At 63.7% G+C, this 57,671-nt stretch carries 49 protein-coding genes (1 of these 49 running past the window's edge); 28 read left to right on the forward strand and 21 right to left on the reverse strand.

Annotated features, from left to right (window positions below):
- Positions 1 to 119: 119 nt before the first annotated feature.
- On the reverse strand, positions 120 to 902 hold the full coding sequence (locus ABX74_RS04460) for a hypothetical protein (RefSeq protein ID WP_047888325.1): 783 nt from the start codon (positions 900 to 902) through the stop codon (positions 120 to 122).
- 202 nt (positions 903 to 1,104) lie between these two features.
- Here ABX74_RS04460 and ABX74_RS04465 point away from each other — a divergent pair, with 202 nt between their 5' ends.
- Genes ABX74_RS04465 through ABX74_RS04475 form a run of 3 tightly spaced genes read left to right on the forward strand, consistent with a single transcriptional unit; the run spans position 1,105 to position 4,501 of the window.
- The gene (locus ABX74_RS04465; protein WP_019748453.1) at positions 1,105 to 2,565 is read left to right on the forward strand and encodes a FecCD family ABC transporter permease; all 1,461 of its coding nucleotides are present in this window, start codon (positions 1,105 to 1,107) and stop codon (positions 2,563 to 2,565) included.
- On the forward strand, positions 2,562 to 3,653 hold the full coding sequence (locus ABX74_RS04470) for a FecCD family ABC transporter permease (protein ID WP_019748452.1): 1,092 nt from the start codon (positions 2,562 to 2,564) through the stop codon (positions 3,651 to 3,653). The genes ABX74_RS04465 and ABX74_RS04470 overlap by 4 nt, the downstream gene beginning before the upstream one ends.
- Positions 3,650 to 4,501 (forward strand): ABC transporter ATP-binding protein, encoded by an 852-nt coding sequence (locus ABX74_RS04475; RefSeq protein WP_020907760.1) that lies wholly within the window; start codon positions 3,650 to 3,652, stop codon positions 4,499 to 4,501. Before ABX74_RS04470 ends, ABX74_RS04475 begins: the two co-directional genes overlap by 4 nt.
- A 10-nt stretch (positions 4,502 to 4,511) precedes the next feature.
- Here the strand turns inward: ABX74_RS04475 and ABX74_RS04480 are convergent, their stop codons facing one another.
- On the reverse strand, positions 4,512 to 7,085 hold the full coding sequence (locus tag ABX74_RS04480; RefSeq protein ID WP_047888326.1) for a bifunctional lysylphosphatidylglycerol flippase/synthetase MprF: 2,574 nt from the start codon (positions 7,083 to 7,085) through the stop codon (positions 4,512 to 4,514).
- Between the two features lie 191 nt (positions 7,086 to 7,276).
- On the opposite strand from ABX74_RS04480, the gene ABX74_RS04485 reads away from it, so the two are divergent.
- The 14 genes from ABX74_RS04485 to ABX74_RS04550 all read left to right on the forward strand — a co-directional run bounded on the left by ABX74_RS04485 (position 7,277) and on the right by ABX74_RS04550 (position 24,166).
- Positions 7,277 to 7,690, forward strand: coding sequence for a BlaI/MecI/CopY family transcriptional regulator (locus ABX74_RS04485; protein ID WP_003944876.1), 414 nt, complete (start codon positions 7,277 to 7,279; stop codon positions 7,688 to 7,690).
- Between the two features lie 25 nt (positions 7,691 to 7,715).
- Positions 7,716 to 8,669 (forward strand): M56 family metallopeptidase, encoded by a 954-nt coding sequence (locus tag ABX74_RS04490; RefSeq protein ID WP_003944922.1) that lies wholly within the window; start codon positions 7,716 to 7,718, stop codon positions 8,667 to 8,669.
- Between the two features lie 261 nt (positions 8,670 to 8,930).
- Complete coding sequence (locus ABX74_RS04495; protein ID WP_047888327.1) at positions 8,931 to 10,898, forward strand: DEAD/DEAH box helicase; 1,968 nt, start codon at positions 8,931 to 8,933, stop codon at positions 10,896 to 10,898.
- A 217-nt stretch (positions 10,899 to 11,115) separates the two neighbouring features.
- Positions 11,116 to 12,573 (forward strand): NADP-dependent phosphogluconate dehydrogenase, encoded by a 1,458-nt coding sequence (gene gndA / locus ABX74_RS04500; RefSeq protein ID WP_007730904.1) that lies wholly within the window; start codon positions 11,116 to 11,118, stop codon positions 12,571 to 12,573.
- Between the two features lie 62 nt (positions 12,574 to 12,635).
- A complete protein-coding gene (locus tag ABX74_RS04505) occupies positions 12,636 to 14,138 on the forward strand; it encodes a DEAD/DEAH box helicase (protein ID WP_047888328.1) in 1,503 nt (500 codons plus the stop codon).
- A 4-nt stretch (positions 14,139 to 14,142) separates the two neighbouring features.
- Positions 14,143 to 15,024, forward strand: a complete 882-nt coding sequence (locus ABX74_RS04510; protein WP_020907757.1) for a DMT family transporter — start codon at positions 14,143 to 14,145, stop codon at positions 15,022 to 15,024.
- 3 nt (positions 15,025 to 15,027) lie between these two features.
- Positions 15,028 to 16,464 carry a GuaB1 family IMP dehydrogenase-related protein gene (locus ABX74_RS04515; protein WP_042919784.1) on the forward strand — a complete coding sequence of 479 codons (1,437 nt, stop codon included), beginning with the start codon at positions 15,028 to 15,030 and terminating at the stop codon, positions 16,462 to 16,464.
- 311 nt (positions 16,465 to 16,775) lie between these two features.
- Positions 16,776 to 18,158 carry a hemolysin family protein gene (locus tag ABX74_RS04520; protein ID WP_019748444.1) on the forward strand — a complete coding sequence of 461 codons (1,383 nt, stop codon included), beginning with the start codon at positions 16,776 to 16,778 and terminating at the stop codon, positions 18,156 to 18,158.
- Positions 18,151 to 19,239 carry a hemolysin family protein gene (locus ABX74_RS04525; RefSeq protein ID WP_003944826.1) on the forward strand — a complete coding sequence of 363 codons (1,089 nt, stop codon included), beginning with the start codon at positions 18,151 to 18,153 and terminating at the stop codon, positions 19,237 to 19,239. The genes ABX74_RS04520 and ABX74_RS04525 overlap by 8 nt, the downstream gene beginning before the upstream one ends.
- 3 nt (positions 19,240 to 19,242) lie before the next feature.
- Positions 19,243 to 20,121: a hypothetical protein gene (locus tag ABX74_RS04530; protein WP_019748443.1), complete on the forward strand. Its 879-nt coding sequence runs from the start codon at positions 19,243 to 19,245 to the stop codon at positions 20,119 to 20,121.
- A gap of 18 nt (positions 20,122 to 20,139) precedes the next feature.
- Complete coding sequence (locus ABX74_RS04535) at positions 20,140 to 21,453, forward strand: CoA transferase (protein ID WP_047888329.1); 1,314 nt, start codon at positions 20,140 to 20,142, stop codon at positions 21,451 to 21,453.
- A gap of 31 nt (positions 21,454 to 21,484) precedes the next feature.
- Positions 21,485 to 21,961, forward strand: a complete 477-nt coding sequence (locus ABX74_RS04540; RefSeq protein WP_019748441.1) for an OsmC family protein — start codon at positions 21,485 to 21,487, stop codon at positions 21,959 to 21,961.
- A complete protein-coding gene (locus ABX74_RS04545; protein ID WP_047888330.1) occupies positions 21,954 to 22,988 on the forward strand; it encodes a nucleoside hydrolase in 1,035 nt (344 codons plus the stop codon). Before ABX74_RS04540 ends, ABX74_RS04545 begins: the two co-directional genes overlap by 8 nt.
- Positions 22,989 to 23,218: 230 nt before the next feature.
- Entirely contained in the window at positions 23,219 to 24,166 is a 948-nt protein-coding gene (locus tag ABX74_RS04550; RefSeq protein ID WP_047888331.1) for a sulfite exporter TauE/SafE family protein, read from the forward strand.
- A 61-nt stretch (positions 24,167 to 24,227) separates the two neighbouring features.
- On the opposite strand, the gene meaB is transcribed toward ABX74_RS04550, so the two are convergent.
- The 3 genes from meaB to mutA are packed head-to-tail and all read right to left on the reverse strand — an operon-like array spanning position 24,228 to position 29,382.
- On the reverse strand, positions 24,228 to 25,220 hold the full coding sequence (meaB, locus tag ABX74_RS04555; protein WP_003945003.1) for a methylmalonyl Co-A mutase-associated GTPase MeaB: 993 nt from the start codon (positions 25,218 to 25,220) through the stop codon (positions 24,228 to 24,230).
- 17 nt (positions 25,221 to 25,237) lie between these two features.
- Positions 25,238 to 27,490, reverse strand: a complete 2,253-nt coding sequence (gene scpA / locus ABX74_RS04560; protein ID WP_019748436.1) for a methylmalonyl-CoA mutase — start codon at positions 27,488 to 27,490, stop codon at positions 25,238 to 25,240.
- Complete coding sequence (gene mutA / locus ABX74_RS04565; RefSeq protein ID WP_020969616.1) at positions 27,487 to 29,382, reverse strand: methylmalonyl-CoA mutase small subunit; 1,896 nt, start codon at positions 29,380 to 29,382, stop codon at positions 27,487 to 27,489. The genes scpA and mutA overlap by 4 nt, the downstream gene beginning before the upstream one ends.
- A gap of 423 nt (positions 29,383 to 29,805) precedes the next feature.
- Between mutA and ABX74_RS04570 the strand changes: the two genes are divergently transcribed.
- Genes ABX74_RS04570 through ABX74_RS04580 form a run of 3 tightly spaced genes read left to right on the forward strand, consistent with a single transcriptional unit; the run spans position 29,806 to position 31,730 of the window.
- Positions 29,806 to 30,513, forward strand: coding sequence for a TVP38/TMEM64 family protein (locus ABX74_RS04570; RefSeq protein WP_007727829.1), 708 nt, complete (start codon positions 29,806 to 29,808; stop codon positions 30,511 to 30,513).
- Between the two features lie 31 nt (positions 30,514 to 30,544).
- The gene (locus tag ABX74_RS04575) at positions 30,545 to 31,141 is read left to right on the forward strand and encodes a hypothetical protein (protein WP_020907749.1); all 597 of its coding nucleotides are present in this window, start codon (positions 30,545 to 30,547) and stop codon (positions 31,139 to 31,141) included.
- A 55-nt stretch (positions 31,142 to 31,196) separates the two neighbouring features.
- A complete protein-coding gene (locus ABX74_RS04580) occupies positions 31,197 to 31,730 on the forward strand; it encodes a hypothetical protein (protein WP_003944797.1) in 534 nt (177 codons plus the stop codon).
- A 36-nt stretch (positions 31,731 to 31,766) separates the two neighbouring features.
- Here ABX74_RS04580 and ABX74_RS04585 read toward each other — a convergent pair whose 3' ends face one another.
- Genes ABX74_RS04585 through ABX74_RS04595 form a run of 3 tightly spaced genes read right to left on the reverse strand, consistent with a single transcriptional unit; the run spans position 31,767 to position 34,351 of the window.
- On the reverse strand, positions 31,767 to 33,050 hold the full coding sequence (locus ABX74_RS04585) for an SPFH domain-containing protein (RefSeq protein ID WP_003944935.1): 1,284 nt from the start codon (positions 33,048 to 33,050) through the stop codon (positions 31,767 to 31,769).
- Entirely contained in the window at positions 33,050 to 33,481 is a 432-nt protein-coding gene (locus ABX74_RS04590; RefSeq protein WP_019748432.1) for an NfeD family protein, read from the reverse strand. The genes ABX74_RS04585 and ABX74_RS04590 overlap by 1 nt, the downstream gene beginning before the upstream one ends.
- Before the next feature lie 42 nt (positions 33,482 to 33,523).
- Entirely contained in the window at positions 33,524 to 34,351 is an 828-nt protein-coding gene (locus ABX74_RS04595) for a DUF3097 domain-containing protein (RefSeq protein WP_047888332.1), read from the reverse strand.
- 67 nt (positions 34,352 to 34,418) lie between these two features.
- Here ABX74_RS04595 and ABX74_RS04600 point away from each other — a divergent pair, with 67 nt between their 5' ends.
- Positions 34,419 to 35,210, forward strand: a complete 792-nt coding sequence (locus ABX74_RS04600) for a hypothetical protein (protein ID WP_019748431.1) — start codon at positions 34,419 to 34,421, stop codon at positions 35,208 to 35,210.
- Here ABX74_RS04600 and ABX74_RS04605 read toward each other — a convergent pair.
- Together ABX74_RS04605 and ABX74_RS04610 are read right to left on the reverse strand one after the other, a co-directional pair.
- Positions 35,200 to 36,966, reverse strand: coding sequence for an enoyl-CoA hydratase-related protein (locus ABX74_RS04605; protein ID WP_223257829.1), 1,767 nt, complete (start codon positions 36,964 to 36,966; stop codon positions 35,200 to 35,202). The two genes, ABX74_RS04600 and ABX74_RS04605, sit on opposite strands and share 11 nt — an antisense overlap.
- 181 nt (positions 36,967 to 37,147) lie before the next feature.
- Positions 37,148 to 37,639, reverse strand: coding sequence for a hypothetical protein (locus ABX74_RS04610; protein WP_020907745.1), 492 nt, complete (start codon positions 37,637 to 37,639; stop codon positions 37,148 to 37,150).
- A 77-nt stretch (positions 37,640 to 37,716) separates the two neighbouring features.
- Here ABX74_RS04610 and ABX74_RS04615 point away from each other — a divergent pair, with 77 nt between their 5' ends.
- Together ABX74_RS04615 and ABX74_RS04620 are read left to right on the forward strand one after the other, a co-directional pair.
- The gene (locus ABX74_RS04615) at positions 37,717 to 38,058 is read left to right on the forward strand and encodes a metallopeptidase family protein (protein WP_003944783.1); all 342 of its coding nucleotides are present in this window, start codon (positions 37,717 to 37,719) and stop codon (positions 38,056 to 38,058) included.
- 106 nt (positions 38,059 to 38,164) lie between these two features.
- On the forward strand, positions 38,165 to 38,773 hold the full coding sequence (locus ABX74_RS04620; protein WP_020907744.1) for a hypothetical protein: 609 nt from the start codon (positions 38,165 to 38,167) through the stop codon (positions 38,771 to 38,773).
- 17 nt (positions 38,774 to 38,790) lie between these two features.
- On the opposite strand, the gene ABX74_RS04625 is transcribed toward ABX74_RS04620, so the two are convergent.
- The 8 genes from ABX74_RS04625 to ABX74_RS04660 form a co-directional block, all read right to left on the reverse strand.
- Positions 38,791 to 39,843: a ferrochelatase gene (locus tag ABX74_RS04625; RefSeq protein ID WP_047888333.1), complete on the reverse strand. Its 1,053-nt coding sequence runs from the start codon at positions 39,841 to 39,843 to the stop codon at positions 38,791 to 38,793.
- 84 nt (positions 39,844 to 39,927) lie between these two features.
- Positions 39,928 to 40,725: an NADH-dependent enoyl-ACP reductase InhA gene (inhA, locus tag ABX74_RS04630; RefSeq protein ID WP_003944803.1), complete on the reverse strand. Its 798-nt coding sequence runs from the start codon at positions 40,723 to 40,725 to the stop codon at positions 39,928 to 39,930.
- A 54-nt stretch (positions 40,726 to 40,779) separates the two neighbouring features.
- Positions 40,780 to 41,529 carry a 3-oxoacyl-ACP reductase FabG1 gene (gene fabG1, locus ABX74_RS04635; RefSeq protein ID WP_007727875.1) on the reverse strand — a complete coding sequence of 250 codons (750 nt, stop codon included), beginning with the start codon at positions 41,527 to 41,529 and terminating at the stop codon, positions 40,780 to 40,782.
- A gap of 70 nt (positions 41,530 to 41,599) precedes the next feature.
- Entirely contained in the window at positions 41,600 to 42,580 is a 981-nt protein-coding gene (locus ABX74_RS04640; RefSeq protein WP_019748426.1) for a VWA domain-containing protein, read from the reverse strand.
- The gene (locus ABX74_RS04645) at positions 42,577 to 43,569 is read right to left on the reverse strand and encodes a DUF58 domain-containing protein (protein ID WP_047888334.1); all 993 of its coding nucleotides are present in this window, start codon (positions 43,567 to 43,569) and stop codon (positions 42,577 to 42,579) included. The genes ABX74_RS04640 and ABX74_RS04645 overlap by 4 nt, the downstream gene beginning before the upstream one ends.
- Positions 43,566 to 44,762, reverse strand: coding sequence for an AAA family ATPase (locus tag ABX74_RS04650; RefSeq protein ID WP_047888335.1), 1,197 nt, complete (start codon positions 44,760 to 44,762; stop codon positions 43,566 to 43,568). The genes ABX74_RS04645 and ABX74_RS04650 overlap by 4 nt, the downstream gene beginning before the upstream one ends.
- 150 nt (positions 44,763 to 44,912) lie before the next feature.
- Complete coding sequence (locus tag ABX74_RS04655; RefSeq protein WP_029255350.1) at positions 44,913 to 46,460, reverse strand: NlpC/P60 family protein; 1,548 nt, start codon at positions 46,458 to 46,460, stop codon at positions 44,913 to 44,915.
- 451 nt (positions 46,461 to 46,911) lie between these two features.
- The gene (locus tag ABX74_RS04660) at positions 46,912 to 47,502 is read right to left on the reverse strand and encodes a DUF6676 family protein (RefSeq protein ID WP_020969605.1); all 591 of its coding nucleotides are present in this window, start codon (positions 47,500 to 47,502) and stop codon (positions 46,912 to 46,914) included.
- 455 nt (positions 47,503 to 47,957) lie between these two features.
- On the opposite strand from ABX74_RS04660, the gene acnA reads away from it, so the two are divergent.
- Together acnA and ABX74_RS04670 are read left to right on the forward strand one after the other, a co-directional pair.
- The gene (gene acnA, locus ABX74_RS04665) at positions 47,958 to 50,759 is read left to right on the forward strand and encodes an aconitate hydratase AcnA (protein ID WP_019748421.1); all 2,802 of its coding nucleotides are present in this window, start codon (positions 47,958 to 47,960) and stop codon (positions 50,757 to 50,759) included.
- A gap of 100 nt (positions 50,760 to 50,859) precedes the next feature.
- On the forward strand, positions 50,860 to 51,426 hold the full coding sequence (locus ABX74_RS04670) for a TetR/AcrR family transcriptional regulator (RefSeq protein ID WP_003944970.1): 567 nt from the start codon (positions 50,860 to 50,862) through the stop codon (positions 51,424 to 51,426).
- 60 nt (positions 51,427 to 51,486) lie between these two features.
- Here ABX74_RS04670 and ABX74_RS04675 read toward each other — a convergent pair whose 3' ends face one another.
- Positions 51,487 to 53,118: an ABC-F family ATP-binding cassette domain-containing protein gene (locus ABX74_RS04675; protein WP_020907739.1), complete on the reverse strand. Its 1,632-nt coding sequence runs from the start codon at positions 53,116 to 53,118 to the stop codon at positions 51,487 to 51,489.
- A 129-nt stretch (positions 53,119 to 53,247) separates the two neighbouring features.
- Here ABX74_RS04675 and ABX74_RS04680 point away from each other — a divergent pair, with 129 nt between their 5' ends.
- Together ABX74_RS04680 and ABX74_RS04685 are read left to right on the forward strand one after the other, a co-directional pair.
- Entirely contained in the window at positions 53,248 to 54,033 is a 786-nt protein-coding gene (locus ABX74_RS04680) for an SDR family oxidoreductase (protein ID WP_019748418.1), read from the forward strand.
- Between the two features lie 10 nt (positions 54,034 to 54,043).
- Complete coding sequence (locus ABX74_RS04685; protein WP_047888336.1) at positions 54,044 to 55,174, forward strand: lycopene cyclase family protein; 1,131 nt, start codon at positions 54,044 to 54,046, stop codon at positions 55,172 to 55,174.
- 15 nt (positions 55,175 to 55,189) lie between these two features.
- Here the strand turns inward: ABX74_RS04685 and ABX74_RS04690 are convergent, their stop codons facing one another.
- On the reverse strand, positions 55,190 to 56,161 hold the full coding sequence (locus ABX74_RS04690) for an alpha/beta hydrolase (RefSeq protein WP_020969603.1): 972 nt from the start codon (positions 56,159 to 56,161) through the stop codon (positions 55,190 to 55,192).
- A 140-nt stretch (positions 56,162 to 56,301) separates the two neighbouring features.
- Between ABX74_RS04690 and ABX74_RS04695 the strand changes: the two genes are divergently transcribed.
- Positions 56,302 to 57,150 carry a Ku protein gene (locus tag ABX74_RS04695; RefSeq protein ID WP_020907736.1) on the forward strand — a complete coding sequence of 283 codons (849 nt, stop codon included), beginning with the start codon at positions 56,302 to 56,304 and terminating at the stop codon, positions 57,148 to 57,150.
- 1 nt (position 57,151) lies between these two features.
- Here the strand turns inward: ABX74_RS04695 and ABX74_RS04700 are convergent, their stop codons facing one another.
- A protein-coding gene (locus ABX74_RS04700) for a non-ribosomal peptide synthetase (protein WP_047888337.1) crosses the window boundary here: on the reverse strand, positions 57,152 to 57,671 show its 3' end. 13,805 nt of this gene lie beyond the right edge of the window; 520 of the gene's 14,325 nt are visible here — the last part of the coding sequence; its start codon lies off the right edge, out of view; it ends in the stop codon at positions 57,152 to 57,154.

The following is a 57,671-nucleotide window of genomic DNA, read 5'->3' on the forward strand; positions in this document are numbered from 1 at the left end:
ATTCGATGGGAAACCCGCCGTGGGAAGGACCGGGAGTCTCTGCAGCCCTCAGGACTCCGGCGCGGTCCGGCAGTTTCGTCACTCTCGCGTCGTGTAGCTCTCTGCGAGGTGTTCCACAATCATAGGCAAGGCTGACCTAATTTAGCAAGCCCTTCGTCGAACTGGTTCCAACGAGGGCGTAGCGAGACCTTGCGGCGCGCACGAACCGGCAGCCCGGCGGCGACAAAGGCGTCCAGCAGTCCCTGCCCTCGACGCTGAGCGGCCGATTCGCCCCCACCGGCCAAGATGGGGACGTAGGCCGCTGCACCCAGGATCGACTCCCCTACCAGGCCCCAGAATCTGAACTGGTCGACGGGCGCACACCTGGCGACGGCGTCATAAATGGCTCGGAGTGAAGTCAGGCAACGGTGCGCGGTCCAGACAAGGAGCGCTTCTTCACACGGCATGTCGACGACGCCGTCACTGCCGGACTCCCGTCCGTTGGGCGCAACGCGCAGCGTTTCGTCGACCACGCCGGCCCAGTCGATCCCGCCGTCGCTGTCCATGTGGATGAACAGGTTCTCGAGCCCCGGGTCCCATGCGGACCCCTCGGAGACGATCGACGCGGCCACCCTGCCGACCACGGCATGAATAAGTGACGTGGCAACCTGGATCGCCGCAGCTTCGGCGCTGTCGAGATCTTGAAGTGAACGGGCGAACATCTGATGCACCCGATCCCCGCACAGGCCCTCGCTCAGTTGCCACCAACGCCGTTTACCTTCGCCCGCCATGGCGGCAACCGCGTAGACGCGCGGATAGTCAGGGTTGAGTGCTCGTAGGCGAACGCTGGTGCGGCTCAATGCGTTCGACCGGAGTTCGAATTCACGAACATCCGCATGCTGGGTGGTCAAGGTGATGGTCACCGTGCACTCCAATCGGCCGAAGTTGTCTTGTGGTTCTTAATGTAGGTTAGCCTCACCATAATTCAAGAGTAAAGAACTGTGACGCTGGGCACCGCATATTCACAGGAACGTCCCCCGCAGGAAGCGCACCCGCATAGGGTTCCGTAACCTAAGATGCGAATTCCCTGCGCACCAAGACCAGGAGCTCGAACCGCCAGTGACGATGATCAAATCTCTCGGGAACGGACATCCCCGAGGACCCAGCGAGACGTACGGACGGCGCATCGTGCCGCGCGGCCCCGCTCCTGTCCGAATGCGTGTCCTGGCTGGACTTTTCGACGCGGCGGTGTTCCTACTTCCGTTGATCGTCGGCTGGTACATCGTCCAGTCGCTCCGTGACGACAACGGTGGCGGCGAGGCCGATCGAGCAGTCTTCGGCGGGACAGCAATAGCCATCGCCGTCGGTCTCCTTGTGTGGAACCTCGGATTCCGTGAGGGGGCAACCGGTCGGACCTCGGGGAAGGGATGGGTTGGCCTGGTCACGCGTGACGCGACCACCAAACAGCCCATCGGTGTCCGCCGGGCTCTGCGCAGACCGTTCGACCGAAGCGGCATCGAGGTGGTCCGAGAAAGCACGGCCCGCGACGAGGGCTTCGAAGAACTCGCACGCGACAACAGCGTCGGTGCAACTCGCCGGCGCCGCCTGATCGGACTCGCGGTCCTCACCGTGCTGCTCGCGCTTGTGATGCTCGCGAGTATCGCAGTGGGTGCTCGTCCACTGACGTTCGCCGAGATCTTCCACGCGCTCTTCAATTCGGACGGAACTCAAACGGACATCATCGTGCGGACGTTGCGCGCCCCACGAACGATTTTGGGTCTTGTTGTCGGAATTGCACTCGGTATCGCCGGTGCCTTGATTCAGGGACACACGCGCAACCCGTTGGCGGATGCCGGTCTACTCGGCCTCAACGCAGGCGCAGCGTTCTTCGTGGTCATGGCGATCTACCTCTTCGGCTTTACGGCACCGAGTCAATACCTCTGGTTCGCGTTCGCAGGATCCTTCGTCGCCAGCATCGTCGTTTTCGGCTTGTCTTCCATCGGAAACGGCGGCGCAAGTCCTCTGAGTCTGGCTCTGGCGGGCGCGGCCGTCGCATTCTTCCTGCAAGCCATGACCAACGCCGTGATAATCCTCGACCAGACGAGCCTGGACGCCTACCGTTTCTGGGTTGTCGGGTCGGTGTCCGGTCGCGGGTTCGACGTCCTCTGGCAGGTCCTGCCGTTCCTGATACTCGGATTGGTCATCGCCTTGGCAAGTACGCCGGGGCTCAACGTCCTCAGCCTGGGTGAAGACGTCGCAAAAGCACTGGGAACTAACATCGCGTTCAGTCGCACACTCGGCATCGTCGCGATCACCCTGCTGACCGGCGCCGCCACCGCGGCGTGTGGTCCGATCGCGTTCATCGGTTTGGTGGTCCCTCACGTGGCCCGGGCCATCACCGGACCCGACTACCGCTGGCTGGTCCCGTACGCGGGCTTACTCGGCGCGGTCATGTTGATCACCGCGGACATCATCGGCCGCGTGGTCGTGCGCCCTGGTGAGTTGCAGGTCGGCATCATCTTGGCCCTGTTCGGCGCTCCGTTCTTCATCGCTCTCGTACGCCGCAGGAAGTTGGCAAGTCTGTGACGCTCAAGCAGGAACTCCGGGTACTCCCCCGGACCGTCCCCTCACGTAAGTCGATCCGCCTCGGTGGATTCTCGCTGGTCTACCGCCCACTCGCGGTGTCGGTGAGCATTGCCCTCGCAGTTGCGCTGTTCCTTCTGCTTTGCATCAACATCGGGCGGGGCGACTATCCGATCTCGATCCCCGATGTCATTTCGGTCCTGCTCGGCAATGGCAGCAAGACACAGAACCTGATCGTCTTCGACCTTCGACTTCCTCGGTCGCTCACCGCGCTCTTCATCGGTATGGCACTCGGCATTGCCGGTGCGGTCACCCAGACGATTGCGCGCAATGCCCTCGCCAGCCCCGACATCCTCGGAATCACGGCTGGATCGAGTGCCGCCGCAGTGGCACTCATCGTACTCGGCGGGGGTGGCTCGTTCGTGGGACTGCTTGCCACACTGGGGATTCCGTTGGCTGCGCTCTGCGGCGGCCTACTGACAGCAGTGGTGATCTACGCCTTGGCGTGGCGCAAGGGCGTCGAGGGGTTCCGCCTCATCCTGATCGGTATCGGCATCAACGCCATGCTGGTGGCAGCGACGGGATGGCTCCTCATCTCGGCGGACATCAACGACGCTTCTCGCGCACAGGTGTGGCTCAACGGTTCACTCAACGGTGCCACCTGGAATCAGATGTGGCCGGTCGCAATCGCCGTCGCAGTAGTCGGCGGCTACGCGGTGATCGCATCGTTCACCATGGGAGCACTGCGGTTGGGCGACGACAACGCAACCTCACTCGGTGTTCGCTTGCAATCATCACAGGCCAAGTTGTTGCTTTCCGCCGTGGCACTGGCCGCCATCGCGACCGCAGCAGCAGGTCCGGTCGGCTTTGTCGCCCTGGCTGCGCCACAGGTCGCCATGCGTCTGGTGCGCTCCGCCGGCCCGCCCATCGTGGCTTCCGCGCTGACCGGTGCTGTACTGGTGGTAGGCAGCGACGTCATCGCTCGAACAATTCTGCCTGTGGAACTCCCCGTCGGAATCGTGACTTCCGCACTGGGCGGCCCGTTCCTGCTCTACCTGTTGGTTCGTAACAATCGGAAGGTCACAGCATGACCACCATCGCCCAGTCCACCGATGCTCCTTCGCGTCTCGTCGCGCAGAATCTGACGCTCGGGTACGGGGATCGCATCATCGTCGACGGACTCGATCTCGAGATCCCCACCGGCGTGATCACGACGGTCATCGGACCCAACGGTTGCGGCAAGTCGACGCTCTTGCGCGCGCTCGGTCGTCTGCTCAAGCCAAAGGGTGGATCGGTCATCCTCGACGGCAAGGCGATCAGTTCGATGAAGACCAAGGAAGTCGCGCGGGTGCTCGGAATGCTCCCCCAGACTCCTGTTGCGCCGGAAGGGCTCACCGTCGCCGATTTGGTCTCACGTGGGCGCCACCCGCACCAGTCGTGGATCAGGCAGTGGTCCGCGGACGACGAGGGCGAGGTCGCCGAAGCGCTCGAGCTGACCGGTGTCTCGGATCTCGCCGATCGGCCCGTCGATCAATTGTCCGGCGGTCAGCGTCAGCGAGCCTGGATCTCGATGGCTCTCGCCCAGGGAACCGACATCCTGCTTCTCGACGAACCGACTACCTATCTGGACCTCGCGCACTCGATGGAAGTCCTCGACCTGGTGGATCAACTCCACGAGGAAATGGGGCGCACCGTGGTGATGGTTCTGCACGACCTCAATCTCGCGGTCAGATACAGCGATCATCTGATCGTGATGCGCGACGGCGCCGTCGTCGCTTCTGGTGTCCCCAAGGACATCATTTCCGCGGAACTTCTGCTCGAGGTGTTCGGTCTCGAAGCTGCGGTCATCGACGATCCCGTCTCGGATCGGCCGCTGATCGTTCCGATCGGAACCCGGCACGTGTTCGGTGCCGTCGGCGGGCCGGCAAAGCCTGCGTGACGATCGCGAATCAGCGACCCAGAATCGTCCGAACGAGTTTGAATCCCTGACCGATCGTCACGGTCGGCAGGTATGCCCGTCCGACCGCGTTGCCGATGCTCGGCAACGCGGCTGGATCGGCGAATGTCATGTGCATCGGCACGTACCGCGGCTGGAACTTCGATTTGAAGGCCAGCAGCGATCGAAATCCGTACACCGGTTCAAGGGTGCGACCGAGTAGGTCGAGCACGCTGTCCATCATCGCCGAGAAAGTCGTGGCCTCCGGTTCGTTCGCATTCCTCTCGGAGTCACCGGCGATTGTTGCCAGCGGTGCACCGGACAGACTGAGGAACTCGACGCCCTCCTCCTCCAATTTCAGTGCAGCGGAAGCGATGAGGAACTCCATCGCGGGACGGAACCCTTCGGAGCGTCGCCTCATGAAGTCGAGTGTCCACCCGACGACTTTGCCGTCGCGGTACACCGGTAGCCACGACGTGACACCGTGCACGGTGCGATCCTCGTCGACCGCGATCAGGCATCGCACTTGTTCGTCGTCGACCTCGTCGAGTCCGCCGAGGGTGAATCCCATCTCGGGCATCCCCTTGTCCGCTACCCACTCCTCCGAGATCGCGACCATCTGATCCTTGATCGCGAGAGGTGCATGAGGGAAGGAAATCCACTCGGCGGTGATACCGGACTTCTTCGCCCGGTTCAGTGCTGTGCGCACGTCCTGGAACCGCTTTCCTGTGAACGCGACTTGTCCCAGGTCGAGCACGGTTTCCTCGGCGACCTGTAGACCGCTCCAGCCCATCGAATCGGTGATGGTTCGGGCGTCGTCGGTCACGGAATAGAAGCAGGGAATCCAACCGTTCGACGACGCGAACTCGGCGAACCCGTCGATCGCCGCGCGCATGCGATCTGGAGGACCGACCGGATCACCTGTGGTGAGAGCAACGCCGGCGATGACGCGATACGCGACGTAACTCGAACCGTCCGCGCTGAACCAGTACGTGTTCCCCTTCCACGTCGTCATCCACGACAACGGGCTGCCGGTACCGGCGATCAACATGGATCGCGCTCGTTCGGCGGCTTTGGGATCGGCGGTCTTGACCGGCTTGAGGAAACTCACGAATACCAACACGGCGGCAACGCCCCAGAACACGACGCCGGTCCACTCGAAGAGCAACGTCGACTCGATGTCCACGGGAAGCAGGCGCGGGTCGATCAACTGCAGGTACACCGGCGGTACAAGGCGCTGTGGGAAGTCCGCGAGCAGCAACGTGACCGTGGGCTCGCGGTCGAACCCGTGCCTGGCGAGCATTCCGCCGCCGACGTAGATCACGGCGAGGACCGCGAGCAAGGTCACGATCGCAGCACCGAGACGTCGGTACGTCTTGGCCGGGGCCGCGACGTCGAAGTATCGACGTGTGGCGATCAGCAGGATCAGCACGAAGAGCGGTGTCAGGAACGGCACCAGCGTTCGATACACGTTCGGATCGCTGATTCCGTAGAACAAGCTGTCGCTGTCGACGGCGTCGACGAACCTGATGACGAAGTTCCCGATCGAGAGGACGAGTAAGACGACCTGAGCACAGACAGTCGCAATCCAGGCGAATCTGCGGCCACGACGGAGCCCATCGCTCAACACCAGCACAAAAATCGACGGCATCAACGAGAGCAGAGTCGGACCGATCCCCGAGAGTCTCAGCTCGAGGAGGCCGCGTCGGCAGTCCGGATCCGACGCGGATTCGGCGCACAGCTCACGTACTTCTGCGACAGTCCAGGGAACACCACGGAAGAGATCGCGGAGTACGGCGAGTGGGCCAACCGCCTGTGGGGACAGCGCGGCGATCATCGGGCCGATCGCACTTGCCGCGACGACGATGGCGACCAGGACTCGGCCCTCTCGCTGTGTCCCGGCGATGCGTTCACCGCGAGCCGATCGTCCGACGATCCACTGTCCGATCACCAAACCCACCACAGCGGCAAAGAATCGGATGACATCTTGCAGCTGACCACTGAACAAGGCCAAGGTGATGGTCAAAGCCAGGGTTCCGACGCGGATGCGGCGACGCCACAATGTCCCCATGTTCGAGCTGGCGGCCATCGCGGCGCCGACGATCCACGCGCTCGCGCCGACAGCGGAGCCGACATGGAGGCGGAACCCCCAATTGGAGTCGAACACTTTCACGAAGGATGCCCAGCCGAGCCCGAGCAGAACTCCCAAGATTTGAGTGCTTGCGCCGGCGATCGCCAGCTTGATCGTTCCCATCCGCCGTTCGAGAGGTGCAGCGACCGCAATCAGGAGCACGCTCGCGCCGATGTACCCGAGCAGGTTTCCTGCCCACAGCGCGGAGCTCAGTGGAATCCAGACATGTCCGTGCTGGATCGAGCCCATTCCCGCACCGATCGTGTGCTCGAGATCGCGGGACGGTCCGTGAACGAGGCTGCCGGTTGCGGCGCCCAGTATCCACATGGTGAGAAGTAGGACGACCGTCAAGGGTGCGTCGCGAATGCCGAAACGGATGATGCCGGCAGCTTTCTGCGTGACTACCCGCGCCCGTGATGTCGATTCTTCGGTGCCCGGCGAACTGTCGATCGTCATCTACGTGCGGCTACTTTCTGCGGATCGACTGTTGGCTTGCAATTATCGGGCATCGTCATTGTCGGGACTTTGGTCGTCTCACACCACCGTAACCGTCACGCAGATCACTATGGCCAATACCACACCCCCACCGAGGCGGTTACTACTACCAGTAGTACGTATTTCGTCGTGGAAGTCCGTAGAATCGAAGAATGGCAGGTCTAGGTGAACTCGAACGCGCGGTGATGGATCATTTGTGGTCCACATCGGAACCGCAAACTGTGCGACAGGTGCATGAAGCACTCGCGACGCATCGCGAATTGGCGTACACGACGGTAATGACCGTTCTGCAGCGCCTGGCGAAGAAGCATCTGGTGATTCAGCAGCGTGACGATCGCGCCCATCGCTATCTTCCCGTCAACAAGCGCGAAGAACTGGTCGCGAGTCTGATGGTCGACGCGCTGGCCCAGGCCCCGGAGTCCGGCGGTCGCGCTGCGGCACTCGTCCACTTCGTGGGACAGGTCAATGCTGACGAAGCCGATGCTCTCCGCGAAGCGCTCGCTGCCCTCGAGGTGCGCGAGTCCGCGAAAAAGGCTGCGCAGCCCGGAATTTCTAGGCCGAACTGATTTCGTCGTGCATGATGTGTAGGACATGAACGCCACTACTGCACTGGTTTTCGGACTGCTTGCCTTGTTGCTGGCCGGTCCGGTTCCCGCACTCCTGAGCCGCTCCACGTGGCCTTACCGCGCTCCACGCGCGGCGTTGGTTCTGTGGCAAGCCGTCGCAATTGCTGCGGTGCTGTCGGCATTCAGCTCGGGCCTGGCCATTGCCAGCCAGCTGCTCGTTCCCGGCGCTGACGGTAGGCCGACGACGGCCCCGACCGCCGAAATCGATGCACTCGGGCTCCCGCTGTGGATTCTGTACGTGGTTGTTTTTGCCCTGACGCTTCTGATCGGCGCGAAGCTGATCTTCTCGATAATCCAGGTCGCTGTGAGAACCCGACGTCGCCGTGCACGTCACCGCGTGTTGGTGGACCTTCTCGACGACTGCGCCATGCCCGCGTCGGTGGAACGCACACCCGATCTGCGGGTGCTGGACGTGGACGAACCGATCGCATACTGCCTGCCAGGTCTGCGCCAACGCGTGGTTCTCAGCCAAGGCACTCTGCAGAACCTCGATCATGCCGAGGTCAAAGCAATCCTGACCCACGAGCGTTCACACCTGCGAGCTCGTCACGATCTTGTCCTCGAGGCTTTCACGGCCGTCAACCACGCCTTCCCCCGTTTCGTCCGTAGCAAGTCGGCTCTGGGATCGGTACAACTGCTGGTGGAGTTGCTCGCCGACGATTCAGCTGTGCGGGCTACCGGTCCCACTCCCCTCGCGCGGGCACTTGTCGCGTGTGCCGGATCGACGGCACCCCGCGGAGCGATGGCAGCGGGCGGCCCGTCGACGCTCATCCGAGTGCAGCGCCTCTCGGCCGACGATGCAGATCCCCGCATCGCAGTTTTTGCGTATCTCGGGGCGGTCGCGATTCTCGTGGTTCCCACGGTTGCGGTGGCTGTGCCCTGGCTCACCGAACTTCGACTGCTTTTCAACGCATACTGAGTCTTGACCTGCGCAACCCCGTGTAGTAGTGCAGGTCACAGGCGGGGCTACCTGACTTCGGTGTCCCCGGTGGCGTAGAGTGGACCACGGCCACCATCGTGGTCCGTCAACATATAACGGCACACAGCCCAATTCCCCGCAGTATGCGTTCGGATTGCCAGGTGACATGTGCCCTGGCTCGTCCCTTTGCGAACTGTGTCGTGTATTTCAGCATGGCTTCTTCCGCTCCGCGACGTGCCCGTAGTCCGGAGAGGTTTCCGCGTGACCAACGCTGTCCAAATGTCGTCTTCCGAGAACATCGAAGACCCCACCGTCAACACCCCCGCTGCCGAAGAAGCAGTCGCCACCGAGCCGGGTATCACCTTCGCCGAGATCGGCCTGCCCGAGCAGCTTGTTGCCGCATTGGCGCGCAACTCCATCACCGTCCCGTCCCCCATCCAGGCACAGTCCATCCCGGACGCGCTCGCCGGAACCAACGTTCTCGGCCGCGCACAGACCGGATCGGGTAAGACCCTCGCCTTCGGCCTGCCGATGCTGACTCGCCTCTCACGCCACGAAGATCGCCCGGCCGCCAAGCGTCCCCGCGCACTCGTGCTCGTCCCCACCCGTGAGCTTGCTTTCCAGGTGGTCGACTCCCTCAACTCCTACGCCGGCGCACTCGGACTCACGGTTCGTCCCGCTGTCGGTGGAACGCCGTTCGCCAAGCAGGTCGATCAGCTTCGCCGCGGCGTAGACGTCCTCGTCGCAACGCCGGGTCGTCTCGGCGACCACCTGCGTCAGGGCACCTGCATCCTCGACTCGGTGGAAATCACCGCACTCGACGAAGCCGATCAGATGGCGGACATGGGCTTCCTGCCCGAGGTTCGCTCGATCCTCGGCGAGACCCCCGCAGACGGACAGCGTCTGCTGTTCTCGGCAACCCTCGACCGTGAGGTCCAGTCGCTGGTTCGTCAGTTCCTGGCCAACCACGTCACACACTCCACCGAAGACGGCCGCGCAAGCGTCGACACGATGGAGCACTACGTCCTCCTCGTCGATCGTGGGCAGAAGGATTCCGTCCTCGCCGAGATCGGTGCCCGTGACGGACGCACCATCATGTTCGCCCGCACCAAGCTCGGTTGCGAGGGAATCACCGATCGCCTCCGCGCAGTCGGCATCGCTGCCGAGTCGCTTCACGGCGGCAAGGCACAGAACCAGCGCACCCGCGTCCTCGAGCGTTTCAAGAACGGCCGCACCCCGGTCCTCGTCGCAACGGACGTTGCAGCGCGCGGTATCCACGTCGACGGCATCGACCTCGTCGTTCACGTCGATCCCCCGGCCGACCACAAGGACTACCTGCACCGCGCTGGTCGTACCGCTCGCGCCGGCGAGAAGGGCACCGTTGTCGCCATCGTGCTGCCCAACCAGAAGCGTCAGTTCAAGCGTCTGACCGGAATGGCCGGCGTCAATGCCGCAGCCGTTGCCGTCACCCCGGGTTCTGCTGAACTTGCTCGCATCACCGGCGCCAAGAAGCCGACCGGAGAACCCTTGCGCGAGAGCTCTTCTCGTGGCGAGCGTTCCTTCGGTGATCGTGGCGGAAGCCGTGGCGGCTACCAGGGCAACCGCTCTTCCGGCGGCTACCAGGGCAACCGCTCTTCGGGTGGATACCAGGGCAACCGTGACGGTGAGAGCCGCGGCGGATACCAGGGTGATCGCTCCAGCGGTGGTTACCAGAGCAACCGCGACAGCCGCCCCTCGACCGGCTACCAGGGCAACCGCTCTTCCGGTGGATACCAGGGAAGCCGCGACGGCGAGAGCCGCGGCGGTTACCAGGGCAACCGCTCTTCCGGTGGATACCAGGGTGATCGCTCCAGCGGTGGTTACCAGGGCAACCGTGACAGCCGTCCGTCCTACGGAGACCGCGACAGCCGCCCGTCGACGGGTTACCAGGGCAACCGCTCGTCGGGCGGATACCAGGGAAGCCGTGACGGCGAGAGCCGCGGCGGATACCAGGGCAACCGTTCGTCCGGTGGTGGATACCAGGGCAGCCGCGACAACAACCGCTCGTACGGCGATCGCGACAGCCGCCCCTCGACCGGCTACCAGGGCAACCGCTCTTCCGGTGGATACCAGGGCAACCGCGACGGCGGCGACAACCGTGCAGCCTCGACCAGCGGTGGCGGCTTCCGCAGCCGCACCGACCGTCGTAGCTATGACGGATTCGACGGCCCGAAGCGCGATCAGCGGTAATACCTGCGCTGAGCTGCGGCTCGACAACTGAACACTGAGAACCTTCCGGCTGTGCCGGAAGCTGTATCGAGACGGATGCAGGTCACTGCAATTAAAGTGATCTGCATCCGTGTTTTGTATGCACGGTCTGATGTTCACGCGCGTCGCGGCCGCACCGTTTTCGGCTGCGCACAGCGCAGGATTTCACAGCCGCGGACCGAGAGGGAAAGCTGTAAGTATGTCAACCACTAGCACCGAATCACCCCGAGCTCAGATCGGCGTCACCGGCCTGGCCGTCATGGGTTCGAATATTGCCCGCAATTTCGCCCGCCACGGTCACACCGTTGCCCTGCACAACCGCAGCATCGCGAAGACCGATGCCCTGATCGCCGAGCATGGTTCCGAGGGCGATTTCGTGCGCACCGAGACCGTCGAGGAGTTTGTTGCCGCACTGCAGAAGCCGCGACGCGTCCTGATCATGGTCAAGGCCGGCGCCCCGACCGACGCCGTGATCGAAGAGCTCGCGAACGCCATGGAGCCCGGCGACATCATCATCGACGGTGGCAACTCGCTCTACACCGACACGATCCGTCGTGAAGCAGCGATCCGCGCCCGCGGTCTGCACTTCGTCGGCGCTGGTATCTCCGGTGGCGAAGAAGGCGCACTCAACGGTCCGTCGATCATGCCCGGCGGCCCGAAGGAGTCCTACGAGGCTCTCGGCCCGCTTCTCGAGTCCATCTCCGCTCACGTCGACGGCACCCCGTGCTGCACGCACATCGGCCCCGACGGCAGCGGTCACTTCGTCAAGATGGTGCACAACGGCATCGAGTACGCCGACATGCAGCTCATCGGCGAGGCGTACAACCTCTTCCGCGACGCACTCGGTTACGACGCCGGTCAGGTCGCAGACGTCTTCACCGAGTGGAACAAGGGCACGCTCGAGTCCTACTTGATCGAGATCACCGCCGAGGTGCTCCGCCAGGTCGACGCCGAGACGGGCAAGCCGTTGGTCGACGTCATCGTCGACGCTGCCGAGCAGAAGGGCACGGGCCGCTGGACGGTCAAGTCCGCTCTGGATCTGGGCGTGCCGGTCACCGGTATCGCCGAGGCCGTTTTCGCTCGCGCACTGTCCGGTAGCCGCAATCAGCGCGCCGCAGCTCAGGCGCAGGGTCTGGCTGCCGGCTCTCTCGGCGACAAGCCTGCTGACGCCGAGCAGTTCGCCGCCGACATCCAGGCCGCGCTGTACGCGTCGAAGATCGTGGCGTACGCGCAGGGCTTCGATCAGATCGCTGCCGGCAGCGCCGAGTACGACTGGAACCTCAAGCCTGCCGACCTGGCGACGATCTGGCGCGGTGGCTGCATCATCCGTGCGCAGTTCCTCAACCGCATCAAGGACGCGTTCGACGCGGATCCGAGCCTTCCGAGCTTGATTCTGGCGCCGTACTTCCGCGAGGCCATCGAGGCAGGCATCGACAGCTGGCGCCGTGTGGTCGCCACCGCGACGATGCTCGGCATTCCGGTACCGGCGTTCGCGTCTTCGCTCTCGTACTACGACGGTCTCCGCGCGGAGCGTCTGCCGGCCGCGCTGACTCAGGGGCAGCGCGACTTCTTCGGCGCGCACACCTACGAGCGCATCGACAAGCCGGGCAAGTTCCACACACTGTGGAGCGGTGACCGCAGCGAAATCGAGGCCTGATTCACAGCGGGTATCGGTAGATGCGGTCATCTGCGTCTACCGATACCCGGTAGCCTGGACAAATGCAGGAATCGACGATCGACTCGCCCACCTCGACCGAAGGGCGTTCGTTCGTCGACCTCGGAATCCCCGCCGTGATGGTGCACGCGTTGCGCCGTAACGGCATCGATGCCCCCTTCCCCATTCAGTCGGCAACCATCCCCGATGTCCTTGCCGGCCGCGATGTCCTCGGGCGCGGCGCGACGGGTTCCGGAAAGACTCTGGCCTTCGGGCTTCCGATGCTGGTGCGCCTCAAGGGCGGGGCGAGCAAGCGGAATCGTCCGCGCGGTTTGGTGCTCGCTCCCACCCGTGAGCTGGCGATCCAGATCCACAAGGCACTCGACGACGCTGCTACCGAGATCGGTTTGCGTGTGGCAAATGCGGTCGGTGGCGTTCCGATCAAGCGTCAGGCCGACATCCTTGCCCGCGGCGTCGACCTCCTGATCGCGACCCCAGGGCGCCTACTCGACCTACTCGAGCAGAAGTCGGTGATTCTCGACGACGTCGTGATCACGACCATCGACGAAGCCGACCACATGGCAGACATGGGTTTCATCGACGAGGTTGCGAAGATTCTCGACACGACACCGAAAGACGGTCAGCGCCTTCTCTTCTCGGCAACACTCGACGGCAAGGTCGACGATCTGGTCGCGGGTTACCTGCGCAATCCGGCGTCGCACTCGACTGCTCCCCCGGTTGCCACCGTCTCGACCATGGAGCATCACCTGCTCTTCGTCGACCGCGACGACAAGAGATCCGTTGTCGCACATATCGGTTCACGGGCGGGGCGGACCATCATGTTCGTCAAGACCAAGCACGGAGTGGATCGTCTTGCGCAGCAACTACATTTGATCGGTGTCTCCGCAGGCGCCCTGCACGGCGGCAAGACGCAGAACAATCGGACCAAGACCCTCGCGTCGTTCTCCGACGGGACAACACCGGTCCTGGTCGCCACCGATGTCGCCGCGCGCGGAATCCATGTCGACGACGTGACGCTCGTCGTTCACGTCGATCCCCCGGCGGAGGCGAAGGACTACCTGCACCGGGCCGGCCGGACAGCACGCGCCGGGGAATCGGGCGTCGTCGTCACCATCGTCACCGACGAAGAACGTGATTCGGTCGAGAAGTTGACCAAGCAGGCAGGTATCAAGGTTCACGGCGTGCGGGTTCGTCCTGACGATCTGGAGCTCACGCGCATCACCGGCGCGATGGAGCCGACGGGAATACCGGTCGAAGCTCCCGATACGACGGTCGCCGTCAAGCACACCGCCAAGCGCGGCCGTCAGGAACACGACACTGCAGGCCGGACCGCTGCCGGAGGCCGGATGAAGAAGGACGGAGACAAGCGCGCGGCTTCCTCGCGGCGCGTCACCGATCCGAAGAGTGTGAAGAAGATCCGTGCGGACGGCACTCCGGTCCCGACCCGTTCGGAGCGTCTGGCGTCCAAGGGCTTGACCCCGCGTCGCGGCGCACCCGGCGCAGGAAAGCCGTCTGCCGGAAATCGGGCGGGCAAGCGCGCACACTGAGGGAATGGGTGATCTTCCACTGATCTCTGTTCTCTGCGCACTCGTCGCCGCGCTTCTCTTCGCGTGTGCCTCCGTCGCTCAGCAGCGCGCCGCGTCTGCGGTTCCGGAGGGCGAGGCGTTGGTGGCGTCGTTGATTCGCAGTCCTCGGTGGTGGGCCGGGCTGATCGGTGACGGCGGCGGTTACGTCATGCAGGCCGTTGCACTGTCGTTGGGTTCGGTGTTGGTGGTGCAGCCGCTGATCGTGACCTCGCTGCTGTTCGCGCTGCCACTTTCGGCCAGGTTCTCCGGAATTCGCATCACCCGTTCTGCGTGGTCGTTGGCGATCATGCTCGCGATTTCCTTGGCGATCTTCCTCGTAGTCGGCGATCCCACCGAGGGAGACAGCAACGCTCCGTGGTCGGATTGGGCTGTGCCCCTGACGATCACGGTCGCAGTGGCCGTGGTCGCAACTATCGGCGGCTTGTCCAAACTCGACGGTGGCTGGCGCGCTCTGCTTCTCGGCTCTGCGGCCGGAATCTTCTACGGCGTGGCCGTCGCATTCACCAAGTACGTCACCGACCTACTCGGACATGGCGTCGTCGGGGTGATTTCGGCATGGCAGACGTGGGCGCTGATCGCCTCGGGCGCAATCGGGGTCTACCTCCAACAGCGCGCTTTCCAGGTCGGGCCCCTGTCGGCGTCACTACCCGCCCTGACGATCGGCGAGCCGATCGCGGCCATCTTCCTGGGGATGACGGTTCTCGACGAACGCCTCCGCGTCGACGGTCCCGGAATTGCTCTCATCGGGTGCGCCGTCGCCGTCATGATCATGACCACGATCGCCCTCTCCCGCTCACAAGCGCGCGATACCGAGGGCGCTACGGCGGAATCGACGGTAGGCTCGTGAAACGTGCAGTTCCTCGAAGGGCAACGCCCCCCATACGACCTGACCTACGACGACGTCTTCCTCGTCCCTAACCGGACCGAGGTCACCTCTCGGTTCGACGTCGATCTCAATTCTTCCGACGGATCCGGAACGACCATTCCCGTCGTCGTCGCCAATATGACCGCAGTCGCCGGCCGCCGCATGGCCGAGACTGTCGCCCGCCGCGGCGGACTGGTCATCATTCCGCAGGACGTCCCCACTGACGCTGTCGCCGAGACCGTGGCGTTCGTCAAGAGCCGCCACCTCGTCGCTGATACGCCGGTCACGCTGAGTCCGGACGACGCCGTCTCCGATGCGCTGGCGCTGCTACCCAAGCGTGCACACGGCGCAGTCGTAGTGGTCGAGGACGGCAAGCCTCTCGGTGTCGTCACCGAGGCTGCCTGCGCGGATGTCGATCGGTTCACTCGCCTACGTACCGTCGCGATCACCGACTTCGTCACCGCCCCGGTCACCGCCACACCGCGTGAGGTCTTCGAACTGCTCGAAACCAAGCACGATCCGTTGGCCGTCATCGTCAACGAGGACGGAACCCTCGCCGGCGTCCTCACTCGCACCGGCGCGATTCGTGCCGGCATCTACGACCCCGCAGTCGATGAGCGCGGCGCACTCCGGGTCGCTGCTGCGGTCGGTGTGAACGGCGACGTGGGCGCCAAGGCCAAGGCACTCGTCGACGCCGGTGCCGACGTGATCGTCGTGGACACGGCTCACGGTCACCAGCAGAGAATGATCGATGCGCTCACCACCCTCAAGGCGCTCGACCTCGGCGTCCCGTTGGTTGCAGGCAACGTGGTGTCCGCACAGGGAACCCGTGATCTGATCGCCGCAGGCGCGGACATCGTCAAGGTCGGCGTCGGGCCCGGAGCCATGTGCACGACTCGCATGATGACCGGCGTCGGACGCCCGCAGTTCTCGGCCGTCGCGGAATGTGCTGCAGCAGCACGTGAGCTCGGCAAGCACGTCTGGGCCGACGGCGGCGTTCGCCACCCTCGCGACGTTGCACTCGCCCTCGCGGCGGGCGCGTCGAACGTCATGATCGGCTCGTGGTTCGCCGGCACGTACGAGTCCCCCGGCGATCTCAAAGTCGATCAGGCGGGCAACGCGTACAAGGAGAGCTTCGGTATGGCCTCCAAGCGCGCTGTTGCCGCTCGCACAGCCACCGAAACGGCTTTCGATCGCGCCCGTAAGGGATTGTTCGAGGAAGGCATCTCCAGTTCGCGGATGCGTCTCGATCCCGAGCGCCCCGGAGTCGAGGACCTGATCGATCAGATTTGTTCCGGCGTACGCAGTACCTGCACGTACGCGGGTGCGCGCTCACTCGAGGAGCTGCACGAGAAGGCAGTTCTGGGAGTGCAGTCCGCCGCCGGATTCGCCGAAGGACGGCCGCTTCCGTCGGGTTGGTGAACCACGTTTTATGACAGTCGGCGGGTGCTCGGGTCCCTGCTCCCGGGCACCCGCCGGTATCATTGGATCCGTAAACAGGAAACAAAACTCGGTCGGGTGCCCATCGGCGACCCGACCGAGCCCGCTACAGCCGAGAAATACTCGGCTCCGACGAGAGGAACCCGGTGCCCGAGGCACCCACACACTTACCCGGCGCTACACCCGTCGTTTTATCCGAGGAATCGTCTGATTCCGCTGGTTCGGAGGGCTCCTCTAGCGAGCCGGGAGACAAACCCGGCGGCCCCCGTGCACACCTCAGGTGGCGATGACACATGGACATCGTTTTCACCATTCTCAGCCTGGTCGGCTTCATCGCGCTGACTGCAGGCACCGCCCTCTTCGTGGCGGCCGAATTCTCACTGACCGCGCTCGAACGCAGCACCGTCGACGAAGCTGCTCGTGGCGGCGACCGACGCTCGCGGCAGGTTCAACACGCGCACAAGACTCTCTCGTTCCAGCTCTCCGGCGCTCAGCTGGGTATCACGATCACAACCCTGATCACCGGTTACCTGGCCGAGCCCGTTCTGGCACGGTTCATCACACCGGTCACGAAGGCCGTCGGGCTCAGCGAATCCGCTGCCTCGACAACGTCTTTGATCCTGGCGCTCGTGATTGCGACCTCGTTCTCCATGATCTTCGGTGAGCTCGTACCGAAGAACCTCGCAATCTCCAAGCCGATGCCCACCGCCCGCGCGACTGCGGGCCTGCAAGCGGGCTTCTCGCTGATCTTCCGGTGGGCCATCAACGGCCTCAACGGAACCGCCAACTGGATCGTGCGACGCCTGGGCATCGAACCCGCGGAAGAATTGCGCTCGGCGCGATCACCGCAGGAACTCGGGTCCCTCGTGCGGACGTCCGCGCAGCGCGGGTCCATCGACAAGGGCACGGCGATGCTCGTCGACCGTTCGCTGCAGTTCGGTGACCGCACCGCAGAAGAGCTGATGACTCCGCGAGTGAAGATCGAATCGCTGGAACTCTCGGACACCGTCGCAGACCTGATCGTGACGGCGTCGCGAACTGGCTACTCGCGCTTCCCCGTCGTTCGCGGCGATCTCGACGACACAGTCGGCGTCGTACACATCAAACACGCATTCACCGTTCCGGCCGAGCGCAGGCGCACGACGCGCGTCGACAGTCTGGCTCAACGTGTTCCCGTCGTGCCGTCGAGCCTGGACGGAGACACCGTCATGGAGCGGATCCGCTCCGACGGCATGCAGGTCGCTCTTGTCGTCGACGAATACGGCGGAACAGCCGGCATCGTCACGATGGAAGACCTCATCGAGGAAATCGTCGGTGATGTGCGCGACGAACACGACGAACCCGAACTCGACGTACAGCGCGTCGGCGACGGCTGGTCGTGCTCCGGTCTCCTGCGCATCGACGAGGTCACGTCGGCAACCGGATACACCGCACCCGAAGGCGACTACGACACGCTCGGCGGTCTGGTGCTCACCGAACTGGGCCGAATCCCCGACGAGGGTGACGAAGTGGAATTGCCCGACGTCGACTCGTCCGGTGATTCCCGCGGAAAGTGGATCGCCCGAGTGACCAGTATGGACGGCCGTCGTATCGACCGAGTGACCATCACGCCGGTCCCGGCACATGTCGAACCCGAATCCGCAGACGACGACACGAAGGAGTCCGACGATGAATAACCTCTTCGGTGTACTCCTCACCGTCGTGCTGCTCGCCGGTAACGCATTCTTCGTCGGTGCGGAGTTCGCGCTGATCTCCGCACGACGCGACCGCCTCGAGGCACTTGTCGCGCAGGGTAAGAAGCGGGCACTCACGGTCATCAAGGCCGGTGAGAACCTCTCGCTGATGCTTGCGGCAGCTCAGCTGGGCATCACGATCTGCTCGATCCTGCTCGGTAAGGTCGCCGAGCCCGCCATCGCGCACCTCCTCGAGGTGCCGATGGAAGCCGTCGGCCTTCCCGACGGATTGCTACACCCGATTTCGTTTGCGATCGCGCTCTCGCTGGTCGTCGTGCTGCATATCCTCCTCGGGGAAATGGTGCCCAAGAACATCGCGTTGGCGGGCCCCGAGAAGACGGCCATGCTGCTCGTTCCCGTGCATCTGGCGTTCATCAAGATCGCTCGCCCGATCATCGCGTTCTACAACCTCTGCGCCAACGGAGTGCTCAAGCTCCTGCGCGTCGAGCCCAAGGACGAACTCGACGTCACTGTCTCGGCGGTGGAGTTGTCCGCGATGATCGGTGAATCGCGATCCGAGGGTCTGATCGACGCCGAAGAACACCGGCGCTTGAAGCAGGCACTCGAATCGACAGATCGCACCGTCTCCGAAGTCCTGATCACTCTCGACAAGGTACGGACCATTCCCCTCACGCCGTCGGGAACAACACTGGGTGAGATCGAGCGTGCGGTCATCGAGACCGGATACTCGCGTTACCCGGTCCGAGCGAGCGACGGATCGCTGGCCGGGTACGTGCACCTCAAGGATGTTCTCGACGAGGTGCTCGACGAAGCTGCCGGGCCGGACACCGTCGTTCCGACGTCGGATATCCGCCCGTTGCCCATCGTTCCGCTCAGCACGCCGCTGGCCGAAGCGTTGGCCGGCCTTCGTCGGGCCAGCTCGCACCTCGGCGCAGTCACGGACGCCGACGGAGTGGTGATCGGTATCGTCGCGCTCGAGGATCTGCTCGAGGAGTACGTCGGAACGGTTCGCGACGGCACGCACCGCGGCACGGATGCTGTTCCCGGACAAAGAAACAGCTGATCGATGACACGTTCGGTGCATTCACTCGCACTCGCACAGAGCGAGTGGACGGCTCGGCGGGCACTTCACCTCGAGGAGGTGGAAAAGCTCGTCGAGCCGCACCGAGCGCGTCGTAGCGCCGGTATCTCTCACCCGGTGCACGACTTCCTCTTCACGTACTACAACTTCAAGCCCGCGCAACTGCGCCGCTGGCACCCCGGGTACGGAGTCGCACTCGAGAACGCCGGCGAATACGCAGCCTTCTCCGGCTACCGCGTCGACGAATCGGGTACCGCGACGGTCGAGGCCGCCGTGCTGGAGCGTCGGCGTCACACAGTCGAATTCGTGTGGAATCTGTTGAATCAGACGTCTGCGCGGCCCGCTGTGCTGGGCTGTTTCGGCCTCCACGAATGGGCGATGGTCTATCGCGGCGGCGAGGACGCGATCCGTCACCAGTCAGTGCCGCTGCGGCTCGGGTTCGCCGGTACCGACGCGGTCGTCGAATCCCTGCCACTCAAATGCACGCACTACGACGCGTTCCGGTTCTTCACACCGGACGCGGCCCCCAAGAACTCGCTCCCGCTTGCACGCGAAACCCAGATCGATCACGAACAGCCGGGCTGCCTGCACGCCGGTATGGATCTGTACAAGTGGAGCTTCAAGTTGTTGCCACTCGTGGATTCCGATCTGGTGATGCGGTGCTTCGAACACGCGCTCCTGGCCCGTGAACTCGACATGCGCGCGAGCCCATACGACCTCGCCGAGTACGGGTACTCCCCCATTCGTATCGAAACTCCCGCGGGCCGCGCCGAATACGTGCGTCAGCAACAACAGTTGGCGGATCGTGCTGCGCCGCTCCGCGATACGCTGGCAGAGAAGTGCCGGGAGCTTCTCGGCCACTGAACTGCCGAAAGGCGCCACATGGATCACGGGTACGGGTTCTATCTCGACGAATACCAACGTGACGTCGGGGTGCACACCGACGACCGACGCGGCCACATCGAATGCCCGGACTCGGCGGGCTTCCTTGCGGCGCACTTGCCGGTGTTCGACCTCGCTGCAGGCTCAGTCGCGGCCTTCGCCTCGGCAATTCTTCGGTCAACCAGCCCGGGCGACGGACACTGGACCCTCGATCCCGAGCGCATCGCCGCGTCCTTCTCGAGCGATCGACTGTTCCGGATCGGCGGCGAACCGATCAACGGATTCTCCGAATACTCGGGGTTCTTTGCCGCCCGCGACGGTTGGGTCCGCACGCACGGCAACTATCCACACCATCGCGACCGCCTGCTCGCCATCCTCGAACTCGACCATGGATCACCTAAAGATGCAGTGGCGCAACGGATATCCGAACTCAGCGCCATCGAGATCGAGCAGCAGGCCGCCGAGATCGGCGCCATCGCGGTCCGTGTTCGTACCGAGACCGAGTGGCGCCTGAGTGAGCAGTGCGCAGCTGCGAGGTCTGAGCCTCTGGTATCCATCCGAGTACGCGACGAGGGAAAACCCCGCACGCATCCGACGCGCCCACGTGTTCTCGACCTGACCCGCGTCATCGCCGGCCCGGTCGCGACCCGTGCCCTCGCGCTGGTCGGCGCTGACGTTCTGCGGATCGATCCCCCGGCGATCCCCGAGATCGGATGGCAGCACCTCGACAGTGGCCAGGGCAAGCGATCGGCGCTTCTCGACCTGAAATCCTCGGCGGAAGCGGCAGCATTCCGCGAACTCCTCGACACCGCAGACGTACTGGTCACCGGCTACCGTCCTGGCGCACTCGAAGCACTCATCGGGCAGGATCTTCCCGCCCACCTGATCCACGGGCGCGTCAGCGCATGGGGATGGGAAGGTCCGTGGGCGAATCGCCGCGGCTTCGACAGCATCGTGCAGGCCGCATCCGGTATCTCGTTCCTCGAGGGCGGCGAGAAACCGGGCGCACTTCCAGCGCAGGCCCTCGACCACTCGACCGGATACTTCTTGGCAGCTGGGATCCTCGACGCGTTGACGCTGCGCTCGCACGACGGCCGTGGCCGCGATGTCGACGTGTCATTGGCCAGCACCGGCGCCCGTCTTCTCGACGCACCCGGCCGAACCCTCCATCCCGGTCTACCGACCGCTCCCGGCCTGAATGCTGTTGTCAACCATGCCGACGTGACCACCGCACGACCCGCGCTGGCAGAGTTCGAGGACTACCCCGAACCATCCCATCCGTGGGGATCGGATCGGGCGGAGTGGGCACACTGAGGGACCGGCACATTCAGGGCAAGATGGACCTGTGAAGTCACATACCTACACACTCGACCTTCAGTGGACGGGCGATCTGGGAACCGGAACGTCCAGCACGCAGGGATATTCGCGCAATCATGCAATATCCGCGGTCGGAAAGCCGGAACTTCTCGGCAGCTCCGATCCCTCGTTCCGCGGTGACGCGCAGCGATGGAACCCCGAGGAACTGCTCGTTGCCTCCCTCGCCCAATGCCACATGCTCTGGTACCTCGGTCTGGCAGCTGCCGCTGGGGTCGTCGTTCTCGACTACAGCGATCAGCCGGTCGGCAGCATGATCGAGGAATCCGATGGCGGCGGCCAGTTCATCGAAGTGACGTTGAATCCGACGGTATTGGTCGCGGAGGCGTCGATGGTCGAGAAGGCCGAGGAGCTTCACGGCCCCGCACACACGAAGTGCTTCATCGCTCGGTCGGTCAACTTCCCTGTCCTGCATTCACCGACGATCCTGGTGGCCACCGATGAGTGATACGCACAAGCTCATCGTCGACGTCGACACCGGCATCGACGACTCGTTGGCGCTTCTCTATCTCCTTGCCAGCCCCGAAGCCGAGATTCTGGGGATTGCGAGCACCGCCGGCAACGTTCCGGTGGAACAGGTCGCGGCCAACAACTTGAACTGGCTTGCGCTCTGCGGCGCCCCGGACATCGAGGTTGCACTCGGCGCCCGCGAGCCACTGGTCATCCCGTTGCGCACCACCGAGGAGACTCACGGTCCGCAAGGGATCGGCCATGCCGTCCTCCCCGATTCGGGTCGCAAGCGCTCGGTCCGAACGGCCACCGACCTCTGGGTGGATCTCGTCCGGGAGTACCCCGGACAACTCACCGGATTGGTGACGGGGCCGCTCACCAACCTTGCGCTGGCGATCAGACGTGAACCCGATCTGCCGTCTCTGCTGAAGCGGCTGGTCGTGATGGGTGGGTCGTTCAACTATCCGGGCAACACGACGCCGACCGCGGAGTGGAACGTCTCGGTGGATCCGCACGCCGCCAAGGAGGTGTTCGACGCGTTCTCCGTCGTACCCGCGCACCGGCGCCCGATCATCTGCGGCCTCAACGTCACCGAATCCATCGAGATGTTCCCCGAACATGTGCGTCGGCTCGCCGACGCTGCCGGGAGCACTCCGGAAGAGATCATCTCCCCTGACGACGGCCCCGACGTCCGCAGTTCCGCGTCCAACAGCGTGATCAGGCATATGTCCGACGCGATCCGGTTCTACATGGAATTCCATCGTGAATACGACCAGGGCTTTCTTGCTCACATGCATGATCCCTTTGCTGCTGCCGTCGCGCTCGATCCGAGCTTGGCGACGCTGAAACCGGCAACGGTAGACGTCGAAACCGAGAGTCCACTGCTGATCGGAACGACGGTCGCGGACTGGGTCGGGCACTGGAAGCGTGAGCCCAACGCGGATATCGCGGTCGGCACCGATCCGGCGGAATTCTTCGATCGACTTGTCCACCGAGTGGGAAATTACGCCCGCGTCGTGGGTTGACCGAGCCGGGCACCGGCTATGCTCGCATGGACAGAACACCAACGAACGAGAACAAAGGACCTGACGTGCAGATTTCCAGCCACGATGCCTCCCCGGCATTTGCGCTCGGATTGATGGCGTTCTGGCCCACTCGTCGTAGCGCATGCTTCGATCAGGCGTGTTGCTGAGCGGCGATTCTCGCTGCCTGCACCCCTGACTTTGTCGCTTCTTCGCTCGGAGTCTGTCTTCTCATGTTCAACCTTCTTTTGTTCACCCTTGTCGGCGTCGGCGCCCAGCTCGTCGACGGCGCCCTCGGTATGGCCTTCGGTGTCACCGCAACCACTCTGTTGATGATCGGTGGCCTCGGTCCGGCTCAGGCCAGCGCCGCTGTTCACCTGGCCGAGGTCGGCACCACCCTCGCTTCGGGTGTGTCGCATTGGAAGTTCAAGAACATCGACTGGAAGCTCGTCGCCAAGCTCGGTGTACCCGGCGCAGTCGGTGCATTCATCGGCGCAACCGTGCTATCGGGTCTGTCCACCGAAGCGGCAGTCCCCATCACGGCGACGATCCTGCTGGCCATCGGTATCTATGTGGCACTTCGCTTCTCGGTCCGCCCACCGGCCGTCGCGGACGCTCGCACCACCCCGCACACTGCACGTTTCCTGTCCCCACTCGGCCTGTTCGGTGGTTTCATCGATGCATCCGGCGGTGGTGGTTGGGGTCCGATCACCACCAGCACGCTGCTCTCGCGGGGCAAGACCGCGCCGCGCACCGTGATCGGCTCGGTCAGCGCCTCGGAGTTTCTGGTCGCCTCAGCCGCGTCGCTGGGATTTCTTGTCGGATTGGGTCGTGAGTCTGCTGGAAACCTCCTCGTTGTCGCCGGTCTCGCGCTCGGCGGTGTCATCGCTGCCCCGTTCGCGGCGTGGCTGGTCAGCCGTGTACCTGCCACCTTGCTCGGAACGGCGGTGGGCGGCGTCATCGTGTTGACCAACGCACAGAAGCTGTTCAAATCCTTCGACATCACCGGGCCGGTCACAGTGGCCGGCTACCTGGCCATTCTCGGCGCGTGGGCAGCGCTGCTGTTCTACGCGTGGAAGCGGTCCACGCTCACCCCAGCCGAGGCAGAAGGCGATTTCACGGGAGTCGAACTCGCTGTCGAGAACGAACTCACCGAGCCTGCGGTCAAACGCGAACGATAGCTCGTCACAGAAGAAATCCCGGGTATCCGCTGTCGGATACCCGGGATTTTGTTTTTTCGCCCTAGTTGCTTCCGTCGAACGCGTCGAGAATTCGCCCCGCCGCCAACGCTGCCGTCAGCGAACCGTCACGCACGCTCTGCTCGACGTCGGCCCGGATCGCACGCACCCGATCGTTGCTCGAGAGCCTGCGTAGCAGCTGATCGTTGACCATCGTCCAGGTCCAATCGACCTGTTGCTTGCGACGCTTCTCCTCGAACTGTCCTGCTTCGGTGAGCACCTCACGGTGTTTGGTGACAGTTCCCCAGAACTCGTCCAGCCCGACACCCTCGAGGCCGCTCATCGTGATGACGGGCGGCTTCCAGATGGCGTCGTGCGGGTAGATCAGGCGAAGCGCTCCGGCCAATTCGCGGGCAGCACCCTTTGCCTCGCGCTCATGCTTTCCATCGGCCTTGTTGACCGCCACCAGATCTGCGAGCTCGAGGACACCCTTCTTGATGCCCTGGAGCTGATCACCGGTACGAGCGAGGGTCAGGAACGTAAAGCAGTCCACCATGTTGGCAACAGTGACTTCGGACTGGCCGACACCCACCGTCTCCACCAGGATGACGTCGAAACCGGCAGCTTCGAGAAGCACGATGGTCTCTCGGGTTGCCTTGGCAACACCACCGAGCGTGCCGGACGTCGGTGACGGCCGGATGTACGCATTCGGTTCGACGGTGAGCCGAGCCATGCGTGTCTTGTCGCCGAGAATCGAGCCGCCGGTGCGGGTGGACGACGGATCGACCGCCAACACCGCAACCCGATGTCCCTTGCCCAGCAAGTACATTCCGAGCGCGTCGATGAACGTCGACTTGCCGACGCCGGGAACGCCGGTGATGCCGATCCGGTGCGCTCCCCCGGCCTCGGGCAGCAACTTCAGCAGAAGCTGCTGTGCAAGGGCCCGGTGGTCGTCGCGAGTGGACTCGACGAGGGTGATCGCCCGAGCGAGGCCGGCACGCTGATTTCCGCGCACCGCCTCGGCGAGGGAATCAATGTCGATGGGCTGACGTGCCATCTTCAGTGACCCCCTTCTCAGCTGTGGTCGTGACCCAGTTGGGCGGAGAGCTTCTCCAACAATCCGCTGGCAGCGTCGGCGATGACGGTTCCGGGCGGGAAGATGGCAGCAGCGCCGGCCTCGTAGAGTTCGTCGAAGTCACCGGGCGGAATGACGCCGCCGACGACGATCATGATGTCGGGACGACCGGCCGCAGCCAAAGCCTCCCGCAGCGCCGGCACCAAGGTCAGGTGACCGGCTGCCAACGACGACACACCGACTACGTGGACGTCGTTGTCGGCCGCCTGATTGGCGACCTCTTCGGGGGTCTGGAACAGCGGTCCGACGTCGACGTCGAATCCGATGTCCGCGAAGGCCGTGGAGATGACCTTCTGGCCACGGTCGTGACCGTCCTGGCCCATCTTCGCGACGAGAATACGGGGACGACGTCCCTCGTCCTCGGCGAATTTCTCGACCAGTTCCATCGCCTTGCTGATGTTGCTCACCGTTCCTGCCTCGTCGCGGTACACACCACTGATGGTGCGGATCTCGGCCTGGTGGCGTCCGTACACCTTTTCGAGGGCGTCGGAAATCTCGCCGACGGTAGCCATCGCGCGGGCGGCGACGACAGCGAGGGCGAGGAGGTTGTTCTCCATGCCGCCTTCGGTGGATGCGGCAGCGCGAGTGAGGTTCGCCAGTGCGGCCTCGACGGCTTCCGGATCACGTTCTGCGCGAAGGCGAACCAGCTTCTCGAGCTGTTCCTTGCGGACCTTGGAGTTCTCGACCTTGAGAACTTCGATGGTGTCGACCTCGTCGGGAACGTACTTGTTGACGCCGACGAGCGGCTGCCGACCGGAGTCGATGCGTGCCTGGGTGCGGGCGGCAGCTTCCTCGATGCGCAGCTTCGGGATGCCTTCGTTGATGGCCTGAGCCATTCCGCCGGCTTCCTCGACCTCTTCGATGTGCTTACGAGCCCGGTTGGCGAGTTCGTTGGTGAGCCACTCGACGTAGTACGAGCCGCCCCACGGGTCGATGGGACGCACGGTGCCGGATTCCTGCTGCAGCAGCAACTGGGTGTTACGGGCGATGCGGGCGGAGAAGTCCGTCGGCAGTGCGATGGCCTCGTCGAGTGCGTTGGTGTGCAGCGACTGAGTGTGGCCCTGGGTGGCAGCCATGGCTTCGACGCAGGTACGCGGAACGTTGTTGAAGACGTCCTGCGCGGTCAGAGACCAGCCCGAGGTCTGCGAGTGGGTACGCAGCGAGAGCGACTTCGCGCTCTTGGGATCGAACTTGGCAACAAGCTCGGCCCACAGGAGGCGTCCGGCGCGGAGCTTGGCGACCTCCATGAAGAAGTTCATGCCGATGGCCCAGAAGAAGGACAGGCGCGGTGCGAACTTGTCGATGTCCATACCGGCGTCGAGGCCGGCGCGGATGTACTCGACGCCGTCCGCAAGGGTGTACGCCAGTTCCAGATCGGCCGTCGCTCCGGCTTCCTGGATGTGGTAGCCCGAGATGGAGATGGAGTTGTACTTCGGCATTTCCGCGCTGGAGTACGCGAAGATGTCCGAGATGATCCGCATCGAGGGCTTGGGCGGATAGATGTAGGTGTTACGAACCATGAACTCTTTGAGGATGTCGTTCTGGATCGTTCCGGCCAGCTTGTCCGGGGTGACGCCTTGCTCGCCTGCCGCGGCGACGTACAGCGCGAGAATCGGGAGCACAGCGCCGTTCATCGTCATCGAGACCGACACCTGCGAGAGGTCGATTCCGTCGAAGAGCTGACGCATGTCGAGGATGGAATCGATTGCGACACCGGCCATTCCGACGTCACCCGCAACGCGAGGATGATCGGAGTCGTAGCCGCGGTGTGTGGCGAGGTCGAAGGCGACCGAGAGGCCCTTCTGACCGGCCGCGAGGTTACGACGGTAGAACGCATTCGACTCCGCGGCAGTGGAGAATCCGGCGTACTGGCGAATGGTCCACGGCTGGTTCACGTACATGGTCGGGTACGGACCACGCAGGAACGGCGCTGCGCCAGGGAAGCTGTCGAGCGGGTAACCGGACTCGGCGGCGGCCGTGCGGTCCGCACCGGTGTACACCGGCTTGACGTCGATGCCTTCCGGGGTGGACCAGACAACCTGCTCGGCGGCGTAGTTGTTGGCGTTTGCGCCCTCTTCGATGAGCGCCTGTGCCTGCTCGACCGACGGCGGTGTGGGTGCCGGAGACTGCGGGTCCTCGAGTGGGACCTCGGCGAAACTGCCGATCACGTGCTTGACCTCTCGTGTCGTCACTTGGAGCTTCCCGTCTCGATGAAGTCGAGCAGTTCGGTCAGAGCCGACACTGCGTCGATGCGGGCTGTGAGGAATCCGTCCGGGCGAGAATCGCCGGTCGCGTCGGCGACTGCCTTTTCCGGTCCTGCGAGCAGCACCTTGGTAATGCCGGCAGCGCGAAGTTCGGCGACGGCCGCTGCGGCGCTCTCGCCGTAGCGCTTGTCCGTGCCGCACAGCACCGCGACGGTGGCACCGGAAGCCTTGACGGCTGCGGAGATGGCTTCTGCGCCTACCTCGAGGGGGCCAGGGTTGACTGCGTCGATACCACCCGAAGCGAGCAGGTTGGACGCAAACGTGGTGCGCACGTTGTGTTCTGCAACCGAGCCCAGCGGCGCGAGAAGCGCAGTGGGACGGGCGCCGCCGGCGGCGAGGAACGCGTCCGAACGGTCACGAAGCGCTTCGAATGCAGCTGCGTAGCGGGCGACGGACTGGCCGGGCTCGACGGCTTCGGCGGACAGCGGCGTTTCGCCGAGGTTCGGGAACTCGTTGACACCGGTGACCGTGGTCTTACGGTGTGCGATGTCGGAGTCACGCTTGGCCTTCGTGGCAGCGATGCGACCGGAGACGATTCCCGCTTCGAGTGCCGCCAGATATCCGCCGGCTGCTTCGATTTCCTGGAAGAACTCCCACGCGGTGGCGGCGATCTGCTGCGTCAGGTCCTCGACGTACCAGGAGCCCGCCGACGGATCGAGCACGCGGCCCAGGTGCGACTCCTCGAGGAGAAGCAACTGCGTGTTGCGCGCGATGCGCGAGGAGAAGGACTTGCTGACACCGAGGGTGCCGTCGGCCAGGGCGACGTCGAACGGAAGAACAGTCACTGCATCTGCTCCGCCGACGCCGGCGCCGAATGCGGCGAGGGTCGTGCGCAGCATGTTCACCCAGGGATCACGCTGAGCCATCATCGCGGCGGAGGTGACTGCGTGCTGCGGCGCTCCACCGAAGTCGGAAGCTCCACAGACCTGAGCGATGCGGGCCCACACGAGACGTGCGGCGCGGAACTTCGCGATGGTCTGGAACTGATCGTCGGTTGCCGAGTAGCGGAAAGCCAACTGCGACAACGCAGCACCGATGGTCAGACCGCTCTCTGCGGTGAGTGCGCGGAGGTATTCGAGTCCGGCGGCAATCGCGGCTCCGAGTTCCTCGGCGTCGCCGGCACCCGCGTTGTGGAAGGCCGTGCCGTCGACGGTGATCGCGTGCACGGTTTCCGCGCGAGCTGCAGCGAGGGCGGCCAACTCGACGGCGCCTGCAAATTCGACGTCGGCTGCGCCTGAGAACGAACTGGTCAGCGGCGCTGCACCGAGGTGAACTCGGATACTGCTGCGATCACTGACGCCGTCGCCGGCTTCGCCGCGAGCATCGAGGAGAGAGAAGAGTGCGCGGGCTGCATCGTTCACCTCGGCGCCTGCGTCGAGCGTGAGCGGTGCGAGGTCGAGAAGAACGCCCTCGAGCGCAGCGGCGAGGTCGGTGACCGGAACGCCGTCGGCGCCCACCTTCAACCAGAGTGCGCTGACTCCGTTTTCGAGGGCGTCCAGGATGGCGCGATTAGTCTCGGCCGCCGAAGCGGTTCCGAATGCAGCGGAAACCAACCAACCGGCATTGACATCACGGTGAGCGTCGACGCCACGCACGTACGGAAACGTGCCCGGCAAGCTCTGCTCGGGACGCTCGTCGCGTGGGCTGTAGAGCGGTGCGACAGTGACACCGTCGTAGGTGACGGTTTCGAGCAGTTTCTGTGGCTCGGGGCCCAGCTCTGCCGCATCGACTCTGCGGGACTTGGCGAGCACACCGGCTACGGAGCGCTGCCACTCCGCGTACGCCTGCTCGACAGCCTCGGCTTCTGAAGCTAATGACACTGTGTCCGCTCCCTCTCATTTTTTGCGTGAGCGCTTTACCGATAATCGGATTTGTTCGTTAGTTCTGTGATGCTAACCCGCGGTTGAGCCCAGATATCGTGAGGATCACGTCATGTTCTTCACAGGGCAGTTCGCGGCCACTTTCCGACCGGTCAGACGACGTGCAGATTCGGTCGTTCGTGCACGTGTGACCGGCCCTTACCTAGCGATTGTTCAGCATGTTTACGGGTTACCCGCGAGTTCGTTTCACTGGCCGGGACTGCAGGTGAAGGTGACTCCGAAAGCCTAGTGGTTTTCGTCACAGCACCGTTTCATTGTCGCCTGGAGCACGTCGCTTTCCCGCCCCCGTGGCGATGTTCGACTCACGATTGCGGGTCGGCAGTCGGCCCGGTTCACCGTTCGCAGGTAGCCTTGTGACCTGTGATGGGACGCCTGCTGGACCGAAGATTGATCGCAATAGTCCTGGTAGTGCTCGCTTTGTTCCTCGCAGCCCTCCTCGCCCCACATCCCACGGTGTCCCAGGTGCGAGAGTGGGCGGACTCGGTTGGCCCGGCGTTTCCCCTCGTGTTCTTCCTGGTTCATTCGATAGTCACCGTCGCGCCGTTCCCGCGCACCGTCTTCACCCTCAGTGCGGGGGTTCTTTTCGGCTCGGTGACCGGCATCGCTCTTACCGTGGCGGCAACGACTGTGAGCGCCGTTCTGGCCCTCTACCTGGTCCGCGCCATCGGCCGTGACGTCGTGTGGCAACGGATTTCGAGTCCGACGATCCGGCGGGTGGACGAGCGGATCGAAAAGCGGGGGTGGCTGGCCGTCGGCTCTCTGCGCTTGATCGCGTTTGTCCCCTTCTCGGTGGTGAACTACTGCTGCGGCATTTCGTCGATCCGGATCGTGCCCTACATCCTTGCCACCGTCGTCGGCATCTTGCCCGGCACTGTTGGGATTGTCGTTCTGGGCGATGCGCTCTCCGGCGAAGCCGATCCTCGTCTCCTGATTCTGTCCGGGATCTGCATTGCGATCGGCATCGCCGGTCTGGTGTTCGACGCTCGCCGTCAGCCTTCACCGGGCGAAACCATCGTTGACAACGGTCAACCTCAAGAGGTTGATTTGATTGAGTCAACCCAAAACGATTGACTATTGAAAGTCAACTATCTAGCATTGACTAATGTTCGTACTGACAGTGGATCAGCGAGGTAGTCGACGCGATGTCGACCGCGTCGGGGACATCATCGACGACATGGTCGATCGCAGGCTCCTGCGGCCGTTCGAGCGCACTGCGGGCGACGAGATTCAAGCGGTGACCGACGATCCGGCGCTACTCGTCCTCGTCGCACTCGAGCTGATTCGGCGCGAGCACTGGAGTGTCGGGATCGGGATCGGTCCCGTCGAGCAGCCTCTCCCACGGCAGACCCGGGCCGGACGCGGACCGGCATTCGAAGCTGCTCGGATCGCCGTCGAGCGAGCCAAGCGAGCTCCGGCCAGAATTGCTGTCGAACAGGCGCCGGCCGACAGCTCACGCGACGAACTCGCCGCCGATGTCGATGCCGCGTTCACCTTGCTCGGAACGATTGTCACGAGACAGACGAAGGACGGACGCGAAGCCATCGCTCTGATGGACAGCGGACTTACTCAGGTCAGCGCGGCAGCCCACCTCGGAATCACCAAGCAAGCCATGTCCAAGCGACTCCTGACAGCCGGGTGGCACGCAGAACTCGCGGGGCGCAGACTCGCAGAACGACTTTTGGTCAGACTCCAGCCCTAGACTGCTCACGCTCGCACCGGTACAAACTCGTCGACACAGCAGGGGGCTCGAATACATGGTCGTTCTGGCGTTGATCGCGCTCGCCGTCGCCGCCGCGGCACCAGCAGTTGCAGCGGCACTGGGACCGCTCAGTCGTGGTCGACTGGAAGTCCCCGAATGGGCGTCGTCCGTGGTGGCTCTTCCGGCGCTGGGTGTTGCCGCACTGGCATCGACCCGAACGACCCCGGTCACCGGTTTCGCTCTCGGGGCGACGCTTGTCCTGTGCGTACTTGCCGCCGCCACGGCCGGTGCACCGTTGGTACTTGCCACCTTCAAGATCGCTCGTCGCCAACCGGACGGGAGCCCGGCACCGGACGCCGGACCTCTTCGCGGCGGACGTGTGATCGGCATCCTCGAACGGCTCGCGGTGGCGGCGTCGATTCTCGCAACCTGGCCGGAGGGGATCGCGATCGTCTTGGCAGTCAAGGGGCTCGCACGGTACCCGGAACTTCGCGAACCTCACGCGTCCGAGCAGTTCATCATGGGAACTTTCGTCAGTGTCCTCTGGGCGATCGCTGTATGCGGAACGGGACGGGCACTCATCACGTAGGTGACGAGCGCCCGTCCCGATTACTACGAGAGGAGCCTACCGGCGCTGGCCGCCCTCCGGCGGCTGATCCTGGTACGGGTACTTCTGCTGGAATTCTTCGCGTTCGGACGGCAGCGGTAGCTGACCGGGCCAAGGATTTTCACTCTGCTGCGGCAGCGCGGGATCTACGAATCCGGGCTGCTCGGGCGCACTTTCACGGAGGTGCCTGACCGCAGCTGCCGGATCTTCGACGGGAGTACGTGCAGCAACTTCAGCAGCACGGACTGCTTCTGCGATAGCCGGATCGGATTTCGTTTCAAACCACTCCGCCACCTCAGCTGAATCGTCCTCAGGGTTGGGAAGATTCTCTTCGGCGGCCGGCGGCTCGTAACGGAAGACACCGTCCTGCCCCTGCGCGCCAAGCGTTTTCGCAAATCCCTTCAGTGCGTCACCGAAGTCGCTGGGCACGAGCCACACCTTGTTCGCATCGCCTTGCGCCATCTGCGGCAACGTCTGAAGATACTGGTATGCAAGCAATTCCGGAGTCGGCTTACCGGACTTGATAGCAGCAAAAACCTTCTCGATGGCCTTGGCCTCGCCTTGGGCCTGCAAGTACTTGGCCGCGCGGTCACCTTGGGCCCGAAGAATCTGGGACTGACGCTCACCCTCGGCGTTGAGGATCGAGGCCTGCTTGTTGCCCTCGGCGGAAAGAATCTGGCTCTGCTTGGCGCCCTCGGCTGTCTTGATAGCGGATTCGCGGTGGCCTTCAGCCGTCAGAATCATCGCGCGCTTCTCGCGGTCCGCCTTCATCTGCTTTTCCATCGACTCCTGGATGGAGGGCGGAGGATCGATGCTCTTGAGCTCGACGCGGGCCACTCGCAGGCCCCAGCGGCCGGTCGCCTCGTCGAGGACACCACGAAGCTGACCATTGATGGAATCACGCGAGGTCAGAGTCTCTTCGAGGGTCATTCCGCCGACGACGTTTCGCAGCGTCGTGGTTGTCAACTGCTCGACGGCAGCGATGTAGTTGCTGATCTCGTACACCGCAGCTTGCGGATTGGTGACCTGGAAGTACACCACCGTGTCGATGGACAGTGTCAGGTTGTCCTGGGTGATCACCGGTTGCGGTGGAAAGGAGACCACCCGCTCACGAAGATCCACCTTGGCGCGCACACGATCGGCGAACGGGATCAAGAATGTGAGCTGACCGGACACCGTCTTCGAATACCTACCGAGCCGCTCGATCACCGCGGCTTCTGCCTGCGGTACCAGTGCTACCGACTTCGCGACCACCAAGATCACGAATAGCACCAACACACCGAGCACTATGAGTGCTGCCATTAAGGTCCCCTCCAGACGACTGCTGTTGCGCCGTTGATTTCCATCACCGTCACCTTGGTGCCCGGCGGGTACACCTCGGTGGTGTCGTACGGCCTGGCAGTCCACACCTCGCCGTTCAACTTGACCTGCCCGGAATGCTCGCCCACTTCTTCCAGAACCAGAGCGTGTTTACCTTCGAGTGCCTGAATTCCGGTCGGGGTCGGTGGCGGACTACCGAAGCGACGCAACATGATCGGTCGCACACCCAGGACGAGGGCGGCGGAGAACACTCCGAACATGACGGCGTCGACCCACACCGGGAAGTCGGTGACAGCACTGACACCGGCAGTAGCGAGCGCCCCACCGGCGAGCATCAGCAGGAAGAAATCCCCCACCAGCGCTTCGGCCCCGGCGAGCACCAGTGCTCCGATCAGCCAAATAAGTGCAGCCACAACACCATCTAACCAGAATGTGTGACCCAGGCCGCCGCTACGTCAGTTCGGCTCGGTAACGAAATCGACAAGTTGTTCGACGGCACCGATCAAGGGAGCTTCCAGATCGCGGAAGCTCTCGACCGAGTTGTAGACCCGCCGCCAGCCCTCCTGAGGTGTCCCCCAGCCCAGTTCGCGGCAGATTCCCGTCTTCCAATCCTCGCCGCGTGGAATCTTCGGCCAGGAGGCGATTCCGACAGATTTGGGACGAACGGCCTCCCACACGTCGATGTACGGATGTCCGGTCACCAACACGTTCGGGCCGAGGCCCTGAGTCAGTTGGGTTTCCTTGGAACCGGTGACCAGGTGGTCGACGAGGACACCGACACGGCGGCCGGGGCCCGGCCCGAATTCGGCAAGCCGCTCCCCCAGATTGTCGAGCCCTTCGAGATGTTCGACGACAACACCTTCGACGCGAAGGTCATGGCCCCACACCCGCTCGACGAGGGCAGCATCGTGCACTCCCTCCACCCAGATCCGGCTGGGCAGTGCCGTGCGTGCACGTAAGCCTTCGACTCGGGTCGAACCCGAAGCCGATCGTGCGGGTTTGGTGGACGCGGGCCTGGGGGCCGGGCGAACGAGGGTGACCGGTGAGCCGTCGATGAGGAAGGCCGCCTCGCGCATCGCGAACAACCGCGTCCGGGAACGCCCGTCCTCGAGTCGCACGAAATCGCCGTCGTACGTGCGCTCGAAACCGACAACCGCACCGCAGAATCCTGTCGCCGCATCCTCGACGACAAGATCACGTTCGGCCGCCACTTCAGGCGTCACGCGCTTCTGTTTGCGGGTATGACCCGCAAAAATGTCACCGTATCCGTTGCCACCGCTCACGCCGGATCACGCTAGGTCACAACGCCGGGGCCGCGCATGTCGCCACGCCGAACTAAACTTCACGGTCATGAGTTCTCCCAGCGCAACCCTCACCGTGTGGGCAGCGTCATGGCTCGCCGGCGACGCTGCGCCGGACGACGTCATCGACGCCCTTGCCGCGTGGGCGCCGATGCACCTGATCGGCGCTGCCGATGCGGAAACCGCGGTCCGCCACGATCTCGAGTGGCCGGGAGTCACGGCTTCGGGTGTGTCCACCCTGTTGAGAATCGCCCGCTCGGAGGCTGCTGAAGTCCGCCTGGTCCTTCCTACGGCCGGCGATGTACGTGGCCTGCCCACTGGCACCGAGTTCGCACGCGCTGCGATCGCAACGGGTGAAGGCATACAGATCGGCGCCGTCGGCAAGCCGGGAGTCGGCCTCGTGCCGTCGAAGGAAGGTCCGGACGTCTTGCGGTGGACGGTTTTCTCCATTCCCACTGTGGCGGGCAGCGCCGAATCGATCGGACTCCGTGAAGCCGAATACGAACTGCGCCAGGCTGTTCGGGACGCAGCGGAGGTGCTCGGCGGGCTTCCGACCGTAGCCACCGGAATGCCTGGGGGCGACGCTCGTACGCTGGTCGCCGAAGCGCTGCAGGCCCAGGCCGGGTACCGCTGGCCGTCGACACTGTCACCTCGGCATCTACAGGTGATCGACACCGCCGACAACGTGGCAGCCATTCTTACCGTCGCTGCGTCGGTCTCGACCAATCAGGCCCCGAGCGTGTCCACTGCGCAGAGGCGTGACGACCTGCTGCGACGACTGTGGGACGTCGTTCGCACTGCCCGTGTCGCGTCGGCGAACAGCGTGTCGATCAGAGCTTGAGCACGAAGTTCCGGCGTTTCTCGGCAAACCCGTTGCGGTCACCGAACATGTCGATCTTCATCTCTTCGAGCTCACGCTCCTCGTAGGGCTCCACCGGATCACGTTCCAGTCGAAGACGTTTGCGCTCCAGCATCGATTCCATCCGATCTCCTTCGAGCAAGTCGGTGGCGACCTCGTGCAACCACGCCTCGAACAGATCCGGCCGCCTGGGGCCGATCGCGTCGACAAGTCCGATGTCCAAGGCTCGACGGATACCGATCGCACTGCACTCGGCCAGCAGGCTGCGGGCCTGCTCCTCGCCGACCCGAGCCGGAAGTGTGTACGTGTGCAGTTCCGAGCCGAACAGGCCCATCGTGGCGTAATGAGGATTGAGAACCACACCGTCCCTGGCCACGACTACGTCGGCTCCAAGCGGGAGCATGACCCCGCCGGCACCGGCGTTGCCTGTGAATGCCGCCACCACAACCTGTTCCGTACAGGTGACGATCGCTTTCGCGATCTCGTTGATGGCTTTGATGTTGGCCCACGCTTCTCCGGCTTGATCAGACGCGGCCTCGATGACGTTGAGGTGGATACCGTTGCTGAATCTGTCGTAGTCACCCGTCAGGACAAGGATCTTGGTGTCCTGCGCGATCGCCCAGCGGAGCCTGGCGGCCAGTCGGGCGCATTGCTTCGTACTCATCGCACCGTTGTAGAAGCGGAACGAGAGATATCCGATTTCGCCGTCGCGGTGATAGTCGGTCTCGGGGTAACGACTCTCCCAGACCTGTGGAACGAACACGTCCGGACGTACGACCGCGGTCGACGGAAGTTTGACATTGCCGGCGCCGACGAGCCGCGCATGTCCGATCCATACGGAGCCCGCACCGGTGGCGACACGTATCGCCTGGTGGAAGTACTCGACGATGGTGCCGGGCGCTGCATCGACGTGGGTATCGGGGTGAGCGTCGTAGACGTAGACCCGGTCGAGCCCCAACTGAACGGCGACGCCGGGAAACCCGTCGGCGGCGTTGACGGCGCGGACGATGCTCGACGCGTCTTCCTCCCAGCTGAAAACGCGATCGGCCTGTTTCATGCTGGGCCTCGATCGGGCCGATGCCACGGGCCGCGCAACTCGGTCCGATGGGATCGCCTGGAAGTCAGGAGTACGGAAATGTTCGACGACCTCCGTAATGCACTCCATCGCCGCGTCGGTGACTGCCTCGTTGTATACGGAAGATTTGGTTGCACCGCTCTGGAGTTCGAATGTCCGCCACGCCCACACCGCTCCGGCATCGAGTTCCTCGGCGGCCTGCAACGCGGTCACTCCCCAGATCGGTTCGCCATCCGTTATCGCCCAGTCCAGCGACGACGGTCCGCGATCACCGGGCGGGCCGGGATGGATGATGATCGTTGTCCACCGCTGCCAAATAGATTCCGGTACATAGGCTTTCAGAAACGGGCAGATGATGAGATCAAAATCTCCCGCAGACGTCGCGGCCAGCGCTGCGTCCGCGTCGGCGACGACGGCGGTGCGGACTTGGTGCCCCGCCTCGCGAAGAACAAGACCAGCCCGCTGCGAGAGACCATTGTCGGAGGTGACGAGAAGAAGCACGCTCAACGGTGGCGCCGAAGCCGCGCGTGGGCGTGAGCGCCGGAACAGCGCCGCCGTCGCCGCTCGCAGACGGCCCCTGCCCGGTGCAGCTTCGCGTAGCTTCGTCGTTGCTCCAGCGCTGGAAATAGCCACAGAAGTCGTGAGTGCGGCCGATTTGGGCATCGGTCTAACTTCGGGGGTCGAAACCATGGATTCCTGCTCGCATGCTCGGGTATCTGCAGCGCAGACCAAACTCCCCCCAGAGCAGGGCCGACGCACCGATAGATTGATTGAGGTATTTAGGGACTTTATACCTACCGTCGGTTTGTTTCAATAGCTATTTTCAGGCAAACCGCTTGATCGGTCAACCCGCAGTCTTGTGATTGATCGCAATATGGCGGTCGATGCGAATATGTTCGTCCAACGTCGGGTAGCGCAAACCGGTGTCCTGGCTGTACCCCTGACGGCGCAACCAATCCAGGACATCGCCCCAGAACCAGATCCCCCCGGCGACCGAGTTGTACGGAATCGGGAAGGGAGTGGCCGCCTGCCGGACCCCTCGCACCCATTGTCCGACAGCCTGCCTCGTCACTCCCGCACGGTCGGCAATGTCCTGACGTGACACCAAATCGGGATGTGTCCGCTGGGGACGCACGCCTGCAGCCACCAACTGGTCGACCACGGTGATAGCCGTCGTCGCCGCTCGCATACCTTCCGAGGTGAGCGTCAGCAACTGCAGTCCGCGCCGGTCCTCGACCCTTCCGCCCAAGCTCTCTTCGATCGCCTGCTCTTGCGAGACTGTCAGCATCTGAACGATGAATGTGAATTCGTAACGGTGATAGAGGTCTTCGGCCACGCAATGAACATAGCCGTAAGCTGCACTGTTTCCACATGGACACACCCGGATCCCGCCCTCGCACGCACAATGGGCAGATGATCGACGTGGACGACAGTCAGTTCGAGGACATGGTCAAGCGGGCGCTCGACAGTCTGCCCCCGAAGTTGGGAGCGGAGATGGCCAACGTCGCGGTGACCGTACAACTCGAAGGTGGACGACCGGGGCTGCTCGGGTTGTATCAGGGCATCCCACTGACCAAGAGAACCACCACGTACGCCGGCGTCCTCCCCGACCGCATCACGATCTACCGCAGGGCCATCTGTGCGATCTGCAGCACCGAAGACGAGGTGATCGAGCAAGTTCGCCGAACCGTGATCCACGAAATCGGCCACCACTTCGGGATCGGAGATCCCCGGTTGCGTGAACTCGGATGGTGACAACCGACTCATCTACAAGTCGGAAATCAGCTAGAGGTTGATAATCGGCGAATTGTCATGTCAGCTGTACCAAACCCGCAAAAATTGAACACTTACAGGAGTTCGCATGGTCAATTTGATCCAGATCGCCCCGAAGAATGCCCCGACGTTTGCGATGAGCCGACAGAAGGCCGCCGAACTGCTGGGCATCTCGGTCGACAGCGTCGCGTTTCTCCTCAAGTCTCGCTATCTCCCGGATCTGGACGCCGGCCGGTTGATCTCGATGGCCAACCAACCCTGGTTGTACTCGGACGGCGACTTTCCCGTGCTGCAGCAAGGTGCATCCGAACTAGCACCGAAGAAGATGCTCCCCGCCCGTAAGTACATCGGCGAGAGCGCAATTCACTCCGACGCCGAATGCGTGGAAGCCAACCAGGGGCAGTGGGCGGGATTCAACGTCGACCATGTGCTCGGCGCCCGCTTCCTGCCTGTGACGCTGCGCAAGTTTCCGGTGTCGGTGCTGCAGATCCACGACGTCAACGACGATGACGAAGAACGAGTGTCATTTGTAGCGACGCTCGCCGGGCGAGTCCGCGAACTGGGGGCGCCCAAGCTCAACTACATCGACCCGTCACTGAGCCCCGAGGATCGACAGATCGTCGAGACGCTCCTCACCTCACGCAGCACGTCCACCGTTCCGGGACCCTGCGGAAAGCTGAAGCAGCCGAACTCCTGAGCGTCGGAAAGCTTTCGTCAGCGGGGGCGCTGAACGGCCGCGCAGCAGTTCACCGCACACGAGAGACCGTTGGTGGTCGAGCCGAGCAGCGGCTCGACCCCCAATCGCAGTGGCTGCTCGGCGTCGGCCAGCTCCCGAACGAGCGTGGGCACCAGCTGCGCAAAACGCTGATCGCGGCCGGGTGTCGCTGCGCGCACGAAATCCATACCGAGTTCGGCCGCCTTGTCCTTGGCCTCGGTGTCCAGGTCCCACACCACTTCGAGGTGATCGGAGACGAAACCGACAGGACACACGATCACGGCGCGAACGTCCTTGGCGGACAGCGTATCCAGGTGATCACAGATGTCGGGGTCGAGCCACGGAACCTGCGGCGGGCCTGATCGCGACTGCCACACCAGATCAAAATCTTCGACGCCGACGGCCTCGGCAACCAACTTCGCAGCCTCGGCAACCTGTCGGCTGTAGAGGTTTCCGCCCTCTGCCGGCGGCCCTGCATTGCGGTCTGCGGCACTCGGGACCGAATGCGCCGTGAACACCAGGCGCGCGGTATCGCGAGTCGCTTCGGGCAACTCTGCGCGGGCCGCGCGCACACCGTCGGCGAACGCGCCGACGACGAGCGGATGGTCGTAGTACTGGCGAAGTTTTGTCAGCGTCGGTGCGCCGTCACCGACGGCTTCACGGGCACGGACGATGTCCTCGTGGTACTGCCGACACCCCGAGTAACCGCCCCACGCCGACGTGGCGAACACGGCGGCATTGCGGACACCGTCCTCGCGCATCTTGGCGACGGTGTCTTCGACCATCGGGTGCCAGTTGCGGTTGCCGAAGTACACGGGCAGGTCCACGCCGGCTGCTGCCAACTCACCTTCGACCCGTTCGATCAGGTCTCGGTTGAGCGCGTTGATGGGCGAAACTCCACCGAAATGCATGTAGTGCTGGACAACGGCGTCGAGCCGCTCCGGTGGCACTCCCCTACCGCGCGTGACGTTTTCGAGGAACGGCCGTACGTCTTCGGGTTTTTCGGGACCGCCGAACGACAAAACGAGAAGAGCATCGAACTGCATGTCCATACTTGCGGTCATGAGTTCAATCTTGCGTGATGCCGTTCGGCGGGGGTCACCCGGGTACTCACCTGTGTAGTAGAAGGGGTGCTACTAGCCGACCATCGCGTGGAAGCCGCCGTCGACGTAGATGATCGACGCGGTCGTGCCGGGCAACCAATCCGAGAGAACGGTGCAGACCGTTTTGGCGACCGGCTCGCGATCGTCGACGTCCCAGCCGATGGGCGCAGCACCGTCCCATGCGGTGTTCAGCTTGTCCAACTCCGCGCCCGGACCGGTGCTGTCGCCGGCAATGGCCTTGGCGGCCAGGGTCTTGATCGGGCCGGAGGACACCAGGTTCGAGCGGATGCCGCGGACGCCGACCTCTTTGGCCACGTACCGATTGACGGCCTCGAGGGTTGCCTTGGAGACACCCATCCAGTTGTAGAAGGGCATTGCGCGTGCCGGATCGAAGTCCATTCCGACGATGGACGCGTTGTCGTTGAGCACTGGCAGCAAGGCCTTGGCCAGTGCGCTGTACGAGTATGCGGACACCTCGAGTGCGACCGCCACGTCTTCCCACGGCGCGTCCATGAACGGGCTTCCCAGGCAGGAGCGGGGAGCGAAGCCGATCGAGTGGACCACGCCGTCGATACCCTCGGGAGCCAGCTCGCGCACACGCTCGGCGAGAGATGCGAGATCCTCCGAGCTCTGGACGTTGAGCGAGATTGCCGGCGGCACGGGCTGCGGCAGTCGCTGGGCGATGCGATCGATGAGGCGCAGACGATCGAATCCGGTGATCAGTACCTTCGCGCCCTGCTCCTGCGCGACCTTGGCCACGTGGAACGCGATCGACGAATCGGTGATGATGCCGGTGACAAGAATGGTCTTACCCTCGAGCAAACCGCCCATGAGATGTCCTCCTGATTTCAGACGTACGAGAAAGGTGTGTGTGCGAAAAGCGGGTCAGTGCCCCATGCCGAGTCCGCCGTCGACGGGGATGACTGCACCCGAGACGTATGCCGAATCGTCGGAGGCGAGGAAACTGACAACTGCTGCAACATCTTCCGGCTTTCCGGTCCGCTGCAACGGGATGAACTCGGTGGCCTTGTCCTTCACGTCGTCGCCCAGTGCTGCCGTCATGTCGGTCTCGATGAAACCCGGTGCGACAACGTTGGCGGTGATCGAACGCGAGCCGAGTTCCCTTGTCAGGGAACGAGCGATACCGACGATGCCTGCCTTGGACGCGGCGTAGTTGACCTGGCCGGCTTGTCCTGCCAGACCCACCACCGAACCGAGGAAGATGAAGCGTCCGAAACGCGCGCGCAGCATCGACCGGGTCGCACGCTTCGAGAGGCGGAACGTACCGGTGAGGTTCGCGTCGACGACGCTCGTGAACTGCTCTTCGCTCATTCGCATGATCAGTGTGTCGTCGGTGACGCCGGCATTGGCGACGATGACCTCGACCGGCCCCTGGTGCGCTTCGACCTCTTTGAATGCACGGTCGATCGACTCGGTGTCGGTGACGTCGCAAACGACGCCGAACAACCCTTCGGGGACACCGGAACCGCGGTGCGTGACGGCTACCTTGTGGCCGTCTGCGGCGAGCCGCTGAGCGACGGCCAAGCCGATTCCGCGGTTACCGCCGGTGACGAGCACCGAGCGCGGTGTGGTGACGGTCCGTTCGGAAACCACTGTCGTGGGAGGGGTAGACATGGCGATCAACCTATCAATTCTCTGCGGGCCGCGTACCAGCGGTATTTGGACAATTCGGAACTGCTCTCGATCAGGGCAGACGCTGCCTGCGTACCAGGGCAATCGTCAGACCAGCGGTCGCGAACACGACGCCGAGGACCAACCACGGTCGACTCGCATCGCCTCGTGTCGTCTCGAAACCGATCTGCTCTTCGAGCGTGTCGTACACCTGGCGCAGTTCTTCGAGGCTCGATGCGGTGAAGAAACTTCCGCCGGACAGGTTGGCGATCTCCTTCAGTGACGCATCGTCGACCGGGACGGGGATTCGGTCTCCTTCGATCTCGACTCGCCCGTATGTCGTTCCGAAGGAAATAGTCGAGATCGGAACGCCCTTGTCCTTGGCCTGACGGGCAGCGGTGAATCCGCCCCGCGGATCGTCCGAGTTCTCGGGAACGGTCTGCTTACCGTCGGACAGCAACACGATGCGCGCCGGTGGCGCCTGATCGCTGCCGCCGAGAACAGCCGACAGCGTGTCGATCGACTGCAACGAGGTGAAGATCGCTTCGCCCGTCGCCGTTCGCTCACTGAGCTTGAGGTTGTCGATGGCGACCTTCGTCGCGTCACGATTCGTGGTGGGCGACACCAGAACCGAAGCGGTTCCGGCAAATGCGACCAACCCGAGGTTGATGCCGGGAGTCAGACCGTCGGCGAACGACTTGGCAGCTTCCTGCGCTGCTGCCAATCGCGTCGGCTCGACGTCGGTGGCCTGCATCGACAGCGACACGTCGATCACGAGGATCACCGTGGCACGGTTTCGCGGGACCTTCTTGTCTGCCGTCGGACCGGCAAGGGCGACGGTGAAGAACACCAATGCGACGACCATCAGAATCGCCGGAATATGACGCCACCGCCCGGGCCGCGAAGGCGCGACCTTCTCCAACAGTGCGAAGTTCGTGAACCGAAGTGTGTGCTTGGCTCGCTGCTTCTGCACGAGTACGTAACCGACCACCAACGCGGCGATGACAGCGAGGAACAGCAGCCACCACGGTGCGGTGAATTGAGAAAGACTCACGAACGAACGCCCCCAGTTCCGGCGCCGTCACCATAACTGTGTCGGCGTGCCGAGATGAATCTCACGACGTCGGCGATCCAGTCCCGATCGGTGTGCAGGGACATGAGCGGTGCGCCGCAACGACGTAGAGCTTGCCTGACCTCGACGCGGTGCTCGGCGGCGACTCTGGCGAAGTCGGCGCGCAGTTGCGGCGTCGTGGTGAATTCTCTGGTCCGGCCGGACTCGGGATCGTGGAGCACCACGTCGCCGACGTCCGGAAGTTCGAGGTCGCGCGGATCTACCACCTCGACGCCGAGCACGTCGTGACGTCCCGAAATGGCGCGCAGCGAGCGTTCCCAGTCGATCGGCCCGAGGAAGTCGCTGATGACGACCGCGAGTCCGCGCCGACGCTGAGGGCGTCTGAGCGCTTCGATCGCGCCGACCAGATCACCGCGTACCCCGTCCGGAGCGTGCGGAGTCGTCGCGATCTTGCGGAGCATCGCCTGTGCGTGAATGCGCCCACCGCGGGCCGGAATTCGGGTTGTCTGGGCGCCCGTCGAGATGATGGCGCCGACGCGGTTACCGCCCGAACTGGTCAGGTGAGTGATCGCCGCAGCTGCGGCGACAACCAGGTCGCGCTTCTCGCATCCGGCGGTCCCGAAGTCGAGACTTGCAGACAGGTCGATGACAAGCCACGTCTCGAGCTCACGATCCGCGACCGACTGGCGCACGTGTGGGTGCGTCGTCCGCGCGGTCACGGACCAATCCATCTGCCGCACGTCGTCGCCCGGCTGATACTCGCGGGCGTCACCCGGTTCCGAACCCGGGCCGGGAATCAGGCCGAGGTGATCGCCGTGCAGCACACCGTCGAGGCGACGACGAACCGTCAGCTCGAGGGTGCGCAGCGCAGCGGTGAGTTTGGGATCGCTGAGCTCGCCGGATCGGAACGACGGCGGAGAACCGGTGGATCCGGCGGGTGTCGCCTGGCCACCGTCGCGGCCTTCGGTCACTGCGGGCGACTCATCGTCTCAGCGGTCGCGATCGGCGCGCCGTTTCCCTGTGGATTGACTGTGCCCTGTGGATTCGCGGTGCCCTGTGCGTTGAACTGAGGTGCCTCCGGTGCGCCCTGCTGAGGCGGACCGGGAACGGTAGGAACAGGCCGCGCGGCGATCTGCGGCAGTCCGACGGTCTGCAGCACCCGGGCGATGACCGCGTCGGGAGTCACCTCGTCGGCCATGGCGTCGTAGGAGAGAACGAGGCGGTGGCGCAACACGTCCGGGATCACCTCGATGACGTCCTGCGGCACGACGTAGTCGCGGCCGCGGACGAGAGCGAGAGCCCGCGACGCGGCGATGATGCCGAGCGTCGCGCGGGGTGACGCGCCGTACGCGATCCAGCCCGCGACGTCCTCGAGTCCGACCTCACGCGGCGTACGCGTAGCGGCGATGACCCTGACCACGTAGTCGACGAGCGCGTGGTGGACGAAGACGTTGCTGGCGACGCGTTGGAGCCTGACCAACTCCTCCGGACCGAGGATCTGGTGCGGCTCCGGGGCTGCCACACCCATCCGGTAGACGATTTCGCGTTCTTCCTCGACAGTCGGGTAATCGACGAGGATCTTGAACAGGAAGCGGTCGCGCTGCGCCTCGGGGAGCGGATAGACACCCTCGTTTTCGATGGGGTTCTGCGTCGCCATCACCAGGAACGGATCGGGCATGTGGTACCGCTTGCCACCGATCGAGACGTGGCGTTCTGCCATCACCTCGAGGAGCGCGGACTGCACCTTGGCCGGGGCACGGTTGATCTCGTCGGCCAACACGAAGTTGGCGACGACGGGTCCGAGTTCGGTGTCGAACTCCTCGCGGCCCTGACGGTAGATGCGCGTGCCGATGAGGTCGGTTGGCACCAGGTCGGGGGTGAACTGGACGCGGGAGAACGAACCGCCGACGACCTTCGCGAAAGTCTCGACGGCCAGCGTCTTGGCGACACCGGGTACGCCTTCGAGGAGGACGTGCCCCTTGGCGAGAAGTCCGACGAGAATGCGCTCGACAAGCCGGTCCTGCCCGACGATGACTCGCTTGACCTCGTAGATCGCTCGTTCCAAGGTCTGAACGTCGGCTGCCAGGGAAGGTGCTGCTCCGTCCGCACTTCCGCTCGCCTTGCTTACGTCGACCGTTCCGACCGAATCTTCACGTGAGGTCACCAAGAATCCATCGCTTTCACCTAGAAAAGTACCGACAGTAACGTGTTCCCCGTCAACTATTCCAGGTAGTTGCGCTCGATGCCGTAACACCACGTCGGGAACTTGATAGTTCCCTGACAATGCGGGTGTCAGCGGCATTTCCTCTGACGGTCAGGACACCAGTCGGACGGCGTACGGCGTCATTCCGCCCCAGCGAACCGGGGAGACCATGACACTCGAACCGGATTGTGGTGCCTCGAGCATCTGCCCGTTACCGAGGTAGAGCGCCACGTGCTGGCTGGCGTTGGGGCCGTAGAAGATCATGTCGCCGCGTTTCATCTCCGAAGACGGAACCTGCGTGCCCGCGGTGTACTGATAGCCGGTGTAGTGCGGCAGCGAGATTCCGATGCCGGCGAAGGCGTAGATCATCAAGCCCGAGCAGTCGAACCCGACTTTGTTGAAGTCGCCGTAACTGTCGGCGACGCCGCCGTCACGGATGCCTCGCGTCGGACCGTTTTCGTCGCCGCCGCCCCAGGCGTACTGCACGCCGAGCTGAGACATTCCGCGGTCGATGACGGATTCGATTGCAGCGCTTCCGGTAACGGAAGGCTTCGGCGTGCTGGGCTTCGGCGTCGTCGGCTTGGGGGTGGTGGGCTTGGGCGTCGTGACCGTTTCCTCTTCGGTACCGGTCTCTTCGTCCGTGCCTGTTTCCTCGTCGGTCCCGGTTTCCTCGTCAGTCCAGGTGTCGTCGTCGTCCGGGATGACGGTCGGAGTCGGGTCTTCCACAGCGGTGTGCGGACGCTGAGCCGCTGCCAGTGCTGCAGCTCGATCCTTGGCGGCCTGGTCGGCAGCTGCGCGGGCAGCAGCCTGTGCGGCAGCTTCCTTGGCGGCAGCTTCGAGAGCCTTCTGATGAGCTTCCTCGGCGCGACGCTGCTCGTCCCACGTCGCATACGCCTGGCGTTGGCCCTGCAAACCTGCGACTGCATTGCGGGCGGCGTCGAGCTGAGCCTGAGCGGAGTTCCGCTCGGCTTCGATCGCGGCCTTCTTGGCAACCTGCTGATCGAGAGCGTTGCGCGCGATCTGAATCGCCTGCTCGGCCAGATCCTTCAGTTGTGCCGCGACCTCGGCGGCAGCGTCGGCCTGCTGCTTTGCCTGGCGGGTCGCGGAGTCCTTGTTCGCCTGCTCGGTACGTGCTCGTTGGAGACCGTCAAGCACTGCGCTCTGCGTATTGGCGAGCAGTTTGAGGACCTGCGCGCGGTCGAGGACGTCGCCCGGGCCCTTGGCGTCGAGGAACGACGAGATGGACGCGGTGTTGGTGCCCTTGACGTAGCTCGAGCGTGCGTACTTGTCGAAGTCCGTCTGAGCGACCTCGATCTGCGCCGACGCGTCCTTAAGAGCCTGTTTGGTGACGCCGACGGCCTGCGCTGCGGTGTCTGCGGCGCCGCGAGCGTTCTGCAGATCCACGAGCGTCTTGTTGACGTCTTCACGCTTGATCGCAACTTCGTTGTCGAGTGCCGACAACTGTTCGTTGGCCGATGCGACTTGATTGATGAGCGCGCTGACGGTGCCGACGCTCGACGAGACCTGCGAATCGGCCGCAGCGATGTCCGAGTCACTCGGATTCGGCGGCGGCGGTGGTACGGCCGAGGACATGGCGGGCGTACCGACGATCAGGGACCCGACAACGCCGAATCCGATGACCAGTTGCGCCAGGCGCATCGACTTACGGGAAGGACCACGACGGGACTCGCCGCCACGTGTTACTTGCCTCACAAATAACTCTCCCTCGCGTGTAACGCCACGGCCCGCTGGGTCGCCGATCCGTGCGGGGAGGGAATGCGCAGACCAAGCACCGGTCGCCCACAGCCCGAGAGCTGCTCGTCGACCTGGACGTGCCGTACGAACGCCACCGTCGACACCTCGAGAACAAGGCAACCGACAAGTACGCGTCGAACAACATCAGCCTGTCTGCGACACTTCTTCCCCAAAAAGTGCCAGTTGTACCGTACGACACTCAAGCGTTCTTTGGAAACTTTAGCCACAAATAACACAAACGGTATTTGAGCTGGTCGAATGGCATGCAGGTACCAAAAAGGGCAGGTACTCACCGCAAACAGCGGTGAGTACCTGTTTTCGACGAGTTACTGAAAATCTCGCAAAAGGACCAAGGTCAGACGGAATCGGCCCGGTGGTCGGAAGATGTCGCCGTTTCTGAAGTCGAAGCGATATGTCTGGTTTGCGCGTTTTCCGGCTCTCGCCGCCACTTGACGGCAAAGGTAATTCCGGCAATAACCGCAACCAGTGCGATGACAAGGACCGTGTAAAGCGTCCACGGCGGACCCGGCGCCACGATCTCGTGCGAGAAGCGGTCCGCGGTCACGCTCGCGCTTTCTCCGAAAGATCGGTCCTGCGCGGTTTCGAGCTGCACGCGACTGATCGAGTCGCTGTAGCTACCCATCCAGTCTGGGCTCAGAACGAGAACCGTGCCGCCTTCGGTTTTGCCGACCGTCGTGGCCAGGTCGCGAAGATCGGACGGCCGGCCCGGATTTGCGTCGACCACTACGACGCTCAAGTCGACACCACGTTCACGGGCGTCGGTCACCACCGCAGTCAGCCCCACAACATCGGACTCCGGGGCGGAGACGCCGTCCGTCGAAAGGTCCGCGAGCACGTCGTCGAGATCGACATCCGACGGAACAGCGACGTGCAGCGGGGACTTCACGTGCACAGGCGCAAAAGCGTGATTGGTAGGAGCAGACATCTCTCATCCGGGTGCTGTTCGGATTCCGTCCACCGCTGAGATGCGGGGAGTTCTTCCGAGGTCGTTTTTCGGCGGCCGACCCGCGACGGGCCTGCATGCAGCCTACTTCAGGTCGACTGCCACCAGGCGTCACACGCAACCGCCGCGCGTGCCGCCCGAGCGGTAACTGTGGGTGTGGTCACCCAGCCAAGCCTGCGTTGCGCAGGCCCGCAGTCTGCATGAAGATTGTTTCGGTCAACTTGCCCTGAATTCTCACAGGACAAGCGTACTGTTAGACTTGGACCAAGAGGTACCACGGTCAGGGCAGGTTCTACTGCAGCTCCGATGTTCGGACAGTTCTCACGCGAACTGTGCGATTGGCGTGAGCTACGGAGGATGTTCCCGGCCGAAGTACCTCGCTTCAGCTGCCGACACAGCCCCGTCGGTAGCGACCCTCATAGACGAGTGGAGCAGACGTGAGCACCAGTATCGATTCATTCGGAGCCAAGGGAACCCTCGAGGTCGGTGAGAACTCTTACGAGATCTTCCGCCTCTCGGCCGTCCCCGGCACCGAGAAATTGCCCTATTCCTTGAAGGTTCTCGCCGAGAACCTTCTCCGCACCGAAGACGGTGCCAACATCACCGCGGATCACATCCGCGCAATCGCGAGCTGGGATCCCTCAGCCGAGCCGAGCATCGAAATCCAGTTCACGCCTGCCCGCGTGATCATGCAGGACTTCACCGGCGTTCCTTGCATCGTCGACCTCGCCACCATGCGTGAGGCCGTCACCACCCTCGGCGGCGACCCGAACAAGGTCAACCCGCTCTCCCCCGCCGACATGGTCATCGACCACTCGGTCATCCTCGACGTCTTCGGCCAGGCCGACGCACTCGAGCGCAACGTCGACCTCGAATACGAGCGCAACGGCGAGCGTTACCAGTTCCTCCGTTGGGGCCAGGGCGCATTCGACGACTTCAAGGTCGTCCCCCCGGGAATGGGCATCGTTCACCAGGTCAACATCGAATACCTGGCGCCCACCGTCATGTCCCGTAACGGACAGGCATACCCCGACACCTGTGTCGGCACCGACTCGCACACCACGATGGTCAACGGCCTCGGCGTGCTCGGCTGGGGCGTCGGCGGCATCGAGGCCGAGGCAGCAATGCTCGGCCAGCCCGTCTCCATGCTGATCCCCCGCGTTGTCGGCTTCAAGCTCTCCGGTGAGATCAAGCCCGGCGTCACCGCAACCGACGTCGTGCTCACCGCCACCGAGATGCTCCGTAAGCACGGCGTCGTCGGCAAGTTCGTCGAGTTCTACGGCAACGGTGTTGCCGAGGTTCCGCTCGCGAACCGCGCAACGCTGGGCAACATGAGCCCCGAATTCGGTTCCACCGCAGCGATCTTCCCGATCGACGCCGAGACCATCGAGTACCTGCGCCTCACCGGCCGCAGCGACGAGCAGCTCGCTCTCGTCGAGGCGTACGCCAAGGAACAGGGCCTGTGGCACAACCCCGACAAGGAACCCGTCTTCTCGGAGTACATCGAGCTGGATCTGGGAACCGTTGTTCCCTCGATCGCCGGCCCGAAGCGCCCGCAGGACCGAATCCTGTTGTCGGAGTCCAAGACTGCGTTCCGCAAGGACATCCACAACTACGTGGAAGAGAACTACCCGACCGAGCACACCCAGCTCGACGAGGCCGTCGAGGAGTCCTTCCCGGCTTCCGATCCCGCGGTTCTGTCGTTTGCCGACGACGGAGCGGTCGACGTTCTCTCTGCTGCCAACGGTGCAGAAGGCCGTCCGAGCAAGCCGGTCGTCGTCAAGTCCGACGCCGGTGAGTTCGTTCTCGACCACGGCGCCGTCGTTGTTGCAGGTATCACCTCCTGCACCAACACGTCCAACCCGTCGGTCATGCTCGGTGCTGCACTGCTCGCACGCAACGCCGTCGAAAAGGGCCTCGCCACCAAGCCGTGGGTCAAGACCAACATGGCTCCCGGTTCGCAGGTCGTCACCGATTACTACGAGAAGGCCGGCCTGTGGCCGTACCTCGAGAAGCTCGGTTACTACCTCGGCGGTTACGGCTGCACCACGTGCATCGGTAACACCGGACCCCTGCCCGAGGCAGTCTCGAAGGCCATCAACGACAACGACCTCTCGGTCACCGCGGTGCTCTCGGGTAACCGCAACTTCGAGGGACGTATCTCCCCCGACGTCAAGATGAACTACCTGGCTTCCCCGCCGCTCGTGATTGCATACGGCCTCGCCGGAACCATGGACTTCGACTTCGAGACCGATTCGCTCGGTAACGACACCGACGGAAACCCCGTCTACCTCAAGGACATCTGGCCGTCCACGCAGGAAATCGAAGAGACGATCAAGTCCTCGATCGACCAGGACATGTTCCGCAAGTCGTACGCAACCATCTTTGCGGGCGACAGCCGCTGGCAGAACCTCGAAACCCCGAAGGGTGACACCTTCGAGTGGGACGTGAACTCCACCTACGTGCGGAAGCCTCCTTACTTCGACGGCATGACGATGGATCCGGCTCCAGTCAAGGACATCAAGGGCGCACGCGTCCTCGCACTGCTCGGCGACTCGGTCACCACCGACCACATCAGCCCGGCAGGTCCGATCAAGGTCGGTACCCCCGCTGCGCAGTACCTCGACTCCCACGGCGTCGAGCGTGCGGATTACAACTCCCTCGGCTCGCGTCGCGGTAACCACGAGGTCATGATTCGCGGAACGTTCGCGAACATCCGTCTGCGCAACCAGCTCCTCGACGACGTCTCCGGTGGTTACACCCGCGACTTCACGCAGGAAGGCGCACCGCAGGCATTCATCTACGACGCGTCGCAGAACTACCAGGCAGCCGGCATCCCGCTGGTCGTCCTGGGCGGCAAGGAGTACGGCTCCGGATCCTCACGTGACTGGGCAGCTAAGGGCACCAGCCTGCTCGGCGTCAAGGCCGTCATCACCGAGTCGTTCGAGCGCATCCACCGCTCCAACCTCATCGGCATGGGCGTTGTCCCGCTGCAGTTCCCGGTCGGCGAGTCCGCAGGTTCGCTCAAGCTCGACGGCACCGAGACCTTCGACATCGAAGGCGTCGAGAAGCTCAACGAGGGCGTCACCCCGAAGACCATGAAGGTCACGGCGACGCGCGAGAACGGCGAGAAGGTCGTGTTCGACGCAGTCGTACGCATCGATACCCCCGGCGAAGCGGATTACTACCGCAACGGTGGCATCCTGCAGTACGTGCTTCGCAACATGATCCGGGGCTAGTCAACCGAGCCCTGCTCTAACCCACGTGGCGGACTCAGCGAGGTGCTGAGTCCGCCACGTGCGTTCAGAGCACAAGAAAGCGCGAGACGAGGACAACAACGTGCCCAAGGTCAGTGAAGACCATCTCGCGGCACGGCGCAGTCAGATCCTTGACGGCGCCCGCCGCTGCTTTGCGGAATACGGCTACGACGGCGCCACAGTTCGCCGTCTCGAAGAAGTCACCGGTTTGTCCCGAGGAGCGATCTTTCATCACTTCAAGGACAAGGACGGCCTGTTCCTCGCTCTCGCAAGCGAGGATGCGAGCCGGATGGCAGATGTCGTCGCCGAAGAGGGACTCGTCCAGGTCATGCGGGACATGCTCGCGCAGCCCGATCAATTCGATTGGCTGGGAACGCGACTGGAGATAGCGCGTCGACTGCGCAACGACGCCGACTTCCGCGAGAAGTGGTCACAGCGCTCCGTAGAACTGACGGAAGCGACCAGTGCGCGCCTCGCCAGACAGAAATCGGCCGGTCGGCTCCGTGACGACGTTCCCACCGAAATTCTGATCGGATACCTGGATCTGGTGATGGACGGCCTGGTCGCGAGAATCGCCTCCGGCCACGGCGTCGACAACCTGTCAGCTGTTCTCGATCTGGTCGAGGAATCGGTGCGGCGGCGAGATTGAGGGGCTTCGCCCCTGTGCGCCTTTTTGGTAGTTCCCACTACCAAAAAGGCGCACAGGGGGTTAGGCGAGCTGGATCAGCTCGAGGTATTCCTGCGACCAGTGGTCCTCGTTGCCGTCGGGCAGGAGGATGACCCGCTCGGGGTTGAGTGCCTCGGCAGCGCCCGGATCGTGGGTGACCAGGACGACGGCACCGGTGTAGCTGCGGAGCGCGTCGAGCACCTGCTCGCGTGAGATCGGGTCCAGGTTGTTGGTGGGCTCGTCGAGAAGCAGAACGTTGGCAGCGGACGACACCAGACCGGCCAGAGCCAGACGCGTCTTTTCACCACCCGAGAGCGTTCCGGCCGGCTGTTCGAGCTGTGGGCCGGTGAACATGAAGGCACCGAGCAGAGAACGCAGCTCCTGCTCCCCTGTATCCGGCGCAGCGTGGCGGATGTTCTCCCACACGGACGCGTCGTCGTCGAGGGTGTCGTGCTCCTGAGCGAAGTAGCCGACCTTGAGTCCGTGACCGGCGATCAGCTCACCCGCGTCCGCCTTCTCCGCGCCCGCGAGGATGCGGAGCAGTGTGGTCTTACCTGCACCGTTGAGTCCGAGGATAACCACACGAGACCCACGATCGATCGCGAGATCGACACCGGTGAAGATCTCGAGCGAGCCGTACACCTTGGTGAGGTTCTTGCCCATCAGCGGAGTCTTGCCACAAGCGGCGGGCTCGGGGAAACGAATCCGCGCAACCTTGTCCGAGACACGTTCGGCATCGAGGTTCGCCATCAACTTGTCGGCTCGCTTGGCCATGTTCTGAGCCGCGACGGCCTTGGTTGCCTTTGCACCCATCTTCGCAGCCTGAATCCGCAGCGCACCGGCCTTCTTCTCGGCGTTCGCGCGCTCGCGGCGACGACGCTGCTCGTCCGTGGCACGAGCGTCGAGGTACTTCTTCCAGTTCATGTTGTAGACATCGGCCTCACCGCGGACGGCATCGAGGAACCACACACGGTTGACGACGTCGTTGAGCAGGTCGACGTCGTGACTGATGACCACCAGTCCGCCCTCGTGGTTCTGGAGGAATCCACGCAGCCAGGTGATGGAGTCGGCGTCGAGGTGGTTGGTGGGCTCGTCGAGCAGCAGAGTCGTGTCCGAGCGGGCACCGCTGCCGTCGGAGGCGGCAAAGAGGATTCGCGCCAATTCGACACGACGACGCTGACCGCCGGACAGCGTGCTGAGCGGCTGCCCGAGAATACGGTCTTCGAGGCCGAGGCTGCTGGTGATACGTGCGGCTTCGCTCTCGGCTTCGTAGCCGCCGAGGGCCGAGAATCGATCCTCGAGCTGGCCGTACTTCTTGACCGCGCGGTCCTGAGATTCCTGATCGAGCACCTCGCCCATCAGGATCTGCTGCTTCTCCATCTCGCGGAGCATCGTGTCGAGGCCGCGGGCAGAGAGAACCCGGTCCTTGGCGAGGATGCTCAGGTCGCCCTCTTTGGGGTCCTGCGGGAGGTATCCGAGTTCACCGGTGCGTACGACGCTTCCCGCATATGCCTCACCTTCACCGGCGAGGATGCGCAGAGTGGTCGTCTTTCCGGCACCGTTACGTCCGACGAGTCCGATCCGGTCGCCCGGCTGGATGCGCAGCGAAGGCCCGGGAGCTGTGAGAAGGGTGCGGACACCGGCACGAACTTCGAGGTCAGTGGCGGTAATCAAGCAAACTCCTCAGGAAAAACGACGAATACGGGTAAACAATGCCTGACTACAGACACAAGAACTATCGATTTTACCGTGACCTGACGGTCGTTCCGACCAGGAGCGTGTGAGTCCGCTAACGTTCGGGACATGACTAGCGAAAACAGCACTCGTCCTCGCGACCTCGAAGGCCGCGCCGCCATCGTCACCGGCGCAAGTCGCGGAATCGGCAAAGCTGTCGCCGCCGAACTCCTCGCTCGCGGCGCCGACGTCTTGATCACAGCCCGCAAGCCGGAGCCCCTCGAGGCTGCTGCATCCGAACTGTCCGATCTGGGGCACGGCGGCAAGGTCGTCGCATTCGCGGGCAACGCAGCCGATGCCGAGGCCCGATCCGGTGCCGTCGACCGCGCCGTCGCCGAGTTCGGTTCGCTCGACATTCTGGTCAACAACACCGGAATCAATCCCGTCTTCGGTTCGCTCATGGAGGCGGACCTCGACGCCGTGCGCAAGATCTTCGACGTGAACGTGGTTGCCGCCCTCGGTTACGTCCAACAAGCACATCGGGCGTGGATGGGCGAACACGGTGGAGCCGTCGTCAACCTGGCAAGTGTGGCCGGGATCCGGTCGACGGGCGTCATCGCGGCGTACGGCGCGTCGAAGGCTGCGCTCATCCGGTTGACGGAAGAACTGGCCTGGCAACTGGGACCGAAGATTCGTGTGAATGCCGTAGCACCCGGGATCGTCAAGACGCAGTTCGCGGCAGCACTGGTCGCTGCCGGCGAGGACAAGGCGTCGGCGGGCTACCCGATGAAGCGGCTCGGCACCCCCGAGGACGTTGCCGGCTTGGTCGGCTTCCTCGTCTCCGACGCGGCGGCATGGATCACCGGCGAAACGGTCCGGGTCGACGGCGGTCTGCTCGCAACGGGATCGATGTAGTGCGCCGATCATGAGCACACTCGACTCCTCCGCCGACGTGGTGATCGTGGGCGGAGGGCCGGCGGGGCGGGCACTCGCGACGCGCTGTATCGCCCGGCAACTCACCGTTGTCGTTGTCGATCCGCATCCTCATCGGGTGTGGACGCCGACGTACTCGGCGTGGGCAGACGAGCTGCCGTCGTGGCTGCCGGACGAGGTGATCGCGAGCCGAATCGAACGCCCGAGCGTGTGGACCAGCGGGCAGAAAACGCTTGCTCGCATCTATTGCGTATTGAATACACCTTTACTGCAATCATTTCTCTCCGACACATCCACAAAGGTCAGAGGCTTACGCGCTCAAACACTGTCCACCACCACCGTCGTGTGCGTGGACGGATCGCAGCTGACGGGATCCGTCGTCGTCGACGCCCGAGGCACCGATCTGGCAGTGACAACCGCGCAGCAGACGGCCTTCGGAATGATCGTGGACCGAGCTCTGGCCGATCCGATTCTGGGCGGCAGCGAGGCCTGGTTCATGGACTGGCGAACAGACAACGGCACCTCCGACGCCGACACTCCGTCGTTTCTCTACGCGGTCCCGCTCGACAACGAGCGAGTCCTCCTCGAGGAGACCTGCCTCGTCGGCCGGCCGGCGTTGGGGTTGCGCGAACTCGAAACACGTCTGCGCACCCGACTTCACAATCGGGGCTGCGAAGTCCCCGACGACGCGCCGGTCGAGCGAGTCCGTTTTGCGGTCGAAGGCCCAAGGGACTCGTCCCCGGACGCTGTCCTCCGGTTCGGCGGGCGAGGCGGTCTGATGCATCCGGGAACCGGATACAGCGTTGCCTCCTCACTCGCCGAGGCCGACACTGTCGCGAAAGCAATCGCCGACGGTGACGATCCGAACGTGGCACTCTGGCCTCGCTCGGCCAAGGCGGTATCCGCTCTCCGCCGCGTTGGTCTGAACGCACTTCTCGCCCTCGACTCGGGCGAAGTCACCACATTCTTCGACAAGTTCTTCGATCTACCGGTCGAGGCCCAGCGGTCCTACTTGTCGGATCGGCGGGACGCGGCCGCGACGGCGAAGGTGATGGCAACACTGTTCCGATCGTCACCGTGGCACGTGAGAAAGACATTGATGCGCGCGCCGTTTTTCCGGTGACTAGATCCGCACCGACTACTGCGCTGCCATCGAGCTGGCGATCATCGGCCAGGAGTTGTGGAGGTCGTCCTGCCAGTAACCCCACGAGTGGGTTCCGCTCGGCTTGAAGTCGAAGGTCGCGGGGATGCCCAGTGCGTTCAGTCGGTCCGCCAATCCGTGTGTGCACCCGTTGACCGCGGATTCGATGATGCCGCCGACGATGATCTGATTCAGGAGTGCTCCGGGATTTCCGTTCACATCGGGCGCCTGAAGGTTGTCGTGCGGACCTGGCAGCCCGGATCCGGTGGAGACGTACAGTTCGGTCCCCCGCAACTTCTCCGCGTTCACGACGGGATCGTTCTCGCGCCATCCCGGACCGTCGAACGGTCCCCACATGTTTGTCGGATCAGCGCCACCCCGCGCACCGACCACCAGTCGCACGTAGTCCTGACCCGGCTGGGTGGAAGTCTCCGCGCACCCGCTGTAGGCCCCGACACTCCGATACAGCCCTGGGGCTGAGATCGCGAGATTGAGTACCGAGGTCGCGGTCATCGAGATCGCCGCGATGGAGTTGACCCCGTTGGTACCGAACTGCGCATCGATGACTGGCGGCAGTTCGCGAGTGAGGAACGTCTGCCACTTGTTGCGTCCGAGTACGGGATCGTCCTTCTGCCAGTCGGTGTAGTAGCTGAACGCTCCTTCCAGCGGCGTCACGACGTTGACGTTCTTGTCGGCGAAGAAGTCCAGGACATCGGTCCGTCCTTCCCACGTTGCACTGTCCTCGCCACCACCGGCGCCGTTGAGCAGATACAACGTGGGCCGTGGGGCGCTCGTGTCGGCGGGGAGGATCACCTCGAGTGGAATGTCGCGGCCCATCGCATCGGAGTGGACGCTGATGGTTACGGTGCGTGCCGGATCTGCGTTCGCGGGCCAAGGCGCAAACAGCAGTGGAACCAGTGAAATTGCCAGCGCTGCTGCTACGCGTCGACGGTAGGTTCGGATACTCATCGGAGTATGCCCCCAGGTGTGCGAGTCGGATTCTCGGAGCGGATACCCGCTCGCCGCGCCTCGAACCGGCCCACCCGGACGCAACGGTTCGGGATCAACCGTGAGCGTTTGCCTCGCGCAATCGGCTGGGGGCGACCATCATGGGAGGCATGCGCTCGATTTGGAAAGGCTCGATAGCCTTCGGTCTGGTCAACGTTCCGGTCAAGGTGTACTCGGCGACCGAGGACCACGACATCCGATTTCACCAGGTCCATGCAAAAGACGGTGGCCGCATCAAGTACAACCGTGTGTGTTCCGAGTGCGGAAACACGGTTCAGTTCGCGGACATCGACAAGGCGTACGACTCGGAAGACGGATCGCGCGTCATCTTGAGCGACGAGGACTTCAACAAACTCCCGGCCGCGGAGAAGCACGAGATTCCGGTGCTGGAATTCGTGCCGAACGATCAGATCGATCCGATCTTGTTCGAGAAGAGTTACTTCCTCGAACCCGATTCGGCGTCGCCGAAGGCGTACGTCCTGCTTTCGACTGTGCTCACCGAGAGTGATCGAACGGCACTGGTGCATTTCACTCTGCGACAGAAGACGCGCCTGGCCGCGATGCGCGCTCGCGACGGCGTCCTCGTGATCCAGACGTTGCTGTGGCCCGACGAAGTTCGCGCAGCAGAGTTCCCTTCACTCGACGACGTGGAGAAGCCGAAGGCCAAGGAACTGAAGATGGCGCAGACGCTCGTCGAGAGCATGGCGGGCGATTTCGATCCGACCGAGTTCACCGACGACTACCAGCTCCAACTGCGGCAGTTGCTCGACGAGATGATCGAGAACGGCGGCAAGAAGGTCATCCCCGCCGCCGAGGTCGACCAGGAGGGCACCGATGCAGAGGTGGTCGACCTCGTTGCCGCACTGCAGCGCAGTGTGGACGAAGCGAAGTCGAACGCCTCCAAGGCCGGCTCGTCGAAGTCGACCACACCGAGGAAGAAACGAGCCTGAGTCAGCCGCGCACGTCTTGGATCTCGATCAGAGCGTCCAACTCAGCGTCGACGTCCGGGGCCGCGTGACGACCCGTTCCGACCGCCAGGTTGATCACGGGCCCGATCGCCTCCAGACCTGCCTCGGTGAACATTTCGGCGTGTGACGTGGGCACCGGACGGTCGATGATCACCCCGGACACGAACGGTCGCCACGCCGACGCCGTTCGCAGCGGGTCGAAGGTGTCGGTCTGTGCCGAGAAGAACAGCAGATCGCCCACGAACTTGCCCGGGCGGTACCGGTGGGCAAGCTCCGCGCCTGCGGAGTATTCCTCGAACAGTCGCTCGATCCGATCGCTCGAGACCAAAGGGTGATCGCCGATGGCTTCATGCAAGAGCGCTTCGGCGTCCTCCGGTGTCATCTCACGCTCGTCGGCGTCCGGGACCGAGATCCCCAACCCGCCGATCAGTTCGGCGAGAGAAGGCTGCGCGCCCGCCATCGTCGGGTCTTCGAGAACGAAGCTGTCGAGAAGAATCAGGTCG

The organism is Rhodococcus sp. ARP2 (assembly GCF_001029585.1).
Classification (GTDB): domain Bacteria; phylum Actinomycetota; class Actinomycetes; order Mycobacteriales; family Mycobacteriaceae; genus Rhodococcus_F; species Rhodococcus_F erythropolis.

Coding starts and splice junctions, on each gene's coding strand:
- ABX74_RS04600 (WP_019748431.1), top strand. CDS start 34,419: ATGAGTTCTCCCAGCGCAACCCTCACCGTGTGGGCAGCGTCATGGCTC.
- ABX74_RS04545 (WP_047888330.1), top strand. CDS start 21,954: ATGAGTGATACGCACAAGCTCATCGTCGACGTCGACACCGGCATCGAC.
- ABX74_RS04605 (WP_223257829.1), bottom strand. CDS start 36,966: ATGCCCAAATCGGCCGCACTCACGACTTCTGTGGCTATTTCCAGCGCT.
- ABX74_RS04505 (WP_047888328.1), top strand. CDS start 12,636: ATGCAGGAATCGACGATCGACTCGCCCACCTCGACCGAAGGGCGTTCG.
- ABX74_RS04535 (WP_047888329.1), top strand. CDS start 20,140: ATGGATCACGGGTACGGGTTCTATCTCGACGAATACCAACGTGACGTC.
- ABX74_RS04680 (WP_019748418.1), top strand. CDS start 53,248: ATGACTAGCGAAAACAGCACTCGTCCTCGCGACCTCGAAGGCCGCGCC.
- ABX74_RS04615 (WP_003944783.1), top strand. CDS start 37,717: ATGATCGACGTGGACGACAGTCAGTTCGAGGACATGGTCAAGCGGGCG.
- ABX74_RS04530 (WP_019748443.1), top strand. CDS start 19,243: ATGACACGTTCGGTGCATTCACTCGCACTCGCACAGAGCGAGTGGACG.
- ABX74_RS04690 (WP_020969603.1), bottom strand. CDS start 56,161: ATGAGTATCCGAACCTACCGTCGACGCGTAGCAGCAGCGCTGGCAATT.
- inhA (WP_003944803.1), bottom strand. CDS start 40,725: ATGGGCGGTTTGCTCGAGGGTAAGACCATTCTTGTCACCGGCATCATC.
- ABX74_RS04580 (WP_003944797.1), top strand. CDS start 31,197: ATGGTCGTTCTGGCGTTGATCGCGCTCGCCGTCGCCGCCGCGGCACCA.
- ABX74_RS04485 (WP_003944876.1), top strand. CDS start 7,277: ATGGCAGGTCTAGGTGAACTCGAACGCGCGGTGATGGATCATTTGTGG.
- meaB (WP_003945003.1), bottom strand. CDS start 25,220: ATGGCACGTCAGCCCATCGACATTGATTCCCTCGCCGAGGCGGTGCGC.
- gndA (WP_007730904.1), top strand. CDS start 11,116: ATGTCAACCACTAGCACCGAATCACCCCGAGCTCAGATCGGCGTCACC.
- ABX74_RS04585 (WP_003944935.1), bottom strand. CDS start 33,050: ATGGCAGCACTCATAGTGCTCGGTGTGTTGGTGCTATTCGTGATCTTG.
- ABX74_RS04480 (WP_047888326.1), bottom strand. CDS start 7,085: ATGACGATCGACAGTTCGCCGGGCACCGAAGAATCGACATCACGGGCG.
- ABX74_RS04620 (WP_020907744.1), top strand. CDS start 38,165: ATGGTCAATTTGATCCAGATCGCCCCGAAGAATGCCCCGACGTTTGCG.
- ABX74_RS04695 (WP_020907736.1), top strand. CDS start 56,302: ATGGGAGGCATGCGCTCGATTTGGAAAGGCTCGATAGCCTTCGGTCTG.
- ABX74_RS04510 (WP_020907757.1), top strand. CDS start 14,143: ATGGGTGATCTTCCACTGATCTCTGTTCTCTGCGCACTCGTCGCCGCG.
- ABX74_RS04525 (WP_003944826.1), top strand. CDS start 18,151: ATGAATAACCTCTTCGGTGTACTCCTCACCGTCGTGCTGCTCGCCGGT.
- fabG1 (WP_007727875.1), bottom strand. CDS start 41,529: ATGTCTACCCCTCCCACGACAGTGGTTTCCGAACGGACCGTCACCACA.
- ABX74_RS04625 (WP_047888333.1), bottom strand. CDS start 39,843: ATGGACATGCAGTTCGATGCTCTTCTCGTTTTGTCGTTCGGCGGTCCC.
- ABX74_RS04550 (WP_047888331.1), top strand. CDS start 23,219: ATGTTCAACCTTCTTTTGTTCACCCTTGTCGGCGTCGGCGCCCAGCTC.
- ABX74_RS04655 (WP_029255350.1), bottom strand. CDS start 46,460: ATGCGCCTGGCGCAACTGGTCATCGGATTCGGCGTTGTCGGGTCCCTG.
- ABX74_RS04685 (WP_047888336.1), top strand. CDS start 54,044: ATGAGCACACTCGACTCCTCCGCCGACGTGGTGATCGTGGGCGGAGGG.
- ABX74_RS04575 (WP_020907749.1), top strand. CDS start 30,545: ATGTTCGTACTGACAGTGGATCAGCGAGGTAGTCGACGCGATGTCGAC.
- ABX74_RS04660 (WP_020969605.1), bottom strand. CDS start 47,502: ATGTCTGCTCCTACCAATCACGCTTTTGCGCCTGTGCACGTGAAGTCC.
- ABX74_RS04570 (WP_007727829.1), top strand. CDS start 29,806: ATGGGACGCCTGCTGGACCGAAGATTGATCGCAATAGTCCTGGTAGTG.
- ABX74_RS04475 (WP_020907760.1), top strand. CDS start 3,650: ATGACCACCATCGCCCAGTCCACCGATGCTCCTTCGCGTCTCGTCGCG.
- ABX74_RS04465 (WP_019748453.1), top strand. CDS start 1,105: ATGATCAAATCTCTCGGGAACGGACATCCCCGAGGACCCAGCGAGACG.
- ABX74_RS04490 (WP_003944922.1), top strand. CDS start 7,716: ATGAACGCCACTACTGCACTGGTTTTCGGACTGCTTGCCTTGTTGCTG.
- ABX74_RS04520 (WP_019748444.1), top strand. CDS start 16,776: ATGGACATCGTTTTCACCATTCTCAGCCTGGTCGGCTTCATCGCGCTG.